The sequence below is a fragment of the Rhizobium sp. 01T437 genome, assembly GCF_056398505.1.
The window spans coordinates 223983-278454 of record NZ_JBFTPM010000008.1 but is presented as its reverse complement, the minus strand read 5'-3'; the positions used below and the strand labels follow the sequence as shown (position 1 = coordinate 278454).

The 54472-nt window shown below is 60.3% G+C and carries 59 protein-coding genes and 2 pseudogenes (2 of these 61 only partly in view); 29 read left to right on the top strand and 32 right to left on the bottom strand.

The genetic code is table 11. The features are described 5' to 3' along the window. Both dapA and smpB read left to right on the top strand, forming a co-directional pair. A protein-coding gene (dapA, locus tag AC1DM5_RS19135; protein WP_477822698.1) for a 4-hydroxy-tetrahydrodipicolinate synthase crosses the window boundary here: on the top strand, window positions 1-281 show its end. It extends 604 nt beyond the left edge of the window; only the last 281 of its 885 coding nucleotides appear in the window; its start codon lies off the left edge, out of view; it ends in the stop codon at window positions 279-281. Between the two features lie 151 nt (window positions 282-432). Continuing rightward, window positions 433-912 carry an SsrA-binding protein SmpB gene (gene smpB, locus AC1DM5_RS19130; RefSeq protein WP_007820124.1) on the top strand — a complete coding sequence of 160 codons (480 nt, stop codon included), beginning with the start codon at window positions 433-435 and terminating at the stop codon, window positions 910-912. 39 nt (window positions 913-951) lie between these two features. Here smpB and AC1DM5_RS19125 read toward each other — a convergent pair whose 3' ends face one another. After that, window positions 952-1533 carry a LabA-like NYN domain-containing protein gene (locus AC1DM5_RS19125; protein WP_007820126.1) on the bottom strand — a complete coding sequence of 194 codons (582 nt, stop codon included), beginning with the start codon at window positions 1531-1533 and terminating at the stop codon, window positions 952-954. Between the two features lie 297 nt (window positions 1534-1830). Between AC1DM5_RS19125 and rpoZ the strand changes: the two genes are divergently transcribed. The 12 genes from rpoZ to AC1DM5_RS19065 all read left to right on the top strand — a co-directional run bounded on the left by rpoZ (window position 1831) and on the right by AC1DM5_RS19065 (window position 12316). After that, window positions 1831-2235, top strand: coding sequence for a DNA-directed RNA polymerase subunit omega (gene rpoZ / locus AC1DM5_RS19120; RefSeq protein WP_007820129.1), 405 nt, complete (start codon window positions 1831-1833; stop codon window positions 2233-2235). A 159-nt stretch (window positions 2236-2394) separates the two neighbouring features. Further along, entirely contained in the window at window positions 2395-4629 is a 2235-nt protein-coding gene (locus tag AC1DM5_RS19115) for a RelA/SpoT family protein (RefSeq protein ID WP_113325272.1), read from the top strand. A gap of 195 nt (window positions 4630-4824) precedes the next feature. Next, complete coding sequence (locus tag AC1DM5_RS19110; RefSeq protein ID WP_018115599.1) at window positions 4825-4974, top strand: DUF3563 family protein; 150 nt, start codon at window positions 4825-4827, stop codon at window positions 4972-4974. A 144-nt stretch (window positions 4975-5118) separates the two neighbouring features. Continuing rightward, a complete protein-coding gene (locus AC1DM5_RS19105; RefSeq protein WP_477822699.1) occupies window positions 5119-5709 on the top strand; it encodes a DUF2062 domain-containing protein in 591 nt (196 codons plus the stop codon). Between the two features lie 34 nt (window positions 5710-5743). Further along, the gene (gene acpS / locus AC1DM5_RS19100) at window positions 5744-6148 is read left to right on the top strand and encodes a holo-ACP synthase (protein WP_007820138.1); all 405 of its coding nucleotides are present in this window, start codon (window positions 5744-5746) and stop codon (window positions 6146-6148) included. Between the two features lie 114 nt (window positions 6149-6262). Then, on the top strand, window positions 6263-7006 hold the full coding sequence (lepB, locus tag AC1DM5_RS19095; protein WP_477822700.1) for a signal peptidase I: 744 nt from the start codon (window positions 6263-6265) through the stop codon (window positions 7004-7006). Further along, window positions 7003-7719: a ribonuclease III gene (rnc, locus tag AC1DM5_RS19090; RefSeq protein WP_113325270.1), complete on the top strand. Its 717-nt coding sequence runs from the start codon at window positions 7003-7005 to the stop codon at window positions 7717-7719. Before lepB ends, rnc begins: the two co-directional genes overlap by 4 nt. An 8-nt stretch (window positions 7720-7727) precedes the next feature. Further along, window positions 7728-8666 (top strand): GTPase Era, encoded by a 939-nt coding sequence (gene era, locus AC1DM5_RS19085; RefSeq protein WP_477822701.1) that lies wholly within the window; start codon window positions 7728-7730, stop codon window positions 8664-8666. A 253-nt stretch (window positions 8667-8919) separates the two neighbouring features. Continuing rightward, window positions 8920-9672 carry a Crp/Fnr family transcriptional regulator gene (locus AC1DM5_RS19080; RefSeq protein ID WP_477820229.1) on the top strand — a complete coding sequence of 251 codons (753 nt, stop codon included), beginning with the start codon at window positions 8920-8922 and terminating at the stop codon, window positions 9670-9672. 221 nt (window positions 9673-9893) lie between these two features. Beyond that, window positions 9894-10385: a response regulator gene (locus AC1DM5_RS19075; protein WP_477820228.1), complete on the top strand. Its 492-nt coding sequence runs from the start codon at window positions 9894-9896 to the stop codon at window positions 10383-10385. Between the two features lie 54 nt (window positions 10386-10439). Then, window positions 10440-11210 (top strand): DNA repair protein RecO, encoded by a 771-nt coding sequence (gene recO / locus AC1DM5_RS19070; RefSeq protein WP_477820227.1) that lies wholly within the window; start codon window positions 10440-10442, stop codon window positions 11208-11210. Between the two features lie 110 nt (window positions 11211-11320). Beyond that, entirely contained in the window at window positions 11321-12316 is a 996-nt protein-coding gene (locus AC1DM5_RS19065) for an aldo/keto reductase (protein WP_477820226.1), read from the top strand. An 8-nt stretch (window positions 12317-12324) separates the two neighbouring features. Here the strand turns inward: AC1DM5_RS19065 and AC1DM5_RS19060 are convergent, their stop codons facing one another. The 3 genes from AC1DM5_RS19060 to AC1DM5_RS19050 all read right to left on the bottom strand — a co-directional run bounded on the left by AC1DM5_RS19060 (window position 12325) and on the right by AC1DM5_RS19050 (window position 15811). Beyond that, a complete protein-coding gene (locus tag AC1DM5_RS19060) occupies window positions 12325-13182 on the bottom strand; it encodes an MOSC domain-containing protein (RefSeq protein ID WP_477820225.1) in 858 nt (285 codons plus the stop codon). A gap of 9 nt (window positions 13183-13191) precedes the next feature. Continuing rightward, window positions 13192-13836 (bottom strand): HD domain-containing protein, encoded by a 645-nt coding sequence (locus AC1DM5_RS19055; RefSeq protein WP_477820224.1) that lies wholly within the window; start codon window positions 13834-13836, stop codon window positions 13192-13194. Window positions 13837-13909: 73 nt separating this feature from the next. Continuing rightward, entirely contained in the window at window positions 13910-15811 is a 1902-nt protein-coding gene (locus AC1DM5_RS19050; RefSeq protein ID WP_477820223.1) for a putative bifunctional diguanylate cyclase/phosphodiesterase, read from the bottom strand. A 471-nt stretch (window positions 15812-16282) separates the two neighbouring features. Here AC1DM5_RS19050 and AC1DM5_RS19045 point away from each other — a divergent pair, with 471 nt between their 5' ends. Beyond that, on the top strand, window positions 16283-16624 hold the full coding sequence (locus tag AC1DM5_RS19045; RefSeq protein ID WP_477820222.1) for a hypothetical protein: 342 nt from the start codon (window positions 16283-16285) through the stop codon (window positions 16622-16624). A 126-nt stretch (window positions 16625-16750) separates the two neighbouring features. After that, on the top strand, window positions 16751-17266 hold the full coding sequence (locus tag AC1DM5_RS19040; protein ID WP_477820221.1) for a superoxide dismutase family protein: 516 nt from the start codon (window positions 16751-16753) through the stop codon (window positions 17264-17266). 1 nt (window position 17267) lies between these two features. Here AC1DM5_RS19040 and AC1DM5_RS19035 read toward each other — a convergent pair whose 3' ends face one another. From AC1DM5_RS19035 to AC1DM5_RS19000, 8 genes are all read right to left on the bottom strand, one after another. Then, window positions 17268-18206 (bottom strand): mechanosensitive ion channel family protein, encoded by a 939-nt coding sequence (locus AC1DM5_RS19035; RefSeq protein WP_477820220.1) that lies wholly within the window; start codon window positions 18204-18206, stop codon window positions 17268-17270. A gap of 54 nt (window positions 18207-18260) precedes the next feature. Continuing rightward, window positions 18261-18791, bottom strand: a complete 531-nt coding sequence (locus tag AC1DM5_RS19030) for a tyrosine phosphatase family protein (protein WP_477820219.1) — start codon at window positions 18789-18791, stop codon at window positions 18261-18263. Next, window positions 18788-19396, bottom strand: a complete 609-nt coding sequence (locus AC1DM5_RS19025) for an HD domain-containing protein (protein ID WP_477820218.1) — start codon at window positions 19394-19396, stop codon at window positions 18788-18790. Before AC1DM5_RS19025 ends, AC1DM5_RS19030 begins: the two co-directional genes overlap by 4 nt. Continuing rightward, window positions 19393-20232: a CAF17-like 4Fe-4S cluster assembly/insertion protein YgfZ gene (gene ygfZ / locus AC1DM5_RS19020; RefSeq protein WP_477975422.1), complete on the bottom strand. Its 840-nt coding sequence runs from the start codon at window positions 20230-20232 to the stop codon at window positions 19393-19395. The genes AC1DM5_RS19025 and ygfZ overlap by 4 nt, the downstream gene beginning before the upstream one ends. 163 nt (window positions 20233-20395) lie before the next feature. Continuing rightward, on the bottom strand, window positions 20396-21148 hold the full coding sequence (locus AC1DM5_RS19015; RefSeq protein ID WP_477820216.1) for a hypothetical protein: 753 nt from the start codon (window positions 21146-21148) through the stop codon (window positions 20396-20398). Between the two features lie 19 nt (window positions 21149-21167). Continuing rightward, window positions 21168-21425: a hypothetical protein gene (locus AC1DM5_RS19010; RefSeq protein ID WP_007820178.1), complete on the bottom strand. Its 258-nt coding sequence runs from the start codon at window positions 21423-21425 to the stop codon at window positions 21168-21170. Between the two features lie 103 nt (window positions 21426-21528). Next, window positions 21529-21999 (bottom strand): TIGR02301 family protein, encoded by a 471-nt coding sequence (locus AC1DM5_RS19005; RefSeq protein WP_477820215.1) that lies wholly within the window; start codon window positions 21997-21999, stop codon window positions 21529-21531. A 51-nt stretch (window positions 22000-22050) separates the two neighbouring features. After that, on the bottom strand, window positions 22051-22467 hold the full coding sequence (locus AC1DM5_RS19000) for an NUDIX hydrolase (RefSeq protein ID WP_477820214.1): 417 nt from the start codon (window positions 22465-22467) through the stop codon (window positions 22051-22053). A gap of 106 nt (window positions 22468-22573) precedes the next feature. Here AC1DM5_RS19000 and AC1DM5_RS18995 point away from each other — a divergent pair, with 106 nt between their 5' ends. The 3 genes and pseudogenes from AC1DM5_RS18995 to AC1DM5_RS18985 all read left to right on the top strand — a co-directional run. Next, entirely contained in the window at window positions 22574-22894 is a 321-nt protein-coding gene (locus tag AC1DM5_RS18995; protein ID WP_477820213.1) for a YnfA family protein, read from the top strand. Between the two features lie 95 nt (window positions 22895-22989). Then, on the top strand, window positions 22990-23754 hold the full coding sequence (locus AC1DM5_RS18990; protein WP_477820212.1) for an SOS response-associated peptidase: 765 nt from the start codon (window positions 22990-22992) through the stop codon (window positions 23752-23754). A gap of 52 nt (window positions 23755-23806) precedes the next feature. Then, a pseudogene (locus AC1DM5_RS18985) lies at window positions 23807-23945 on the top strand (amino acid transporter); the annotation flags it as partial. Here the strand turns inward: AC1DM5_RS18985 and AC1DM5_RS18980 are convergent. From AC1DM5_RS18980 to AC1DM5_RS18960, 5 genes and pseudogenes are all read right to left on the bottom strand, one after another. Further along, window positions 23942-24076 (bottom strand): hypothetical protein, encoded by a 135-nt coding sequence (locus tag AC1DM5_RS18980; protein WP_018115574.1) that lies wholly within the window; start codon window positions 24074-24076, stop codon window positions 23942-23944. The pseudogene AC1DM5_RS18985 and the gene AC1DM5_RS18980 sit on opposite strands and share 4 nt — an antisense overlap. 166 nt (window positions 24077-24242) lie before the next feature. Beyond that, window positions 24243-25088 carry a CDP-diacylglycerol--serine O-phosphatidyltransferase gene (gene pssA, locus AC1DM5_RS18975; protein WP_477820211.1) on the bottom strand — a complete coding sequence of 282 codons (846 nt, stop codon included), beginning with the start codon at window positions 25086-25088 and terminating at the stop codon, window positions 24243-24245. A gap of 18 nt (window positions 25089-25106) precedes the next feature. Next, window positions 25107-25808: pseudogene (locus AC1DM5_RS18970) on the bottom strand (phosphatidylserine decarboxylase); the annotation flags it as partial. 133 nt (window positions 25809-25941) lie between these two features. Next, complete coding sequence (locus tag AC1DM5_RS18965; RefSeq protein WP_477975420.1) at window positions 25942-27819, bottom strand: ABCB family ABC transporter ATP-binding protein/permease; 1878 nt, start codon at window positions 27817-27819, stop codon at window positions 25942-25944. A gap of 163 nt (window positions 27820-27982) precedes the next feature. Next, window positions 27983-30028 carry a LysM peptidoglycan-binding domain-containing protein gene (locus AC1DM5_RS18960; protein WP_477975418.1) on the bottom strand — a complete coding sequence of 682 codons (2046 nt, stop codon included), beginning with the start codon at window positions 30026-30028 and terminating at the stop codon, window positions 27983-27985. A 156-nt stretch (window positions 30029-30184) separates the two neighbouring features. Here AC1DM5_RS18960 and AC1DM5_RS18955 point away from each other — a divergent pair, with 156 nt between their 5' ends. Then, window positions 30185-30808, top strand: coding sequence for an LOG family protein (locus AC1DM5_RS18955; protein ID WP_081493273.1), 624 nt, complete (start codon window positions 30185-30187; stop codon window positions 30806-30808). Between the two features lie 125 nt (window positions 30809-30933). On the opposite strand, the gene rarD is transcribed toward AC1DM5_RS18955, so the two are convergent. After that, a complete protein-coding gene (gene rarD / locus AC1DM5_RS18950; protein WP_477820208.1) occupies window positions 30934-31848 on the bottom strand; it encodes an EamA family transporter RarD in 915 nt (304 codons plus the stop codon). A gap of 113 nt (window positions 31849-31961) precedes the next feature. Between rarD and AC1DM5_RS18945 the strand changes: the two genes are divergently transcribed. Further along, window positions 31962-32822 carry a protein-L-isoaspartate O-methyltransferase family protein gene (locus AC1DM5_RS18945; RefSeq protein ID WP_477820207.1) on the top strand — a complete coding sequence of 287 codons (861 nt, stop codon included), beginning with the start codon at window positions 31962-31964 and terminating at the stop codon, window positions 32820-32822. Window positions 32823-32924: 102 nt separating this feature from the next. Here AC1DM5_RS18945 and cimA read toward each other — a convergent pair whose 3' ends face one another. From cimA to cysS, 6 genes are read right to left on the bottom strand one after another with little or no spacing between them, the layout of a single operon-like run. Next, window positions 32925-34541, bottom strand: coding sequence for a citramalate synthase (gene cimA, locus AC1DM5_RS18940; RefSeq protein ID WP_477820206.1), 1617 nt, complete (start codon window positions 34539-34541; stop codon window positions 32925-32927). Window positions 34542-34568: 27 nt separating this feature from the next. Next, window positions 34569-35528 carry a prolyl aminopeptidase gene (gene pip / locus AC1DM5_RS18935; protein ID WP_477820205.1) on the bottom strand — a complete coding sequence of 320 codons (960 nt, stop codon included), beginning with the start codon at window positions 35526-35528 and terminating at the stop codon, window positions 34569-34571. Beyond that, complete coding sequence (locus AC1DM5_RS18930) at window positions 35525-36001, bottom strand: GFA family protein (protein ID WP_113324917.1); 477 nt, start codon at window positions 35999-36001, stop codon at window positions 35525-35527. Before AC1DM5_RS18930 ends, pip begins: the two co-directional genes overlap by 4 nt. Further along, a complete protein-coding gene (locus tag AC1DM5_RS18925) occupies window positions 35998-36474 on the bottom strand; it encodes a GFA family protein (RefSeq protein WP_477820236.1) in 477 nt (158 codons plus the stop codon). The genes AC1DM5_RS18930 and AC1DM5_RS18925 overlap by 4 nt, the downstream gene beginning before the upstream one ends. A gap of 8 nt (window positions 36475-36482) precedes the next feature. Continuing rightward, complete coding sequence (locus AC1DM5_RS18920) at window positions 36483-36959, bottom strand: GFA family protein (RefSeq protein ID WP_477820204.1); 477 nt, start codon at window positions 36957-36959, stop codon at window positions 36483-36485. Then, a complete protein-coding gene (gene cysS / locus AC1DM5_RS18915) occupies window positions 36956-38332 on the bottom strand; it encodes a cysteine--tRNA ligase (RefSeq protein ID WP_477820203.1) in 1377 nt (458 codons plus the stop codon). Before cysS ends, AC1DM5_RS18920 begins: the two co-directional genes overlap by 4 nt. A gap of 353 nt (window positions 38333-38685) precedes the next feature. On the opposite strand from cysS, the gene AC1DM5_RS18910 reads away from it, so the two are divergent. Next, entirely contained in the window at window positions 38686-39435 is a 750-nt protein-coding gene (locus AC1DM5_RS18910; RefSeq protein ID WP_477820202.1) for a glycoside hydrolase family 25 protein, read from the top strand. Window positions 39436-39444: 9 nt separating this feature from the next. Here the strand turns inward: AC1DM5_RS18910 and AC1DM5_RS18905 are convergent, their stop codons facing one another. The 4 genes from AC1DM5_RS18905 to radA all read right to left on the bottom strand — a co-directional run bounded on the left by AC1DM5_RS18905 (window position 39445) and on the right by radA (window position 44097). After that, complete coding sequence (locus tag AC1DM5_RS18905; RefSeq protein ID WP_477820201.1) at window positions 39445-40185, bottom strand: SDR family NAD(P)-dependent oxidoreductase; 741 nt, start codon at window positions 40183-40185, stop codon at window positions 39445-39447. A 79-nt stretch (window positions 40186-40264) separates the two neighbouring features. Beyond that, window positions 40265-41755 carry an amidophosphoribosyltransferase gene (gene purF / locus AC1DM5_RS18900; protein WP_477820200.1) on the bottom strand — a complete coding sequence of 497 codons (1491 nt, stop codon included), beginning with the start codon at window positions 41753-41755 and terminating at the stop codon, window positions 40265-40267. A gap of 231 nt (window positions 41756-41986) precedes the next feature. Next, complete coding sequence (locus tag AC1DM5_RS18895) at window positions 41987-42607, bottom strand: CvpA family protein (RefSeq protein ID WP_007820211.1); 621 nt, start codon at window positions 42605-42607, stop codon at window positions 41987-41989. Window positions 42608-42696: 89 nt separating this feature from the next. Next, window positions 42697-44097: a DNA repair protein RadA gene (gene radA, locus AC1DM5_RS18890; RefSeq protein WP_113184555.1), complete on the bottom strand. Its 1401-nt coding sequence runs from the start codon at window positions 44095-44097 to the stop codon at window positions 42697-42699. Window positions 44098-44244: 147 nt separating this feature from the next. Here radA and AC1DM5_RS18885 point away from each other — a divergent pair, with 147 nt between their 5' ends. Beyond that, window positions 44245-44880 carry a LysE family translocator gene (locus AC1DM5_RS18885; RefSeq protein WP_310382840.1) on the top strand — a complete coding sequence of 212 codons (636 nt, stop codon included), beginning with the start codon at window positions 44245-44247 and terminating at the stop codon, window positions 44878-44880. Between the two features lie 106 nt (window positions 44881-44986). Here AC1DM5_RS18885 and alr read toward each other — a convergent pair whose 3' ends face one another. Beyond that, entirely contained in the window at window positions 44987-46153 is a 1167-nt protein-coding gene (alr, locus tag AC1DM5_RS18880; RefSeq protein WP_477820199.1) for an alanine racemase, read from the bottom strand. A gap of 188 nt (window positions 46154-46341) precedes the next feature. Between alr and AC1DM5_RS18875 the strand changes: the two genes are divergently transcribed. From AC1DM5_RS18875 to AC1DM5_RS18865, 3 genes are all read left to right on the top strand, one after another. After that, entirely contained in the window at window positions 46342-47163 is an 822-nt protein-coding gene (locus AC1DM5_RS18875; protein ID WP_477820235.1) for an AraC family ligand binding domain-containing protein, read from the top strand. A 68-nt stretch (window positions 47164-47231) separates the two neighbouring features. After that, window positions 47232-47936, top strand: coding sequence for an AzlC family ABC transporter permease (locus AC1DM5_RS18870; protein WP_477820198.1), 705 nt, complete (start codon window positions 47232-47234; stop codon window positions 47934-47936). Next, window positions 47933-48235, top strand: a complete 303-nt coding sequence (locus AC1DM5_RS18865; RefSeq protein WP_477820197.1) for an AzlD family protein — start codon at window positions 47933-47935, stop codon at window positions 48233-48235. The genes AC1DM5_RS18870 and AC1DM5_RS18865 overlap by 4 nt, the downstream gene beginning before the upstream one ends. Window positions 48236-48260: 25 nt before the next feature. Here AC1DM5_RS18865 and AC1DM5_RS18860 read toward each other — a convergent pair whose 3' ends face one another. After that, window positions 48261-49757, bottom strand: coding sequence for a replicative DNA helicase (locus tag AC1DM5_RS18860; protein ID WP_477820234.1), 1497 nt, complete (start codon window positions 49755-49757; stop codon window positions 48261-48263). 345 nt (window positions 49758-50102) lie between these two features. On the opposite strand from AC1DM5_RS18860, the gene AC1DM5_RS18855 reads away from it, so the two are divergent. From AC1DM5_RS18855 to AC1DM5_RS18845, 3 genes are read left to right on the top strand one after another with little or no spacing between them, the layout of a single operon-like run. Then, window positions 50103-50546 (top strand): MarR family winged helix-turn-helix transcriptional regulator, encoded by a 444-nt coding sequence (locus tag AC1DM5_RS18855; protein WP_477975416.1) that lies wholly within the window; start codon window positions 50103-50105, stop codon window positions 50544-50546. An 11-nt stretch (window positions 50547-50557) separates the two neighbouring features. After that, the gene (locus tag AC1DM5_RS18850; protein WP_477820195.1) at window positions 50558-52240 is read left to right on the top strand and encodes an MFS transporter; all 1683 of its coding nucleotides are present in this window, start codon (window positions 50558-50560) and stop codon (window positions 52238-52240) included. Window positions 52241-52260: 20 nt separating this feature from the next. After that, window positions 52261-53322: an HlyD family secretion protein gene (locus AC1DM5_RS18845; protein ID WP_477975414.1), complete on the top strand. Its 1062-nt coding sequence runs from the start codon at window positions 52261-52263 to the stop codon at window positions 53320-53322. A 54-nt stretch (window positions 53323-53376) separates the two neighbouring features. On the opposite strand, the gene rplI is transcribed toward AC1DM5_RS18845, so the two are convergent. Then, on the bottom strand, window positions 53377-53955 hold the full coding sequence (gene rplI, locus AC1DM5_RS18840; RefSeq protein ID WP_477820193.1) for a 50S ribosomal protein L9: 579 nt from the start codon (window positions 53953-53955) through the stop codon (window positions 53377-53379). 21 nt (window positions 53956-53976) lie between these two features. After that, window positions 53977-54472, bottom strand: partial view of a DUF2232 domain-containing protein gene (locus AC1DM5_RS18835; RefSeq protein ID WP_477820233.1) — the 3' portion only. 503 nt of this gene lie beyond the right edge of the window; 496 of the gene's 999 nt are visible here — the last part of the coding sequence; its start codon lies beyond the right edge, outside the window; its stop codon occupies window positions 53977-53979.

Here is a 54472-nt window from a genome sequence, read left to right as displayed (position 1 = left end):
GCTGCATTTCCGTCACGGCCAATATCGCCCCGCGCCTCTGTGCTGAATTCCAAGCCGCGACCACCGCAGGAAATTACGCCAAGGCGCTGGAGCTGCAGGATCGGCTGATGCCGCTGCATAAGGCAGTCTTCATGGAACCCGGCGTTTGCGGCGCGAAATACGGCCTCGCGAAGCTCGGCCGCATGAGCCGCACCGTGCGCTCGCCGCTGATGTCCTCGCTGGAGCCCTCGACCGAAGCGGCGATCGATGCCGCCATGCGTCACGCCGGCCTGCTGAACTAAAGCATGTCGCGCAAAACTGTGCAGCGGTTTTGCGATAACGACATGCGTTAAGCGTAAACCCGGCCCGTCTTCACAAGATGGGGCCGTTCTCCTACATAGATGACAGGAAATGAGGACGCGGCATTCGCGCCCCTCTAATGGAATTATCGTCATGGCCCCCAAAGGCAGCCAGCGTATCGTGAAGAAGGTCGTTGCGGAAAACCGCAAGGCCCGCTTCAACTACGAGATCATCGATACCTATGAGGCGGGCTTGGTGCTGATGGGCACCGAGGTCAAGTCATTGCGCGAAGGCAAGGCCAATATCGCCGAATCCTACGCTTCCGATGAGGATGGTGAGATCTGGCTGATCAATTCCTATCTGCCGGAATACCTGCAGGCGAACCGCTTCAACCATGAGCCGCGTCGCCGCCGCAAGCTGCTTTTGTCCGGGCGGGAGATTAACCGTTTGCGCGCGGGCATCAATCGCGAAGGCATGACGCTGATCCCGATGAAGATCTACTTCAACGATCAGGGCCGCGCCAAGATCGAGCTGGCGCTCGCAAAGGGCAAGAAGCTTCACGACAAGCGCGAATCCGAGAAGGAGCGCGATTGGAACAGACAGAAGAGCCGTCTGTTGAAAGACAACGGCTGACTCTTTACCTGCAGCATTGCGCTATTCGTGAATGAAGGTTTAGTCTTCGAAATCGCTGGCTGGCGCCACTTCGGCGGGACGCGGCGGACGTTCGGAAGGATCCCGGCCGATCTCGGCTTTCAGCGACAGAAGATCGATGAAGTGATCGGCCTGGCGGCGCAGATCGTCGGCGATCATCGGCGGCTGGGTCGACATGGTCGAAATGACCGAAACCTTGCGTCCCTTGCGTTGCAGCGCTTCGACCAGATTGGTGAAATCGCCGTCGCCGGAGAAGATGACGAGATGGTCGACCGTTTCGGACTGTTCCATGGCATCGATTGCGAGCTCGATATCCATATTGCCCTTGATCTTGCGCCGTCCCATGGAGTCCGTAAACTCCTTGGCAGGCTTCGTCACGACCTTGTAGCCGTTATAATCGAGCCAGTCGATGAGCGGACGGATCGAGGAATATTCCTGGTCTTCGATAAGCGCGGTATAGTAGTATGCGCGCAGCAGATATCCACGTTTCTGAAATGCTTTCAAGAGCTTGCGGTAATCGATATCAAAGCCCAGACTCTTGGATGCAGCGTAAAGGTTGGCGCCGTCTATGAATAGTGCAATTTTTTCGCGTGGGTCAAACATCGCTTACCAATCCAAAGAGAGTAATCGAAATCCATAAGCCACTAAGCCTAATAAAAACAGCGGCTTGCGGATGTGGCGTCGAGCTGTTCCGTACTTTATGAATTATTCATATATGAAAGATTTAGGGCACGATTCGGGATATTCCAAGCAACCCCCGGTGGAAATGTCATATTGTGCATGGAAATTTAGACCGGCTGCGGATAAAGGCGAGGGGACCCTAACGAAAAACTTGAATTTGCCCGGTTTTAATTGTATCGGGCGTGTTAATCCCGAAAAGACGACCGCAAAGGACAGGCAATGGCCCGTGTCACAGTAGAAGATTGCATTGACAAGGTAGAGAACCGCTTCGAGCTGGTTCTGCTCGCCAGCCATCGCGCCCGGCTGATTTCCCAGGGTGCGTCGATCACCATCGATCGCGACAACGACAAGAACCCGGTTGTGGCTCTGCGCGAAATCGCTGATGAGACCCTGTCTCCTGACGATCTGAAGGAAGATCTGATCCACTCGCTGCAGAAGCATGTGGAAGTGGACGAGCCCGAGCCCGATCCGGCAAGCCTGATCGCCGCCGGTGCAACGGCTAATGCCGACAGCGAAGAGCAGGACGACCTGCCGGAAACGATCACCTTCGACCAGATGTCGGAAGAGGAGCTTCTGGCCGGCATCGAAGGTCTCGTTCCGCCGGAAAAGAGCGACGATTACTAAGCGCATCCTTGGCCTTTGAACGGCCGGGGCTTCCTGCGCGGCAAAAGATCGACGATTACCAATCATCAATCTTGCGCCTGTAAAGCTTAGGCATAATATTGCCCATGTGTGCGCCAATCTGCGATTGGCGCGCTTTTATTTTATTGGAGTGGCTTTGGAATGATGCGGCAGTACGAGCTCGTGGAGCGGGTTCAGAAATACAAGCCCGATGCCAACGAAGCTCTGCTGAACAAAGCCTATGTCTACGCCATGCAGAAGCATGGGCAGCAGAAGCGAGCGAGCGGCGACCCTTACATCTCGCATCCGCTCGAAGTGGCCGCCATCCTGACCGACATGCATCTCGATGAATCGACGATTGCAGTCGCCCTTCTGCATGACACGATCGAGGATACGACGGCGACGCGCGCCGAGATCGACGAACTCTTCGGCGAGGATATCGGCCGCCTGGTCGAGGGCCTGACGAAGATCAAGAAGCTCGATCTCGTCACCAAGAAGGCCAAGCAAGCGGAAAATCTGCGTAAGCTGCTGCTTGCCATTTCCGATGACGTACGCGTCCTGCTGGTCAAGCTCGCCGATCGTCTCCACAACATGCGCACTCTCGACCATATGTCGCAGGAAAAGCGCGCGCGCATTTCTGAAGAGACGATGGAAATCTATGCGCCGCTCGCCGGCCGCATGGGTATGCAGGACATGCGCGAGGAGCTGGAGGAGCTCTCCTTCCGGCACATGAATCCGGAAGCCTACGAGACTGTCACCAAGCGCCTCGAGGAACTGTCGAAGCGCAATGAAGGTCTGGTCAAGAAGATCGAGGCCGAACTGCGCGACCTGCTGATCGCCAACGGATTGGCGACCGCCTATGTCAAGGGCCGGCAGAAAAAGCCCTATTCGGTATTCCGCAAGATGCAATCGAAGTCGCTCTCCTTCGAGCAGCTTTCCGATGTCTACGGTTTCCGCCTCATCGTCGAGGATATTCCTTCCTGCTACCGTGCGCTCGGCATCGTGCATACGCGCTGGCGTGTCGTGCCCGGCCGCTTCAAGGATTACATCTCGACCCCGAAGCAGAACGACTACCGGTCGCTGCACACCACCATCGTCGGCCCGTCGATGCAGCGCATCGAGCTGCAGATCCGCACCAAGCGCATGCATGAGATCGCCGAATTCGGTATTGCCGCTCATACGCTGTATAAGGACGGCGCCACCAATGCCGATGGCGATATCCTCTCGCGCGAAAGCAATGCCTATTCCTGGCTTCGGCACACGATCGAGGCGCTCGCCGAAGGCGATAGCCCCGAAGAGTTCCTCGAGCACACCAAGCTCGAGCTGTTTCAGGATCAGGTCTTCTGTTTCACGCCGAAGGGCAAGCTGATTGCCCTGCCGCGCGGTGCGACCCCGATCGACTTTGCCTATGCCGTTCATACCAACATCGGCGACACGACCGTCGGCGCCAAGATCAACGGCCGCATCATGCCGCTGGTGACCCGCCTCAACAATGGCGACGAAGTGGAGATCATCCGCTCTGGCGTGCAGGTTCCGCCGGCCGCCTGGGAAGAGATCGTCGTGACAGGCAAGGCGCGTGCAGCCATCCGCCGCGCGACGCGCATGGCGATCCGCAAGCAATATGCCGGTCTCGGCCACCGCATCCTGGAGCGCACTTTCGAGCGCGCCGGCAAGATCTTCTCGCGTGATGCCATGAAGCCGGCCCTCCACCGCCTGGGGCAGAAGGATGTGGAAGATGCAATCGCGGCCGTCGGCCGCGGCGAGATGTCTTCGCTCGACGTGCTGCGCGCTGTCTATCCCGATCATCAGGACGAGCGCGTCACCGTCAAGCCGGCCGGCGACGAGGGCTGGTTCAATGTCCGCAGCGCCGCGGGCATGATCTTCAAGATCCCCGGCAAGACCAAGGCCGATCTCGATGGCGAGCGCGCTTCCACCGAGAGCGATCCCGATATCGTGCCGATCCGCGGCCTCTCCGGCAATGTCGACGTCAAGTTCTCGCCGACCGGCGCCGTGCCCGGCGATCGCATCGTCGGCATCATGGAAAAGGGCAAGGGCATCACTATCTATCCCATCCAGTCGCCATCGTTGCAGCGCTTCGATGATCAGCCGGACCGCTGGATCGACGTGCGCTGGGATCTCGATGAGGCCAACAAATCCCGGTTCATGGCTCGCATCATGGTCAATGCGCTGAACGAGCCCGGCACGCTGGCCAAGGTGGCACAGACGGTCGCAAGCCTCGACGTCAATATCCGCATGCTGAACACGGTGCGTGTGGCCGCCGACTTCACCGAAATGGTGCTGGAAGTGGAAGTCTGGGACCTGCGTCAGCTCAACCAGCTTCTCTCTCAGCTCAAGGATCTGGACTGCATCGCGACGGTCCGGCGTCTCTACGAGTAGGATTTTATTAAAGTTTTGCCGATCGCAAAATTGCGTTTTGCATATTTTGTGATCATTTAATGGCCGAATTGGCATATTGAAAAGGCAAGCCATGCGCCTTGTGCATGCCTGTGCTCCGGTTACAGCGGTAGTAATTAACCGTTACCGCGACTATCTTCTGGTCATCAAGAAATGAAACGAAGATGAGGCAAAGCAATGTTTGAACCGATCAGGAAGTTCGCACGCGCCCTTCGCGCTCCGACCGCTCAGGAACGTGAAATGGCATATCTCAACGGCTCGCATGACCGTATTGATCTTGAATATCGTCAGCGTCAGGTCGATCGCGGCATCTTCCGCAATCGCTAATCGCTGAGATATACTTGAAGTAAGGAAGGGGCGTTATGCATGGTCCACGCCCCTTGGAAGAAAAGAAGGATAGACGGCCTGTTTGTGAAGCGGTTCCATTTGCCGCTCTTGTCATGGTGGTGTGCACTGCACTAAATACGCGCCATGTTGTTTCGCCGTCGCAAGCCCGCGGGATTTAAGGAAAAGCTGCGAGAGCTCGTATGGCCTCGCAAGGGTTTTCTGCGCCCGCCAAAATATCTCATGATGCGCGTCCTGCGCCTGACTGCCTCGCCGCATGCCGTTGCGGTGGGCGTCGCTGCGGGTGTCTTCGTTTCGTGGACACCCTTTATCGGCGTGCATTTCGTCATGGCCTTCGTCATCACCTATTTCCTGTCGGGCAATATGGTGGCGGCAGCACTTGGCTGTGCGGCCTTTGGCAATCCGCTGACCTATCCCTTCATCTGGGGCATTACCTGGGAAGTCGGTCACCTGCTGCTCAGCCGGCAGGACCAGATGGCCGGACAGACGATCGATCTCGCCGAGCTCTTCCACAAGCTGCATTTCACGGAACTCTGGAAGCCGGTGCTGGAGCCGATGCTGATCGGCGCCATCCCGCCGGCAGCCATCACCTCGGTTGCGCTTTATGTACTGACATTCTACACCGTGAGGGGCTTTCAGGCGCGTCGCCGCGCCCGGCTGATGGAGCGTGCGCGGCTGCGGCTCGCCGATCCCGCCACCGAGATGCCGACCGTCTGAGCCCGAAGCAGTTCTATCCCGAAAGGCCTCTCGCATGATCATCGGCATTGGCAGCGACCTCATCGACATCAGGCGCGTGGAGAAATCCATCGAGCGCTTCGGTGACCGCTTCACGCATCGCTGTTTCACCGAGATCGAGCGCGCCCGCTCGGATCGCCGCGCCAACCGCGCTGAATCCTATGCCAAGCGCTTCGCCGCCAAGGAGGCCTGCTCCAAGGCGCTCGGCACCGGGCTTTCGCAGGGCGTTTTCTGGAAGGATATGGGCGTCGTCAATCTGCCGAGCGGCAAGCCGACGATGCAGCTGACGGGCGGTGCCGCCGCCGTCCTCGAGGCCATGCTGCCGGCTGGCCACAAGGCCGCCATTCATTTGACAATAACGGATGATTATCCCTTGGCTCAGGCTTTTGTGATCATCGAAGCGCTGCCGAATGCCGTATGATAGCGACCTCTCGTCGCTTTTAATGCGGTCGTTATTGCCGCCACCGGCCGAAGCCGCTAGAGAGAACATCAGAAAGAAATGCGCCTTCATGGCGTCTTGAAGGAACAAGACTGCGTGTCCGAAAAAGTCGAAGCCAAGCCGAATGCCCTCTGGGAAAATATCAAGGTCATCATCCAGGCTCTCGTCCTGGCGATGGTTATCAGGACTGTACTGTTTCAGCCCTTTACCATTCCCTCGGGCTCGATGATGCCGACCTTGCTGGTCGGTGACTATATCTTCGTCAACAAATTTGCTTATGGCTATTCGAAATATTCGCTGCCTTTCTCGCCGAATATCTTCAGCGGCCGCATTTTTGGTTCAGATCCGAAGCGCGGCGATATCGTCGTTTTCCGTTTCCCGCCGAATCCTGAGGTCGATTACATCAAGCGCGTCGTCGGCCTGCCGGGCGATCATATCCAGGTCACCGACGGTATTCTCTACATCAACGGCAAGCCGGTTCCGAAGGTGCCCGATGGTACCTTCAATTCCGACTACAAGCTCGATCCGGGCCAGGACGTGCCGGTGTTCCGCGAGACGCTGGATGATGGCAAGACCTATGACACGCTCGACCAGTCGCCGGTTTCGCGCGGCGACAACACCCGCGAGTTCATCGTTCCGGAAGGCCATTACTTCATGATGGGCGATAACCGCGACAACTCGCTCGACAGCCGCTTCGATGTCGGCTTTGTGCCTGCGGAAAACCTTGTCGGCCGCGCCAGCGTCATCTTCTTCTCGCTGGGCAACGATACGTCCTTCCGCGAAATCTGGAAATGGCCGACCAACATGCGCTGGGACCGTCTCTTCAAGGTTGTTGAATGAGCAAGGCGCAGGCGCTCTCAGCGGCGGACCGCGCAAAGCTTGAAACCCTGATCGGGCATGAATTTGCCGAGAAGGAACGTCTGGACCGCGCGCTGACCCATGCCAGCGCGCGCACCGACAAGGGCAATTACGAGCGGCTTGAATTTCTCGGCGACAGGGTTCTCGGGCTCTGTATCGCCGAGTTGCTGTTTCGCACCTTCGGTGCCGCGACCGAAGGCGAGCTTTCGGTGCGGCTGAACCAGCTCGTCAGCGCCGAAACCTGCGCGGCAGTTGCCGACGAACTCAATCTTCATCTCTATATCCGCACCGGCGCCGACGTGAAGAAACTCACCGGCAAGCGCATGATGAACGTGCGTGCCGATGTCGTCGAAAGCCTGATTGCTGCGCTCTATCTTGACGGCGGCCTGGAGGTCGCCCGACGCTTCATTCTGCGCTATTGGGAGGGCAGGGCGGTGCGCGCCGATGGCGCCCGCCGTGATGCGAAGACCGAGTTGCAGGAATGGTCGCACGCCAAATATGGCGTCACACCCGTCTACCGGGTTGAAGAACGCAGCGGACCGGATCATGATCCTCGCTTCAAGGTGACTGTAGAAGTCGCTGGCGTTGCACCGGAAACAGGCATAGAGCGCTCCAAGCGCGCAGCAGAACAGGTCGCCGCGACGAGAATGCTCGAGCGCGAAGGCATTTGGCAGTCGACATCTGCCGGAAATTGACGGGATCAATGACAGAAGAAAACGAAATGGCGGCCGAAAGCTCCGCTGAAAGCAATCCGACGCATTCCGGCTTCGTCGCCTTGATCGGCCCGACCAATGCCGGCAAGTCGACGCTGGTCAACCGCCTCGTCGGTGCCAAGGTGTCGATCGTCAGCCATAAGGTGCAGACGACGCGCGCCATCGTGCGTGGCATTGCCATCCACAACAATGCGCAGATCGTCTTCATGGACACGCCCGGCATCTTCAAGCCGCGCCGCCGCCTCGATCGCGCCATGGTCACATCCGCCTGGGGCGGCGCCAAGGATGCCGATCTCATCATGCTGCTGATCGACAGCGAACGCGGTCTGCGCGGTGATGCCGAAGCCATTCTCGAAGGCTTGAAGGATGTTCCCCAGAGGAAGATCCTGGTCCTCAACAAGATCGACCGCGTCAATCGCGAGTTGCTTCTGGCAATCGCTGCCACCGCGAACCAGAAGGTCGACTTCGAGCAGACCTTCATGATCTCGGCCGAAAACGGTTCGGGCTGCGACGACGTAATGGATTATCTGGCAAAGACCCTGCCGGAGGGCCCGTGGTATTATCCGGAAGACCAGATCTCCGATCTGCCGATGCGCCAGCTCGCCGCCGAAATCACCCGCGAGAAGCTCTTCCTGCGTCTGCATCAGGAGCTTCCCTATTCCTCGCATGTCGAGACGGAAAAATGGGAAGAGCGCAAGGATGGCTCCGTGCGCATCGAACAGGTCATCTATGTCGAGCGCGACAGCCAGAAGAAGATCGCACTCGGCAAGGGCGGCGAAACGATCAAGGCGATCTCGTCGGCGTCGCGCCGCGAGCTGGCGGAAATCCTTGAACAGCCAGTCCATCTCTTCCTGTTCGTCAAGGTGCGTGAGAACTGGGGCGATGATCCCGAGCGCTTCCGTGAAATGGGCCTCGAATTTCCGCGCTAAGGCATGTCGCGCAAAAGTGTGCAGCGGTTTTGCGACAACGACATGCCTAAAACAAAGACTTAAAGCGTGGCAAGCGAATCTGAAAGATCGCGACACGCTTTAATTTGACAAGAAAATTGACAAGGGGCACTCAGCCCTTTGTTTTTTTATAAAAATCGCTGCTTGTTCCAAGGAACAAATCGGCCTGCCTGCGCATTGATCTGCCAACGGCGCTGCACCCTGCAGCGCCGGTTTTTGCGACAGCAGGGACAAGATGGCGACGGCAAAACCTACCCATTCCTTCAAGACGCCCTGCGAGCAGTGTCCGTTGCGGCCATTGCCGCATTTCCGAGAGTTCAGCCGCGACGAGCTGGAATTCGTGTCGAAATTCAAAAGGGGCGAACTGGCCGTCGATGCCGGCGCGACCATCTTGGTCGAAGGTGCCCACAGCGCCCATCTCTTTACGGTGCTCTCCGGTTGGGGCTTCCGCTACAAGATGCTGGAGGATGGCCGCCGGCAGATCCTGAACTACATCATGCCGGGCGACCTGATCGGCCTGCAGGGCACGATCATGGGCGAGATGCAGCATTCGGTGGAGGCCCTGTCACCGGTAACGCTCTGCGTCTTCGAGCGCGACAAGCTGATGACCCTTTATAACAAGCACCCTTCGCTTGCCTTCGATATTACCTGGATCGCGGCGCAGGAAGAGCGCATTCTCGACGAACACCTGTTGAGCATCGGCCGTCGTACGGCTCTCGAAAGAGCCGCCTATCTCATCGCCTTCCTGTTTGAACGCGCAAGGAAGCTCAGCCTTTTCAACGGCCGCAATGTCATCCCGATCACGCAACAGCATATTGCCGACACACTTGGTCTTTCGATCGTTCACACCAACAAGACCCTGAAAAAGCTTGCAGGACGCAACCTGATCCGTTGGCAGGAGCGCGGCTGCGACGTGTTGGACGGGGAGGGGCTGATGCAGGTGGCCGGCTGGGAAGGACTGCGCGAAGGAAGGCGTCCTTTCATCTAAATATGTCGCGCAAAAGTGTGCGGCGGTTTTGCGATAACGACATGCGCCAAACAAGAACTTAAAGCGTTGCGAGCGGATCTGAAAGATCGCGGCACGCTTTAGAATCTCTCCCGGTCGGATTGGTCAGCCTTGATGTCTTTTTTAAATGCAAATTGGCGTCAGAGAAACTAGAGTCGCGTCATCTTTCCTCCGACTTTCGTTTTTATCGACCGGAGACGAAAATGTGGCTATTCAGTTATGGTGGGCAACCACCGTCAACGGTCCAGGCGGGGCGCCGACGGAATGATGTTTGCAAAAAGGCCGAAGCGCTGCAATGTTTGCGCTTCACGAGGGGCATGGAGATCATGAACGCAAGAACCCGTGTTCTGGTCCTGGAAGACAGTCTGATCATCGCGATGGAGGCGGAGGATATCCTGCGTCTCGTTGGTGCTGATACCATCGATATCGCCAACAGCCTCGATCAGGCCAGGGACGCAATCCAGGGCGTAGATTACGATTTCGCACTTCTCGACGTGAATCTGGGAGAGGCGATGAGCTTCGATTTCGCGCGCGATCTGTCGCTGGCCAATATCCCGTTCGGCTTCGTGAGCGGCTATTCCGATACACAGGATTTCCCGACCGACCTTCAGGACGTGCCCCTTCTCGTCAAACCTTTCGACGAGAATGCGATGCGCGACTTCCTCCAGAAGCTTTTCCCGACGCCGGCGGAATGACAGATCCCTGAGCTTGCTTTAGAGTGAATCGGCAGGCTGAAGGACGGTTTTCCGATGCAATGGCAGGACCAGGCGATCATTCTTGGCGTCAAGCGCCACGGCGAGACGAGCGTCATCGCCGAGGTGATGACACGTGAGCGCGGCCGTCATCTCGGTCTCGTTCGCTCCGGCCGTTCGCGCACCATGCAGCCGGTGCTGCAGCCCGGCAATGAGGTGGAAGTCACCTGGCGTGCCCGGCTGGATGAACATCTCGGTGAATTCCGCCTCGAACCGGTAAAGCTACGCGCCGCACGTCTGATGGAGACGGCGACCGCCGTCTACGGCGTGCAGGCCATGGGCGCCCTGCTGCGCCTGCTGCCGGAGCGCGATCCGCATCCGCATCTCTTCGAGGCTTTGGAAGTCATCCTCGATCATCTCCACAATCCCACCGATGCCGGTGAGCTTTTCGTACGCTTCGAGCTTGCGGTGCTGAACGACCTTGGCTTCGGGCTCGACCTTACCGAATGTGCGGCGACTGGGACCCGCGCCGATCTCGCCTATGTCTCGCCGAAATCCGGCCGTGCCGTGAGCCGCGGTGCCGGAGAGCCTTGGGCCGACAAGATGCTGCTTTTGCCGGCATTCCTGAGTGCGCAGGAAAACCATGCGGCCGATTTCGAAAGCCTCACGGAGGCATTCCGTCTGACTGGATTCTTTCTGCATCGCTATGTCTATGAACCGCGTGGTCTGGAGGCTTCGGCAGCGCGTGAAGGTTTCGTTCAAGCGGCACTTAAAGCGCTAAATCCGGCTGCGCGGACGCTTTTGCGGCCGGATGAGCTTTCTGCCTGAGCGGCTTTTCATCCCTGCAAAACGGTCTTCAGTTTTGGCGGTTTACCCTCATGCGCCGCACCCCTATCTCTCCGTCAATGGAAAGTCTCTAAGCGCTCAAGGAGGAAGCCATGCTGACCAGGCCCGATACATCGACCACCATCACGCTCTGGAACGGACAGGAGGTTCCCCGCCTCGGCATGGGCTGCTGGGCGATCGGCGGTCCGTTCTTCGCGGGCGATACGCCGCTCGGATGGGGCGAGGTGGACGACAATGAATCCATCGCCGCGATCAATCGCGCGATCGACCTTGGCATTCGCTTTTTCGATACGGCCTCGAATTACGGCGCCGGCCATTCGGAAGAGGTTCTGGGACAGGCGATCGGCAATCGCGCCGATATCGTCATTGCCACCAAGTTCGGTTTTGCCACCAATCCGGAAACGAAGCAGGCGACCGGCGCCTTTGCGGATCCAGCCTTCATCCGCCAGTCCGTCGAGACGTCGCTGCGCCGGCTGAAGCGCGCGCGCCTCGATCTTCTGCAGTTTCATCTCAACGATTTTCCGCTGGAACAGTCCGACGAGGTCTTCGATACGCTGCAGGCCCTGCGGGCAGAGGGCAAGATCGATGCCTTCGGCTGGAGCACGGATTTCCCCGATCGCGCCGCCCGCCACGCCAGTCGGTCGGGCTTCGTCTCGATCCAGCATACGATGAACGTCTTCGAGCCCGTGCCCCAGATGATCGATGTCGTCGAAAAGAACAGTCTCATCTCCATCAATCGTGGTCCGCTTGCCATGGGCCTGCTGACAGGCAAGTTCACGCCGGACAAGGCCGTGGGCGCCAAGGACGTGCGCGGTGCAGCACTCGAATGGATGGTCTATTTTAAGGATGGCCGCATCGCGCCGGAATTTGCCGCAAGGCTCGATGCCGTACGCAGCCTGCTCACGTCTGACGGACGCACGCTGACGCAGGGCGCGCTCGCCTGGCTCTGGGCGCGCTCGCCGCGCACCCTGCCCATTCCCGGTTTTCGGACCGTCGCTCAGGTCGAGGAAAATGCCCGCGCACTGGAAAAGGGTCCATTGCCGGCCGATGTGATGGCGGAGATCGACGCGGCACTGGCCCGCGTCTGAGACCGGGTTCAGGCTCGGGCGCGAACCTTGAAGGTCCAGCCTTCCGGCCGCGCATCGATGATCTTCACCTCGTCGCCGATCGTGACCCTGCCGGTACCGTGCGGGGTCACGTTCCAGCCGAAAAGCGGACCAGGCACGCGCCGGTCTCCCGACATGCGGATGCGACCCATGGCGGGCATGGGGTTCGCCACTTCGCGTGACCCTGTCAACTGGTCCTGCGTCGTCATGATGCAGCGGGCGCAGGGCTTGACGAGATCGAAACGGATGCCGGCGATCTCGATCGCGGCCCAGCGGTCCTCCGCCCAGGCCTCGTCCGTATCGATGACGATATTCGGCCGGAAGCGCTCCATGCCGACGCCGCCTTCGGCATGGGCTGATAGATCGGCGTTCAGCGCCTTCAGCGATCCCGTCGTCGTCACCAGGATCTGGTAGCCGTCGGTAAAGGTCACCGGCGTGTTTTCGCCCGCCCATTCGGCATTGGCCGTTCGTTCTGCCTCGTCGTCGAAGAAGACGAGCTTTACCTCGCGGCCGAGCCATTCCGAAAGCCTGACGTTGCTGTCTTCGTCGGCAACGGCGGCGCTGACGGCCGATTTCCAGACTATGACATCGAGCCGCCGGTCCGGATGCGGCGGCGGTACGGCGATATCAGGCTTGCCCTGCATCAGCAGCCGGAAGGCGCCGGCCTCGGGCCGTACGTCGATGCGGGCAAGGGCCGGGAGCTCGCGTTGCGTGATGAAATGTCCGTCCGCGTCCGTCACCATGGCGCGCCGGTCGCCGGGCAGGCCATAGGCATCGATCTCGGTAGAGGGCAGGGCGATGCCACGGGCGCTCTTGAGCGGGTAGATGAAGAGATCGCTGACACGCATCATAGGCTCCTAGATTTCATCCATAAATGCCGCGAGGAAGTCGCGCAGGCTCCTGTCGCGGGCCGCGGCCAGTTCGCGGCCGGTCCGGGTCTGGAAACCATCCGCCAGTTTGAACAGCTTCGTCTGGAAATGGTCAATCGCATAACGCTTGTCATCGAGCGGCCGGTCCTCGGAAGCCGGATCGAAAGGATCGTAGAGGCCCGATCCGAGCCGACCTGCAATATAGAAACAGCGCGCCGCACCGACCATGCCGATGGCATCCAGCCGGTCGGCATCCTGCAGGATTTTCGCCTCCAGCGTTTCCGGTGGCACGTTCGCCGAGAAGCTGTGCGCGGTCACCGCATGGGCGACATCAGCGATATCCTCATTGCCCCATCCAAGCTCTTTCAAGATCCGCGACGCTTTTTCTGCGGCGAGTGCCGATGCTTGGGCGCGCAGCGGCGAATTCTTCTCGACGGCGACGCAATCATGCAGCAGCACGGCAGCGGCCAGCACGTGGCCCTTCCCGCCTTCTGCGGCGTGGAGGCGCATGGCATTGCGGAAGACACGCAGGATATGGGCGAGGTCGTGAGACCCGTCGTCACCCTCGGTCGCATGTGGAATGAGCTCCACAGCCAGAGACTCGTGTGGAGAGAAGGCTTCGGCCTTGAACATCGTCGTCACCGGTTTTCAAAGGGTTCGTATACCGTCGATAACGGCTTGGCCGGCGAGTCGCAACGTGCCGCGATCAGCGCCGGAGCTTGGCGAACGGCGTAATGCCATTCGTCTTTGGCGGCATGGATAACATGCGGGTCGCGTCGCCGAACGGTTTTGGGGCGCTGATATAATAGCCCTGGATCTCGTCACATGCCTCGCGTTCGAGCAGCGCCATCTGCTCTGCGGTTTCCACGCCCTCCACGGTCACGCGCATGCCGAGCGCATCGCCAAGCAGGATGATCGCGCGCATGATCGCATGTGCTTCCCTGTTCTCGGCGATGTCGTTCACGAACGACTTGTCGATCTTGATCTTGTCGAACGGGAAGCTCGAGAGGTAGCTCAGCGACGAATAACCGGTCCCGAAATCGTCCATGGAAATGCGGATGCCGCGTTCCCTGAGCGCATGCAGGATCGGCATTACCTCATCACGATTTTCCATCAGCACGCTTTCGGTGATCTCCAGTTCGAGACGCGAAGGCGAAAGTTCTGCGGCAGCAAGCGCCTCGCCGACATCCTTCGGCAGGTCGCTGCTGCTGAACTGGATGGCCGAGACATTGACGGCAATCTTGATATCTTCGGGCCATTGCGCTGCATCGTTGCAGGCGCGGCGCAAAACCCAGCGGCCGATATCGACCACGAGGCCGACCTCTTCGGCAAGCGGAATGAAATCCATCGGCGAGACCCGGCCGCGCACCGGATGATTCCAGCGGATCAGCGCCTCAAAGCCGCAGATGCGATGCTGTGTCAGGTCGTAGAGCGGCTGGTAGTGAAGCTCGAATTCCTCGTTGTGTACGGCGGCCCGCAGGTCGGCCTCCAGCGCGTGGCGGGCCTGCATCTTCTCGTCCATCTCGACGGTGAAGAAGCGTTCATGCCGGCGCCCGTCCGCCTTGGCGTGGGAGAGTGCCATCGCCGCATTGCGCAGCAGCTTATCGGTCTCGACAGCGTCGTCAGGGGCGATCGAAATGCCCATGGAAACACTGAGTTCCACCTGCTTGTCGCCGCGGAAGAAGGGTTCGCTGAGCTCACGGCGGATCTGGTCGGCGAGTGCTGTGATGTTCCACGGCTGCTGGCGGCGCGTCTGCAGGATCGCGAATTCGTCCGAGCCGAGACGGGCAAGAATGTTTTCCGAGCCGGCCGAGGCGCGGATGCGCTCTGCCACTTGCTGCAGGATCTTGTCGCCGGCCGAAACACCCATCGTATTGTTGATCGACTTGAACCGGTCGAGATTGAGATGCACGAGCGCGATCTGCTCGTCTTCTTTGCGCTCGGCAAGGGCCGCATCGAGCTGCTCGCGGAAGCGAATGCGGTTCGGCAGGCCGGTCAGCGGATCGTGATGGGCGAGATAGGTAATGCGCTCGGCGGCCTTGCGGTCTTCGGTAATGTCGGCATGGATGGCGATATTGCTGCCGTCGGCAAGGATGGTAACGACGCTCTGGATGATGCGACCGTCATCCATCAGCCATTCGCGCCGGCGGATGCGCCCTGCCTTCGAGGAGGCTTCCTGGCCTTCCTTCCTGCTGCGTGTCCTGGCGCCGGCCTGCTCAGTGCCGCGCGTCCTGTGCATCAGGTCGGCAATCGTCGTACCGGGCACAACGTCGCCGTCGCTAAAGCCGAAGAGCTGACGGAAGCGCAGGTTGGAAAGGGTCAGGCGCTGGTCCGCATCGAACACGCTGAGGCCGAGCGGCAGGTTGTTCAGGACGATTTCGAAGAGCTTGCGCTGTTCTGCAAGGGCCTGCGTGGTGGAACTGATCGTCTTCTGCAATTCGCGGTTTTCGATGAGCAACGTCCCGGCGCTGCGCTCGATTTCGTCATATTCGCTTTCATGGCTGCGATAGGTCGCGATGACGAGCTCCATCAGATGCTCTGCATCGATCGATCCGTCCTCATCGACGGCCTGCGTGCACTGTTGCCAGAAAAGCGTCTCAGCTTTCATGCGCACGAGTCCCCTCGCGGGACGATTGCGATGGAAGCATGGCAAAATGCGAAGGCGTCTTCGATTGGCAAAGGTGCCATATCGCGCCGGGCATGAAAAAGACCTTTCTAAAATGAATGCAAGAATCACTTTTTTTGTAAGCAGCAGGTGGCCATTTCCGGCAACTCGCGAGCGGCATCTTCTACCGGGCCGATTAATAATCGGTTGCAACTCGGAGGCCCATTATAGCTAGCCGGCAATTTGTTTGTATCTCGCAAACTACTGAAATACCGAGGAAACCTGGATTTCCGGGGTGATTGGAAAGTGTTGCGAAAATGGATCGTTACACTTTGTCAACTATAGTTAATCGAGAGTTAACAGCTTATTGACCGAAGCCGCAAATCAGTTTAGTCAACGATCCAGCCTTTGATATTTTCCACCCGTGTATTGCGTACAGACTCTCACCGGAAAAAGCGGTGAACGGAGGTTTGTATGACTGTTATTTCATCAGTTCCAGACATCTCTTATGCATATTTGGCAACGCTCTCGCGGCTTGATGCCAATGGTGACGGCGTGTTGAGCCGCACGGAACGTGCGGCAGATAAGAAGCCCGGCATCATCAGGGAGTTTCTCGAAGAGCATGATGCTGACAACGCGCAGCCGCAATATCCGAGCAGCCTCGTCGCGCTCATGATGGAATACAGCGACAACGGCTCGCCAACCGGCACAGCCGTCCCCCATGCGCTGCAGCAGGTTGTCCCTGATGCCGATGACCAGGCGATGCAGATTTATCGCAATACCTACGGCGAGTTCGATTTCGGTATCGCCGCCTGAGCCCTAGTCGTTGGCTGCAGCAGTCGAGCCGGCCTCGTGGCCGGCTTTTTCTTGCCTTTTATGCAGGCAGGAACACCTTCCTTCGTGAGGTGTTGGGACACAGTCCCCGAAACGGAAGGAAACCGGATGAAAATCATATGCACCATCGCTGCCCTGGGGCTGCTTGCGGCGGCGTCCCAAGGCTTTGCCCAGGACAAGCAGACGGCAACGGCAAATTTTATCGGCCCTGACGGCAAGGAGGCCGGCCGCGCCACGCTGACCTCTGCGGCCAATGGTGGTGTCTTCATCGAGGCGGAAATCTCCGGCCTGCCCGTCAACAAATGGGTCGCCTTCCATATTCATGAGATCGGCCGCTGCGATGCCGCGACCCATCATCAATCGGCCGGCGGTCATTTCAATCCGACCAAGGCCGAGCATGGTTTCCTGGCCGCCAAGGGGCCGCATGCCGGCGATATGCCGAACCAATATGTGGGTCAGGACGGCATCCTGCGCGCACAGGTCTTCGACACCATGATCTCGCTCGATGGCAGGGAGGATGGTGTGCGTGGCCGCGCGCTGATGGTGCATGCCGATTCCGATGATTATCGAAGCCAGCCTTCGGGCGGCGCCGGCGACAGGATCGCCTGCGGCGTGATCAAATAGATTACGGCTGCGTCTGCGGGGATGCCTTCGGCGTCCTCTTGCGGGCCGGAGCCTCGATCGGCTTTTCTTCCGGAACGGAGGCCGGGTTGGTCGGCGCCAGCAGCTGTACCGGATTATAGTTCACCTGCGGATAGGGGATTGTGATTCCCTTGTCATCGAAGGCAAGCTTGGCGCGTTTGATCATGTCGCGGCTGAGGTTCCACCAGTCGCCGGTCGATGCCCAATAGCGCAGCGTCACATAGATCGCACTGTCGCCAAGGCTGTCGACGAATACGCTCGGCGCGGGCGTTCTCAGGACACGCTTATCGGCATTGGCGAGCCCCGTCAGCGTCTCCATCGCCAGATCGAGATCGTCCTCGTAAGCAATGCCGATCTTCAGATCATTTTGCCGGGTGGGCTGGCGGCTATAGTTGGTGATCGGCGTATTCCAGAGCGTTGAGTTGGGCGCCAGGCGATAAAGGCCGTCTCCCGTCTTCAGCTCCGTGGCAAAGAGGCCGATCTCCAGCACCGTCCCGGTAACAGTGCTTGTCTCGATATACTCCCCGACGCGGAAGGGGCGCAGCACGAGCAGCATGATGCCGGCCGCGATATTCTGCAACGTGCCCTGCAGAGCCAGACCGACGGCAAGGCCGGCGGCGCCGAGAGTGGCGATGATCGATGCCGTCTGCACGCCGAACTGCCCGAGAACGGTGACAAAGACCAACACCAGCATCGCATAGCGCACGACATTGGTAAAGAAACGGGCGAGCGTCTCGTCGATGCCGCGCACGCGCGAGATGCCCTCATAGGCCCAGCGGCTGACGAGGTTCGCCATCAACCAGCCGACGATGAGCAGGATGAGCGCCCCGAGGATGGAGAAGGAATATTGTACGGCAAGCGCGCTCGCCTGATCGAGCGCTGAGCGGGTTGCGATGATAAGGTCGGTGGCCTGCTGTTCCATCACGTGCTCCTCGAATGCCTTGTCGAAGGCTAGATGGAGCAGGGGTGAGGAGCGTCAACCGTTTGAATTGTCCCTGACGGTCAGCACGAAGGGCGCGTTGCCGTCGGCATCCGCACCGCGGCCGATGGCTCTCACGGCATCGACGAGCCGGCCGCGCCGGTCAAGCAGCGCATCGCCGATTTCGACAATCCGAGCATTCGGCGTCGCATAGCGCGAGGCGGTTCGCAGCCGCCGGGCAAGCGCCATATCCTCCTGCTCGGGCGCGAGCGAGAGAGCCGCTATCAGCGCCGCGGCAGGCGAGCGAGACACGCCCATCCAGCAATGGACGAGCAGCGGTGCTTCCTGCTGCCAGCCGGCGGCAAAATCGATGATCGCCCGCACATGCTTTTCGTCGGGCGCCACCAGATCGCCCGTTCCCTTGAAGGAAATGTCGTTCATGTTGAGCAGCAGATGCCGGTCGGCCTGGATGACGCCCGGCCGGTGAAAGGCCTGCTCCTTCGCCATCAGGCTGATCATCTCGCGCGCCTTGTGCCGCACGGCCATTTCGGCGATGCGCGCCAGTGGAGAAACCACGATGACGGTCACGACGCGATGCCCCGCTTCGCCTCGATCTCCGCGAAGCGCTCGCAGAAGAGCCGCTGCGCTTCGAGCGCCGGGACGGGATCGATCGAGAGCATATCCCGGGTGATGCCGCGCGGCTGACCGAAGAATTTCTGCGCCTCCGCAGGCGTGAAGCCGGCAAGGACAGTTGCCTCGAAATAGGCGGCGATCGTATCGGCCTTCTTGATCTTGTCCTTAAGCTCGCGGGAGGGGTGCGGCGGCAGGCCGAAGCGGAGATGAACGGCCGCTTCCAGCCGCTTCTCGACCGTCTTGTATCCGCCGCCGACGACGGCCTTGAAGGGGGAGATCATGTCGCCGATCACATATTCGGGCGCGTCATGCAGCAGCGCCATCAGGCAATCGCCAGGTGTGGCCTCATTGAAATGCCGGAAGATGGATTCGACGACAAGGCAGTGCTGCGCAACGGAAAAGGCATGGTCACCCGCCGTCTGGCCGTTCCAGCGGGCGACGCGTGCAAGTCCGTGGGCGATATCGCTCAATTCGACGTCGAGCGGCGAGGGATCGAGCAGATCGAGCCGCCGACCGGACAGCATGCGTTGCCAGGCACGTGGAGCCTTCGCAGTCGTCACGCGCTGGCCTCGTCTGAGGAAGTCGGAAAGCTGAGCCCAGACCAGGCGGGTAGGCTGAGCGTCACGGAAACATCGCCGGCAAGCAGCGGCGTGCCGGATGCCATGGCCTCGCCGGCGCGGTCGGTGCGCACGATCGCCAATCCGCTCGTCCCCTTGACGGAGCCGAGCGTACCGACCGGCTTGCCATTGGCGGTGATTTCAGTGCCGGTGGCAGGTAGTGCGACACCTGCCGAAACGGTCACGACGCGCCGCCGGGCCGTACCGCGATGCTGCATGCGGGACACCACTTCCTGGCCGACATAACAGCCCTTCTTGAAGGAGAGGCCGCCGTTGAAATCCATCAGCACATCATGCGGAAAGGCATCCTGAAGCGCATAATCAGGTCCTGACGTGACGATGCCATTCTCGATGCGCAAGGCATCGTAGAGCGCCGCATCATCGCTGCCATGATGACCGGCACGACGCAGAACGGTGACATTAGCCTTGGCAAAGCGACTGTCCTTGACGCCTTCTTCGGCATCCTCTCCCCAGGAGACGGTAACACCATCTTCGGTAACTGGCGTCAGCGTCACCGGCGCGCGCAGGCGATACATGGTCAGGCGCTTCAGCAAGGCTTCTCGCTGGGCCGCATCCGTTTCGATAATGAAGCCGTCACCCTCGCGCCAGATGACGAAGTCGAACAGGATCTTACCCTGCGGCGTCAGCAATGCGCCCGGCCGCGCCTCGTCCGCACCGAGCGAGACGATGTCTGTGGTGATCAGATTCTGCAGGAAGGATTCCGCTTCCACGCCGCCGACGGCAATGAGCGAGCGGTCTTTCAGGAATACGGCTGGCATGGCGAAACCTGTCGCGTTGGTGATCGCTCAGAGGTAAGTCTTTGAAGCGGATGGTGCAAGCGCTCTACAGCATCGGCCCGAAAATCGGGAATCGATTTTCGGAAAGCCTGATACGTAGATTCAAGGAGTTAGTGCGTCCGAATGGACGCACGGCGCTCCAGCATCAGTCGCCGGCTGTAAAAAACTTCCATTTGCCATCCGGCGCGATGCCGACGCGATAGAAATTATAGCCGCCGAATTCCTGCATGTCGGAGAGATCGCCTGCCGTGACGATGCGCAGCAGCTCCACGCGTTCCGGCGGCGTCAGTGATTTCAGGTCTTTCTCGGCAAAATAGGGCCAGACATACATTTCCTCGGGCGTGCCCTGGCCGACATGCACGAAACCGGTCGAGATGACGTCGAGCATGATCGCAAGGATCTCGTCGCCATCAGGATCGCCGGAGAGATCCTTCAGCGTGCCGATTGGATCATCCGTGGGTTCGCCGACCGTCACCTGGGTCTGATCGGCACCGGTCCCCATCAGTGGGCGCAAGCGTTCGAGATCGCCTGAGGCGGCCGCCTCGACGATCTGTTCGCGCATCTTGCGCACCGGTTCCGGCGCCTTGCTGATGTCGTAGATCACTTCGACGGGTTTGGAATCGTCGGATGCGCCTGGCGTCTTGTCGACGCTCTGGCCGCTCTCTTTGTTGACGAGCGGATCGGGCTGGGGAATGCCTGACGAACCGTTCTGCGGTGGAGCCGGCTGCTGTGGGCTCTGCTGCGCCGTGGCAGGCGCATCGGGCTGGCCCGGAATTTTCTGAAGTTCGGAAAGCGCGTAGGCGGAAGAAGCGGACAGCATGCTGCCTGCGGCGAGGCCGATGGCAAACAGGACCGGCGCGAGCGAAATTCGCCAGGAAATATCTTTACCGGTACGCATGAGACTCTCTGTATTGCCCCTATTGCAGGGTCCTGTTGGTGGAAAACTCACCTGCCAGCATGCGGTCGCGCAACGAGTCCAGCAAGGCCTCGGCGCTGTTTTCTCCATGCAGTCTGATCGTCTCGCGCAGCGCATGAGCAATCGCAGCATCGGCAATGATTTCAGGCTCGATGCCATCGGCCATGCCGTCAGCCCAAGCCTCGTTCTGGTATTCCAGAGCCGCCTGCATCTTTTCGTGGACGATCATGTCGTCGATGTCGTTGAGGCTTGGTTCCATTATCTTTTCCTCAGAACTTCTCATGTCTTACCGCTGTGTTAACAACACTAACAGCCTTTTCCCAAAACGACACGGCCGCATGCGAAATCAGGTTAATTAAACGTTAATTTCCAAAGCGCGAAGTAATTTCTGTGGCAAGTGTTGCACCTTCGTTACGGTAGCGCTCTTCTGCCACGATGGCCGCCTGCGTGCAATCCGTGTAAACAGAGGCGAATGCTCGGTATCCGCGATTGAAGGCTGCGGTCAGTTTTTCCTTGCGCTGCGGCTCCCCATTCGTTTCGGAATCAAGCAGTTGCTGCATGTCGGCCCGCCATTCGTCCGCCCCTGGCGCCTTGCAGAGCGTGCGCAGATAATGCACCGAGCCCAGAACCTCAGCCAGCCGCGCCAGCTTGTCGTCATAGGGTACGGTCGCAACCTGCGGCACTATCTCCTCCACCGGCGGAGGCGCATTCTTGCCGCCCTGCGCCCCACCTTGCGCCATTGTGGGACCGGCCCAGACGAGGCCGCCAAAGACGAGAGATGACAAAACAACGCGTCGAACGGGAATCATGCTCCCAGTTGATACAGGGAGCATGACAGGAACAAGGCGGATGCGGCAATTTCCACTTCTATTCTAGCGAGGGCTTCATTCGCCGGCCGCCAGCCGCTCCGTGCATTCGAGCACACTTTGCGGCACTGGCATGCGCCGGATCTCTTCCACGCTGTACCAGCCGATCGCTGCCGCATCGTCAGCGGCTTCAGCCACCAGGTGGCGGTCCGCCTCGACGCGGAAGACGGAGAGGAAGAAATGGCTGCTGATGCTGCCATCGGGCGCATGCGTCTTCAGGTCATAGGTGGAGAACAGGCGCGGATTTCGTGCCTGAATGCCGGTCTCCTCAAGGAATTCGCGCAGTGCCGTTTCCTCGGGCGTCTCGCCGGGTTCGCCTCGTCCACCGGGAAAGGCATACATATCGGCCGAAGGCGGGTTTCGCCTGAGCACGAGAAGGAACCGGCCATCACGTTCAAGGATGGCGGAAGAGGCGGGTTTGGCTTGGGAGGTCATTGCTTCGCACGCTTTGCTGTGATGGCGCCTTATCCCACGGGCGGCTCACCTTGCGCAACCATCGGCATTACATGGAATATGGCTCCACGATTCCTGCGAGACGCCCGTGACCTACCTGATCTATGCCCTTGCCGCCCTCTTCGAAATTGCCGGCTGCTTCGCCTTCTGGGCCTGGCTGCGGCTGTCAAAGCCCGTCTGGTGGCTGGCACCCGGCATGGTGTCGCTGGCGCTCTTTGCCTGGCTGCTGACCCTGGTGCCGAGCGAGGCGGCCGGGCGCACCTTCGCGGCCTATGGCGGCATTTACATCGTCGCCTCGCTGCTATGGCTATGGCTGGCGGAAAACCGCGTTCCCGACCGCTGGGACATCGGTGGCGCGGTGGTCTGCCTCGCCGGCACGGCCATCATCCTCTTTGCACCGCGCAGTTAGAACAATTCCGCAAAAGATGTGCAGCGCCTCCCATTCGGAATTGCTTGAGGGCAAACCGTCTTGACCGATGTCGGGCACGATGCAAAGACATCCCTATGTGCGGACGTTTTGCCCTGACAGAAGTGGTCAAGGATATCGCCGAAGCTTTCAGCCTTGCCGAGCTGGAAGGCTTTCCGGCGCGCTACAATATTGCGCCGACGCAGCCGATCCTCGTCGTCATCGCGGGCGAGGGGCAGGAACCGGGCAGCAACCTGCCGGATCGCCGGGCGCTTCTGGTGCGCTGGGGTTTCACGCCGGGCTGGGTCAAGGATCCCAAGGAATTTCCGCTGCTGATCAATGCGCGCTCGGAGACCGCAATCGGCAAAGCCTCGTTCCGCGCCGCCATGCGCCATCGCCGCATCCTCATTCCGGCCTCCGGCTTTTATGAATGGCATCGCCCCTCAAAGGAAAGCGGCGAGAAGGCACAGGCCTATTGGATCCGGCCGCGCCGCGGCGGCGTTATCGCTTTTGCCGGCCTCATGGAGACATGGTCCTCGGCCGATGGGTCTGAGGTCGATACCGGCGCTATCCTGACAACCAAGGCCAACAGCGCGATCTCTTCGATCCACGACCGCATGCCCGTCGTGATCCAGCCTGAGGATTTTTCCCGCTGGTTGGACTGCAAGACGCAGGAGCCGCGCGAGGTCGTCGACCTCATGCAGCCGGTCCAGGAGGATTTCTTCGAGGCGATCCCGGTCTCCGACAAGGTCAACAAGGTCGCCAATATGGGGCCGGATCTGCAGGATCCAGTGCCCCTCGAAAAGGTGCCGAAGCCACCGCAGAAGAAAACATCTGACGACGGCCAGCTCAGCTTCTTTTGAAACCCGAAGCCGCCATCCTGTTGAATGGAAAACCCGGTGATCTCTGCCAGCCGGCTTTGGCCAAGAGGCGCGTCTCTTTCAGCCCATTTTTGCCAGACCCGCCGCATGGCGGGTTCTGGATGTCAGTATCCGGCATGGTCATGAGCCCGCTGTCAATCAGCCTGCTCGTGCGCTTCTTCGCGCCCGCTTAGGCGAGTTTCTTGACCGGTGCCGGCTTTGCCATCATCGAGGCCGCAGCCACGGCCTTGAGGCCGAGCGGGCGGTAGTTGGTCGCGAGATCCGGCTTGGCTGCCTGCTGCTGTTCCGACTTCTTCGAGGTCACGATACTCTCCTTACGTGTTTCTCTAGAATTTTATCTGTCTTGTTCTTTTGTCTTTAATAGCGACAAAAGCGAGGCACCGCCTATCAGGAAATGTAAACACAGACCATAATTCGCGAGGCTTAACCGAAGCCTGCGTTCGTTAATACTTACTTAATAAAGTAGATGCTCAGATGTGGCGACCGATGTCGTCCTCGCCGATACCGGGTTCCTGGATTGTCAGCGTGCCATATTTGCGCTTCCACTTTCGCGCGCCGAAGGGCAGCGAAATGAGGTAGGCGCAGACGGTGAAGACCATCACTTCCCAGGTAAAGCTCATCAGCAGCGCGACGTAGATCACGACACCGAGCATGGCCGGCAGCACGAGATCACGCCGCATCCGGCTTTCGGATTTACCGGACCAGACAGGCAGACGGCTGATGAGCAGGAAGGCGATGAGGACCGTGTAACCCGAGGAGAGAAAGGCGAAGGTCCGGTCGGTGGTGAGGCCGAGGAAGCCGAGATAGACAGGCAGAAGCACCAGCATCGCGCCGGCCGGGGCCGGCACTCCGACGAAATATTCCGATTGCCAGGGCGCACGGTTCTCGCGCTCCGACATCACGTTGAAGCGCGCCAGCCTGAGGCCGGCGGCGATCGTGTAGATGAGCGCGGCGATCCAGCCCAGCGAACGCGCCGCGTCAAGTGCATAGACATAGACCACGAGGGCAGGGGCGACGCCGAAATTGACGATATCGGCAAGCGAATCCATCTGCGCGCCGAATTTCGACGTGGCCTTCATCAGTCGCGCCACGCGGCCGTCGATGCCGTCGAGGAAAGCGGCGACGAGCACCATGGCGACAGCCAGCTCATAGCGACCTTCGAAGGCAAGCCGGATGCCGGTCAGACCGGCGCAGATGGCAAGGATGGTGATGAGGTTCGGAACGACGAGCCGGATCGGAATCTCGCGCAGGCGCGGCCCGCGGGCCGAATCGTCGTTCGGGCCGTTCGGTTCGAAGGGCGGAAAGGGTGTTTCCATATCGCGCTCTCCTGAAAATTAGCTGCGGCGGCTGATGACCGGACCCTTAGTCGAGGCGAATTCGGCGATGACCGTCTCGCCGGCAACCGCCGTCTGACCGAGCGAGACGCGCGGTGCGGCACCCACCGGCAGGAAGACATCGAGGCGCGAACCGAAGCGAATGAGGCCGAAACGCTCGCCGGCATCGAGAGGTTCATTGGCATGCGAGAAGCAGAGGATACGCCGTGCCACGAGGCCGGCGATCTGCACCACGCCGATCTGGCCGTGGTGGGTCTCGATCACGAGGCCGTTGCGCTCATTCTCTTCACTCGCCTTGTCGAGCTCGGCATTCACGAAGGTGCCGGGGCGGTAATTGATGCTGACGATGCGGCCGCGCATCGGCGCGCGGTTCACATGGCAGTTGAAGACGTTCATGAAGACGGAGATGCGCAGCATCGGTTCGTTGCCGAGGTTCAGCTCGGCGGGCGGCGTGACCATCTGGATCGAAGAGACCTTACCGTCGGCCGGCGAAATGACGAGATCATCGTCCTGCGGCGTTACGCGTTCGGGATCACGGAAGAAATAGGCGCACCAGAGCGTCAGGATGAGGCCGATCCAGAAGAGCGGCTTGAAGATCCAGCCCAATACGAGCGACGCGACGAAGAAGGCGGCGACGAAGGGGTAACCCTCCTTGTGCACCGGAACGATCGTGTTGCGAACCGTATCGAACAAGCTCATGAATGCCGGTCTCCTGTCGTTTTTCGTATCCGCTGGTTACAGAAAAACGACCTGAGGAGCAATGGCGCGGATCTCAGGCCGCGTCCGGCGCGTCGGTTCTGAACAACAAAACGGACGATCTCGCCCGTTTACGGCGCTAGCTCGCCGGCGCCAGCCGGTTGACGATGCCGAGCTCGTCGCTCTCGCGAACCTGCTTGAGATGCTCTTCGGCCTGTGTCGCTTCGCGCTGGCGGCTCCACATCGAGGCATAGAGGCCGTTTTGTTCGAGAAGAGCCGCATGCGTGCCGCGCTCGGCAATCTCACCGCTCTTCAGAACGATGATCTCGTCGGCACCAATCACGGTAGACAGGCGGTGGGCGATGACCAGCGTCGTGCGGTTCTTGGAAACGACATCGAGTGCCGTCTGGATTTCCCGCTCCGTCGTCGTGTCGAGCGCCGAAGTCGCCTCGTCGAGGATCAGGATCGGCGGGGCCTTCAGGATGGTGCGGGCGATCGCCACGCGCTGCTTTTCACCGCCTGAAAGCTTCAGCCCGCGTTCGCCGACCTTGGTTTCGAAACCCTCCGGCAGCATTTCGATGAAATGCCCGATCTGGGCGATTTCAGCCGCCTGCTTCACCTCGGCTTCACTGGCCGAAGGGCGGCCATAGCGGATGTTATAGGCGACGGTGTCGTTGAACAGCACCGTATCCTGCGGCACCATGCCGATCACCGAGCGCAGGCTCTTCTGCGTGATCGTGCGGATGTCCTGCCTGTCGACGGTGATGGAACCGCTCTGGATATCGTAGAAGCGATAGAGCAGGCGCGACAGTGTCGATTTGCCGGCACCCGAGGGCCCGACGACGGCAACTGTTTTGCCCGCCGGCACCTCGAAGGAAATGCCCTTCAGGATCGGCCGGGCCGCATCATAGGCGAAATGCACGTCCTTGAAGGAGATGGCGCCCTGGGCGATGGCAAGATCCTTCGCGTCAGGCGCGTCCAGCACTTCGGCCTTCACTTCCAGAAGATCGAACATCTGCTCGATATCGATCAGCCCCTGGCGGATTTCGCGATAGACAAAACCGATGAAGTTCAGCGGCACGGAAAGCTGCAGCAGCATGGAATTGACGAAAACGAAATCGCCGATCGTATGTTCGCCGCTCTGCACCGACCAGGCCGAGAGGACGAGCATGATCGTCGTGCCGATGCCGAAGATCACGCCCTGGCCGAAGTTCAGCCAGCCGAGCGAGGTCCAGACGTCGGTTGCCGCCTTCTCATAACGCTCCATCGACTTGTCGAAGCGCTTGGCCTCCATCTCTTCATTGCCGAAATATTTGACGGTCTCGAAATTGAGGAGCGAGTCGATCGCCTTGGTATTGGCGTCCGTATCGCTGTCGTTCATCGCCCGGCGGATAGAGATACGCCAATCGGAAGCGCGGATCGTGAACCAGATATAGGCCCAGACGGTGAAGGCGGTGACGGCGAGATAGGAGAAGCCGTAACCCCACCAGAAAATCGCCGCCGTCAGCAGGAATTCTATGACCGTCGGGATCGAGTTCAGGATCGTGAAACGCACGATCGTTTCGATGCCCTTGGTGCCGCGCTCGATGATGCGCGAAAGCCCGCCCGTCTTGCGCTCCAGATGGAAGCGCAGGGAAAGCTCATGCATATGCACGAAGGTGCGGTAGGCAAGCTGGCGCACCGCATATTGGCCGACGCTGGCAAAGAGCGAGTCTCTGAGCTGGTTGAGGCCGAGCTGGATGAGGCGCGTCAGGTTATAGGCAATGACGAGGGCGGTAACGCCGATCAGCAGCGGCGGCAGCGTGCCCTGCAGGTCCATCCTGCCGTTCAGCGCATCGGTGGACCACTTGAAGAAATAGGGCACCAGCAGCAGGACGAACTTCGAGATCAGCAGGTAGACCGAGGCCCATACGACCCGCATCCTCAAATCCGACCTATCCTTCGGCCACATATAGGGCCAGAGATTGTAGAGCGTTCCCAACAGGTTGGAGTCTGAAACTGTCTTGCCGTTTGCCATGCTTTTCTCCAGCCCGGCGGGCCGCTATCGCCGCGGCTTGTCGCCGCTCCCGCGAGATATGCCACCGGCTGGCGGATTACAACATTGGCAGGGATTTTATAGGCGAGGTGTTGCGCGCCGGTCCTAACGAAAACGGCGGCCGATGGGCCGCCGTTTTTTTGATTTAGAGATGCCCGCCCGAGAGCCGCTTGCGGTGCAGCTCCTCGGCATTCGGAAGCGCATCCTTCGGCAGGCCGAAGACCTGGCCCGGACGGATGCGGTCCGGATTGAGGATCTTGTCCTCATTGGCGATGTAGATCGTCGTATAGCGCACACCAAGGCCATAGGTACGCCGGGAGATCTGCCAGAGCGTATCGCCACGGCGAATGATGACCGCGTTGTTGTTCGCCGTCAGCGGCGCCTGCTCGATCGTCTTCGGCTGGCTGGCGTCCGATACCTCGTTTGAGGGCATCGGCGCGACATTGGCGCCGGGAGCCGTCAGTTCGGCGATGATCGAGCCGAGCTTGTCGAGTGCCGCGCCGACCGACTTGGCATCCTTCGGCAGGCTCTGCAACACTGTCAGCGCATTCGCCGCAACCTGTGAGGCGGAAGCCGATGCCTGCTTGAAGGCGTCGGTCGCATCGATGCCCGGACGGAAGTCGACGAGAGAGCGCAGCGCGAACTCGGTGGCCGAGCGGGCTGCCGCAAGCTGCTCGGCACCCGGCACCTTGCCGTCGGCGAACAGGCCCTTCAGCAGGCCGAAGGCCTTCGTGGCATCGCCCTTGAGCTTGCCGAGCTGGCCCTCATCGAGCGGCACCGTCGCCTGATTGACATTGGCATTACTGCCGGACTGCGCGGCAACCGTTACCTGATCGCCTTCAGGACGGTTGAAATTGACGGTCGCGCGGATGAGGACCTTGCCCGTCCCATCGACGACATCGACGCGGATCTTGTGATCGCCGACCGGGAGGTCCATCGCGCCGCTGATAACGAAGTGACCATCCGGCTCCGCCTTATCCTGGCCGATCAGCGCATCATCGGCGTAACCGATAACCTTGGCATTGGCGCGCGCCGTGCCGGCCACGAAGATCTTGTTGCCTTCGATCTCCACGGCAGTGATCACCACATCCGCAACAGCCTCTGTGCCCTGCTGAGTGCCAGGAAGAGGAGGTGCTGTTTTGCCCACATCACCAGATGTCACGGGCATATTCGGCGTCTGCATCGCGACCTGGTCGCTCGGAGCACCACTATTAGGGGCAGGCTGCGTGTTGTCAGCAGCCGGCGGCTGGGCGCTGGCGATTTCAGCCTTCGGCGCGGTGATGATGCGGCTTGCCGTGCCCGGCTTGGAAACCATGGCGAGCAACTCGCTGCCGCTGCCATCATTCGGCACGGAAACGGTTGCAACTTCTTCAGACAGCGTGGTCTTGCCATCCTTGCCGGTTACCTTCAGCACGAGCTGGTGGTCGCCGGCTGGAAGCGGGTTGTCGAGAACGACAGCAAAATCACCGGTGCCGTCGACATCGGTTGTCACGACCACCTTGTCGCCGTCGAGCACTTCCAGCTTGCCATGCGGCTCTGCTGAGCCGGCAATGACGGTCGAACCATCCGGCTCGACACGCAGCACGTCGAATGCCGGGATCTTCGGGCCGGTGCTGGCAGCGGTATCGGCTGTGGGAGCAGTCTGGTTATTGGCTGCGGCCGGCTGGCCGGCTGGCTCTGGCGCACCGGTCAGCGCGGCTTCGGCCCGTGCCAGGGCGGCCAATGCGTCGGTGGCATTTTCAGTGAGATTCTGGATGATGTCGCGCGCCTTGCCCGCACCGTCCTTGGCCTTGGAGACGAGGCTCGCGGTGGTGGTGTCGAGACCTTCAGGGGCAGTGAAATCGACGATCGTGGTCAGCGTATTCACGGCGGCAGTCTTGGCGCCTGCAAGCGCATCGGCAGCGGGCACCTTGCCGTCCGCAAACAGCGCCTTCAGGCCGGAGAGGGACCGCACGGCATCGGCAGTGAGGCTGCCGATCTTCTGGGCGGCCTCTGTGGCATCCGCGGCAGCGGAGCGAGAAGTCTTAGACGCTTCGTTAACCGTGTTGTTGACCTCGGTGCCGGCCTGGTTGATGGCGTCACCAACCTTCGCCACATCAGAGCCGAGCCGGGGCATGACGAAAAACACCATCAGTATGATTGCGATTACGAGCACTGCGAGGGCCAGCAAGCCGGCACGGTTTTTCATCATTCCGTCTCCAAAGGCGGCAAATTGCCGTAGTATTCAGAAATTGCTAGCGATTCCCGTTGCTTTGCACAAGCATTCAAAGCAAATAGGCAAGCTCCGGAAGCCGCTTTTCAGTCAATTTTCTTGACTGCATTGAAATGGAATAGTTGTTTTTCCCTTATGACCGAACAATCTGTACCGATTCGATCCATTTGCGTTTACTGCGGCTCTCGGCCGGGACGCGATCCTTCCCATATGGCTGCCGGCCGCGCACTCGGAAAAGAGATCGCGGAATATGGCCTTCGCCTCATCTACGGCGGTGGCACTAAGGGCATCATGGGTGCTGTGGCCAGCGGGACCCTATCCAACGGCGGTCAGGTGACGGGCATCATTCCCGAGTTCCTGATCGATATGGAGGCGACTCGCCATTCGCTCGGCCAACTCAACGAGCTTATTGTAACCCCTGACATGCATGCGCGCAAACACACGATGTTCGAGCGCTCGGATGCCTTCGTGGCCTTGCCGGGTGGTATCGGCACGCTGGAAGAGATCGTCGAGATCATGACCTGGGCGCAGCTCGGCCGTCACGAAAAGCCGATGGTCTTCGCCAACATCAACGGCTTCTGGGATCCGATGATGGAGCTTCTGCGCCACATGACGGGCGAGGGCTTCCTGCACACCGCCCATCGCGTGCAGCCGCTGGTCATCGACGAGATATCGGGCATCATCCCGGCCATCATGGCGCAGGCGGCAGAGCTTGCCGCCGACCGTGACGGCGAGGATGACGTGATCTCGAAGATGTAAGTCGCCAAAGCAATTCCAGCAAAAGTGCGTAGCGGTTTTGCGTTCGGAATTGCGGGGAAAACAAGGCAATCCAGCAAAAGCGTGCAGCGGTTTTGCGTCGGGAATTGCGTGCAGACAACCGCGGCTTAACGTCCGCGCGTCGTCCTCAACATAGACCAGCTGTAGAAGAACAGGCCGGCCCAGATCAGCGGGAAGGCGATCATGCGCGCCGTATCCAGCTCTTCCCCGAAGCCGAAAACGGCGATGAGGAAGATCATGGTCGGCGCGATATATTGCATGATCCCGATGGTCGAAAGCTTCAGCAGCTTGGCGCCGTTTGCATAGATCATCAGCGGTACGGCGGTGATCAGTCCGCAGCCAAGCAGCAGGGCGGTATCGCTAAGGCTCGTGCGGTACAGATGCCCTTCTCCGCTGACGAATTCCAGGTAGAGGATATAGAGCAAGGCTGGCAGGCTGAGGATCAGCACTTCCAGGAAGAAGCCCTGGTTCGGCCCGAGCGGCAACGTCTTGCGAAACAGCGCATAGAAGCCCCAGCTGATCGCCAGCGTCAGCGCCACCCAGGGAATGCCGCCGCTATCGAAGGCGAGTACCACGACCGCAAGGCCGGCAAGGCAGATCGCCGCGATCTGCATCGGCTGCAGCTTTTCCTTGAGCAGCACGGCGCCGAGGAAGATGCTGAAGAGCGGATTGATGAAATAGCCCATGGCTGCATCGAGCGAATGGCCGGCGCCGATCGCCCAGACATAGGTGCCCCAGTTCACGGTGATCAGCGCCGCGGTCATCATTGCCATGGCGAGCATGCGCGGTGAACGCAGCGCAATGGCGATATCCTGGGTGCGCCCCAGCACTAGAAGCACGATGCCGGCGAGCGGCAGCGACCAGACGATACGGTGGGCGATGACTTCGGCAGGTGAAATATGCGCAAGAGCCTTCATGTAGATCGGCAGGAAGCCCCACAGAAGATAGGCCGTCAGCGCGAAGGCAAAGCCGCGTGGACTGTCTTCGTTCTTGATGAGGGGGGCGCTTGCATCGGCAGACATCGGGTGTTTCCATCTTTGTTCTGTTTCTGATCCGGATTAGCTTAAGCGGCGTGAATAGGCCAATTCATTTCAGTGAATGGATCTGCATGCGCCTGGCAACGCGGGAGGCAAGCATGGACGAAACGGAACTGGCGATTTGCCGGCAAGCGTATGCCACTCAAATGCTGGCGAAGATGGGTATCGTGGGCGACGAGCGGCTGCGACAGGCCTTTGCCACAGTGCCACGTGAGGATTTCCTGGACCCACCGCCGTGGCGCATGGCAAACGGGACCGGCTATCAGGATATGCCGTCGACCGATCCCGTCATCCTCTATCAGGATGTTCTGATTGCGCTGCAGGAGGGAAGGCAGGTCAACAACGGCAGCCCCTCGCTTCATGCGCTCGGCCTCCACTGGCTGGCACCTCAACCCGGCGATACAGCCTGCCACATCGGCGTCGGCGGCGGTTATTACACCGCCATGCTGTCGCATCTGGTGGGCAGCGGCGGCCATGTCGCGGCGATCGAATATGACCGGGATCTCGCCGCCCGCGCCGCTGCCAACCTGGCCCCCTATGGCAATGTCGAGGTTGTCTGCGGCAACGGCCTGGAATGGCCGCAGTCGCCGACCGACGCGATCTACGTCAATTTCGGGGTCCATAGGCCGGCTGAAGCCTGGGTCGACAATCTCGCCATCGGCGGCAGGCTGATCTTTCCGCTCTGCGCTCCCTCGAGGGACGGCAACGACAATTTGCGGCCACGCAGCGCGCGCGGCGGCTTCTTCCTGATTCAGCGCACGCCCGAGCACTATCGCGCCCGTTATTTGAGCCCCACCGTCTTCGTCTGGGGCCATGGCGCGACCGGCACGATAGAGACCTACAGGGTGCTGGACTCCACTTTTCGGCAGGGCGGCATGGGAAGGGTTACGCGGCTGCGCTGGAAAGAGCTGAAGCAGGAAGATGAATGGTATTCGGAGGAGGACTGGGGCCTCCTATAGAGCATTTCCGTTTTCTTCGAAACACGGAAATGCTCTATCTCTTTATTTTCACGTAATTCCGGACGCAAAACCGCTGCACACTTTTGCTGGAATTGCTTTAGCTCACTCTGCGGCGATCTTGCCGGCGAGCTGCCGGTTCTTCATCAGCTTGTAGATGACCGAATCCATCAGCGCCTGGAACGAGGCGTCGATGATATTTTCGGACACGCCGACCGTCCACCAGCGCACGCCGCTGGAATCGGTGGACTCGATGAGAACGCGGGTGATGGCCTCCGTGCCGCCATTGAGGATACGCACCTTGAAATCGGCGAGCACGAGATCGTCGATCTCATGCTGATACTTGCCGAAATCCTTGCGCAGCGCGAGGTCGAGCGCATTGACCGGGCCTTCCGCTTCCGCAACCGACATCAGCGTCTGGCCGTCGATGGCGATCTTCACGACGGCTTCGGAGACGATCTTGATGCGGCCGTGGGAATCGAAGCGCCGTTCGATCATCACCCGGAAACCGTCGATCGTGAAGAAGTTCGGAATGGTGCCCATGGTGCGCCGCGCCAGAAGCTCGAAGCTCGCATCGGCACCTTCATAGGCATAGCCGGATGCCTCGCGCTCCTTGACGATGGAGATCAAGAGATCGAGCTTCGGATCGTCCTTGGCGACATCGATGCCGCGCCGCCTCAGCGCATTGATGAAATTCGCCTTCCCGCCCTGATCAGAGACCATGACCTTGCGGAAATTACCGACACTTTCCGGCGGCACGTGTTCGTAAGTGCGCGGATCCTTCAGCAGCGCCGAGGCGTGGATGCCGGCCTTCGTGGCAAAGGCAGAGGCGCCGACATAGGGCATCTGATGATCCGGTGAGCGGTTGAGCAGTTCGTCGAAGGCATGCGACAGGCGGGTGAGATTGGTCAGCCGCTCCGCATCGATCACCGTTTCGAAACGTGTGTTATAGGCGCTCTTCAGCGCCAATGTCGGGATCAATGTCACCAGATTGGCATTGCCGCAGCGCTCTCCGACGCCGTTCAGCGTGCCCTGGATCTGGCGTACGCCCGCCTCGACGGCGGCGAGCGAATTGGCGACCGCCTGGCCGGTATCGTTATGCGCATGGATGCCGAGACAGTGCCCCGGCACGCCGAAAGCAATCACGGCCTCGACGATGGCGCGCACTTCTGGCGGCTGCGTGCCGCCATTGGTGTCGCAGAGCACCACCCAGCGCGCGCCGTTCTCATAGGCTGTCCTCGCGCAGGCGAGCGCATATTCCGGATTGGCCTTGTAGCCGTCGAAGAAATGCTCGCAGTCGACCAGCGCTTCCTTGCCGGCGGCAACGGCGGCTTTCACGCTTTCGGCGATGCATTCGAGGTTTTCCTCGTTGGTGCAGCCGAGCGCCACCTGCACGTGGTAATCCCAGCTCTTGGCGACGAAACAGACGGCGTCGCTGCGCGCCTGCAGCAGGCCGGCAATACCCGGATCGTTGGAGGCGGAAACACCGGGGCGTTTCGTCATGCCGAAGGCGACGAAGGAGGCCTGGTTCGTGCGCTTCTCGGCGAAGAAGGCGGTATCGGTCGGGTTCGCACCCGGATAACCGCCCTCGACGTAGTCGAGCCCGAACTCGTCCAGCATGCTTGCAATCGCAATCTTGTCCTCGACGGAAAAGTCGATGCCGGGCGTCTGCTGCCCGTCCCGGAGCGTCGTATCGAAGAGGTAGATTCTTTCGCGTGTCATGGTGTTTCCTGTCGCCGCTTGCGGCCTTTATTGTTTTCCTGCGAACCGGTCCGTCGCCCGGATCAGCTGGTCGAGAATACCGGGCTCCGAAAAGGCATGGCCCGCACCCTCGATCAGGTGGAATTCGGCCTTCGGCCATGCCTTGTGCAGCAGCCAGGCATATTTGGCCGGGCAGGGCATGTCGTAACGCCCGTGCACGATGACGCCGGGAATATCCTTCAGCTTGTGGGCATCGCGCAGCAGCTGGCCTTCCTCCATCCATCCGGCATGGACGAAGAAGTGGTTCTCGATGCGCGCAAAGGCATAGGCGAACTCGGCTTCCTCGAACTTGCCGCTGGTCGATTTCTCCGGCAGCAGCGTAATCGTCTCGCCTTCCCAGATACTCCAGGCCTGCGCGGCCTTCAGCGCTACGGCCCGGTCCGGACCGGTAAGCCGGCGGTTATAGGCAAGCATCATCTCATGGCGTTCTTCAGGCGGGATGGGTGCAACAAAGCGCTCCCACTTGTCCGGAAACATCTCGGAGACGCCGAACTGATAGTACCAGTCGAGTTCGGCCCGTGTCAGCGTGTAGATGCCGCGAACGACGAGTTCGGAAACCCGTTCCGGATGTTTCTCGGCATAGGCAAGCGCCAGCGTGGAGCCCCAGGAACCGCCGAAGACCTGCCATTTGTCGACGCCGGCCATCTCGCGCAGCCGCTCGATATCGGCAACGAGATGCCAGGTCGTATTGGCTTCGAGGCTCGCATGCGGGGTCGACTTGCCACAGCCGCGCTGGTCGAACAGCAGGACGTCATAGAGCTTCGGGTCGAACACGCGGCGATGCGCAGGCGAAATGCCGCCGCCCGGGCCGCCATGCAGGAAGACCGCCGGCTTGGCGCCCGGCGTGCCGCAGCGCTCCCAATAGATCACGTGGCCATCGCCGACATCGAGATGGCCGGAAGCATAGGGTTCGATCTCAGGATAAAGCGTGCGCAGCACTTCGGTCATATCTTCACGCCTTTCGCCGGCCAGACGGCGGTATCATGGTCGGGATGCTGGAAGGAAATGATCGCCTCCTGCCGGGAATAGAAATCCGGGTCCTTATGAACAGGCGCGTCAAAGATCGTCTCGACCCAGGGCAGGCGGGCATCGTAGTTGACCTGGATCTGCGGGGCGAGATCGCTGCGGTCGTCGAATGTGCCGATCGCAAGCTCCAGCCCACCCGGATGACGATAGGTCATCGGCGTACCGCAATCCCGGCAGAAGCCACGCTCGATATTGACCGAGGACTGGAAATAGGTGGGTTCGCCGCGCGTCCACTCCATGCCTTCTTCTGGCGCCGTCACCAGTGCTGAAAAGAAGCCGCCGAACTGCTTCTGGCACATGCGGCAATGGCAGATGGACGGGCGTCCGAGCTTTCCTGTGATGCGGAAGCGCACGGCGCCGCATTGGCAGCCGCCTGTTCTTGTCGTTTCGGTCATGGATGAGCTCCTGAAGGCCAGTGGGATGTATCGTGGTCGGGATGCTGGTGATTGCTCGCCGCGATCCTGTCCTCACGATCGGTTGTTTCCGGTTCCGGTTCGACAGGCAAGCCATCGAGCGCATGAAACCAGACCATTTTGCTGTCGAGATTGGATTGCATGACGGGCTTTACAGCTTGCGGATCATCTAGCGAGCCGAGCGCGATATTGATGGAGTCAGCATCGGGAATATCGTAGAAAAGCGGCGTGCCGCAGTCGCCGCAAAAGCCGCGCCGCACGAGACCGGAGGAGTGGAACCATTTCGGCTCGCCGCGCGTCAGCTCGAAATCGACCCGCATCACCCCTGCAAGCGGCAGGAAATAATTGCCGGCGGCCTTCTGGCACATGCGGCAGTGGCAGATATGCGGATAGCCGAGTTCGCCGCTCGCCCGGTAACGAACCGCGCCGCACTGGCATCCGCCGGTCAGTCCCATCTTTGTCGTCAAGCGTGATCCTCCGACGGCCAGACCGGCGTATCATGGTCTGGATGCTGGTAGGAGACGAGCTGGTGAAGGAAGGAGTCCGCCTCCAGATCGTCCTCGCTTCGTGCTCCCGGCAGTTCATACAGGTGGTCGACGAAGCCGATCTTGGCCTCCACGCCCCATTGCATGCTCGGCGGAAAGGCCGAGGGATCGTCAAACGCGCCAGCCGCAACCGCCATACCGTCAGGCGCTTCATAAGTCAGCGGCGTGCCGCAATCACTACAGAAACCGCGGTTGACGAAATTCGAGGACCGGAAGGTCTTCCGCTGTCCCCTGGTCCACTCGAATTCCATCTCCCGCACGGACACCAGCGGCGCATAATAGGCGCCGAACGCCTTCTGGCACATGCGGCAATGACAGATGGAAGCGTGATGAGGGGTGCCGCGCGCCCGGAAACGGACGGCTCCGCATTGGCATCCGCCGGTATAGGTGTTCATTTCTTCACCTCCCACGTCGTCACCCGCTCGCCCGTTTCGGCATGCTTGCCATCCTTGAGCTGGATGCCCTCGGCGGCGAGGATGTCACGGATCTTGTCGGCCTCCGCGAAATTCTTCGCCTTCAGGAGCTCCAGCCGCGCCTTGACCCGTGCATCGATTTCCGCGGCCACCGCCTCGTCGATCTCGGTCTTCTTCGGTAGCACGCCGAGCAGAGCCGCACTGGCGGCGAAGACGGCGGCGTTGCCGGACTGGGCGAGCGCATGCAGCGCCTGCACTGCCGCGACCGTATTGAGATCGTCGGCGAGCGCATTCAGCACGGTCTCATCCGGCTTGGCATCGCCGGGTTCGGCAGCCGGCCATTTGGCAAGCAGGCGCTCGGCCTCCTCCAGCCGCTTGACCGAGAAGTCGATCGGCTCGCGGTAATGCGTCATCAGCATCGCAAGGCGCAGCACTTCGCCAGGCCATTGGCGGCCGGCGAATGTCTCCGTGTGCAGCAACTCGTAGATGGTGACGAAATTGCCTTCGGACTTCGACATCTTGCGGCCTTCGACCTGCAGGAAGCCGTTATGCATCCAGACATTCGCCATCACGTCGGTGCCATGGGCGCAACGTGACTGGGCGATCTCGTTCTCATGATGTGGGAAGATCAGGTCCAGCCCACCGCCATGGATATCGAAGACATCGCCGAGATAGCGCCCGCTCATGGCCGAGCACTCGATATGCCAGCCCGGGCGGCCTCGACCCCACGGGCTTTCCCAGCCGGGCTCGTTGTCGTCAGACAGTTTCCAGAGGACGAAGTCGCCGGGGCTCTTCTTGTGCGCATCGACGGCGACGCGGGCGCCCGCCTGCTGTTCATCGAGATTGCGCTTCGAAAGCTGGCCGTAATCGGCCATCGACTTGGTGTCGAACAGTACCTCGCCTGATGCCTGATAGGCATGGCCGCGCGCAATCAGCCGCTCGATGATCTCGATCATTTCAGCGATATTGTCGGTGGCGCGCGGCTGCACCGTCGGCTCGAGCGAGCCGAGTGCCAAGGCATCGTCAAGAAACTGCTTCTCGGTCTTTTCCGTCACCGCCCGGATCGCCGCATTCAGCGGCAGGCCCGGATAGTCGCGCAGCGCCCGCGCGTTGATCTTGTCATCGACATCGGTGATGTTACGCGCATAGGTGACATGGCTTTCGCCATAGACATGGCGCAGCAGGCGGAACAGCACGTCGAAGACGATGACCGGTCGCGCATTGCCGATATGGGCGTAATCATAGACCGTCGGGCCGCACACATACATGCGGACGTTTTCGGCATCGATCGGCGAAAAGACCGATTTCTCCCGCGTCAGCGTATTGTACAGCTTCAGTTCCGGCGTGCCGCCCATTTCACTCTCCTAAAATGCATATGCAGAAAAATACCACCACCGGCAGGCCGGGGCGTTTCGCATCTTGGACATTTGGGAGACGAAAACGGCCAGGCCAGCTTTGGGCTAGCGAATAATCTTCCGGCAAATAATGCAGGTAACCGTTTTCATGACGCGTTTTATGGCGCGGGATCGGAGTTTGGTCAAGAGGGCGAGCAACGATCCCGCGGGCAACCGGAGCTATCCATCTCGTGAATCGATGGCAGCGATGGACATCCAGTAAAGGGGGCGTGCTTGCTTTAAGATTTTTGGTCATTTTCAAGACGAAAATCTTGCATAGCCAATTGCGAAACCGGTGAAAATAGGGGGATTGGGTGAGGAGAGCGACACGATGGACAATAGGAGCGACCGCAATTCTGACAATCGCGTCCGCCGCATATTTCGCCTATGATTTCGGTATGCTTCGCTTCAACAATCCGTCTCTAAGCCGCTATCCGATCCAGGGTATCGATGTCAGCCACCATCAAGGCGATATCGATTGGAAGACTGTCGCGTCGCAAGCGAATGTCCGCTTCGCGATCATGAAGGCGACCGAAGGCGGAGATCACCGGGATTCCAAATTTGCCGAGAATTGGCAGCGTGCCGGGGATGCCGGACTGGTAAGGGGTGCGTATCATTTCTTCACCTTCTGTCGCCCGGGCAAGGATCAGGCGCAGAATGTCCTGGCGACGGTGTCAAAGGAGCCGGGGACCCTGCCTATTGCAGTCGATCTGGAGTTTGTCGGCAACTGCAACAAGATTCCAACGCTCGAGGAAATGGCTGCCGAGGTGAACGCGTTCTTCATCGAGTTGAAAGGCACCTTTCCCGAGAAGCCCATTTTTTACGTCACTCAGGAGTTCTTTGATCAATATCTGAAAGGCAATGAATCACGGTTCCCCGACCATTACCTGTGGCTTCGAAGCGTCTTCAAGGAGCCTAGGCAGGAAGAATGCAGTCACTGGTCAATCTGGCAATTCGCCGATAACGGCACCTTGGACGGTATCCAGGGACCGGTCGATCTTAACGCGTTGTGCGCGTCGGAGACAGGTTTCGCTCATCTGTTCGCGACCGCTGCAGCGAATTGAAGCGTCCGGCTATTCCGGCAGCTGGTAATCCACCAGCTTGTTCTCGCGCACGATGAACAGCTTGCCGGTCTCGGTCACGCCGGGCCCGAGTAAGGGAAGGATTGCTTTCGCCACTTCGGAAGGATGCGGGAGGCTCATCGGATCTTCACCGGGAACCGCCTGCGCGCGCATGGCAGTGCGCGTGGCACCCGGATCGACGCTGGTGATGCGAAGCGGCGTCGATTGCGTCTCGCCTGCCCAGGTGCGGGCAAGCGCCTCGACAGCCGCCTTGGAGGCCGAATAGGCGCTCCAGAAGGGGCGGCATTTGTGGGCAGCGCCCGAGGACATGATGACGGCGCGGCCGGCATCCGAGCGTGTCAGCAGCGGATCGACCGAGCGGATGAGACGCCAGGTGGCATTCACGTTGATGTTCATGACCTTCTCGAAGACCTTCGCCTCGATATGGCCGATCGGCGAGATGACGCCGAGCACGCCGGCATTGGCGACGAGAATATCGAGCTTGCCCCAGCGCTCGAAGATCGAGCCGCCGAGGCGGTCGATCGCTTCCATATCGGCGAGATCGAAGGGAACCAGCGTCGCGGAGCCACCCACGGCCTTGATGGCATCGTCGAGCTCTTCCAGGCCACCGACCGTGCGGGCGCAGGCAATCACATGCGCGCCGGCCTTGGCGAGTTCGAGTGCCGTGAAATAGCCGATGCCGCGCGATGCGCCTGTTACCAGCGCGATCTTGCCTTCAAGATTGATGTTCATCTGCCCCGGTTCCGGATGTGCTTGAAAAGGTAAGGGGCGCAATAGGCGCCCCAGATAGGAAAGTCAAAGCGGAAGCGGCTCAGCCGTTGCTGGCAAGCATGGAAATCTTGTTGCCCATGGACTCGCCATTCTTGTCGAGCAGGCGGGTCGGATAGTCACCGGTGAAGTAGTGGTCGGTGAACTGCGGGCGAGCATTGTTGCGGTCTTCACCGCCGACGGCGCGATAGAGGCCGTTGATCGACAGGAAGGCCAGCGAATCCGCGCCGATATATTTGGCCATGGCTTCGACATCGGCATACTGGTTTGCCAAGAGCTTATCGGCGTCAGGCGTATCGATGCCGTAGAAATCCGGGAAGAAGATCATCGGGCTCGCGACGCGGATATGCACTTCCTTTGCGCCGGCTTCACGGATCATCTGCACGATCTTCAGCGAGGTCGTGCCGCGCACGATGGAATCATCCACCAGCACCACGCGCTTGCCTTCGATCATCGCCCGGTTGGCGGAGTGCTTCAGCTTCACGCCAAAGGCGCGGATTTGCTGTGTCGGCTCGATGAAGGTACGGCCGACATAGTGGTTGCGGATGATACCGTATTCGAAGGGAATGCCGCTTGCCTGCGCATAGCCGAGCGCTGCAGGCGTGCCGCCATCGGGAACAGGCACGATCACGTCGGCGTCGACAGGCGATTCTTTGGCAAGGTTCATGCCCATGCTCTTGCGCGTCGTATAGACGTTGCGGCCGCCGACGACCGAATCCGGACGGGCGAAATAGACATATTCGAACAGGCAGAGCCGTTCCGGCTGCGGCTTGCTGGGCTTGCGCGCATCGATGCTGATCGAGCCGTCGGGCTGGATTTCGCAGATGACGACTTCGCCATTCTCCACGTCGCGGATGAACTTGGCGCCGATAATGTCGAGAGCGCAGGTTTCCGAGCAGAAGATCGGCTTGCCGTCGAGTTCGCCCATGACCAGCGGGCGGATGCCGGTGGGGTCGCGCGCGGCAATCAGCTTCGTGCGCGTCATGGCGAGCATCGAATAGCCGCCTTCCATTTGGCGGATGGCATCGATGAAGCGATCGGTTGTGGAGGTGTGGCGGGAACGGGCGATGAGATGGAGGACGACTTCGGTATCGGATGTCGACTGACAGATGGCGCCGGTTGCGATGATCTGGCGGCGCAGCGTCAGGCCGTTGGTGAAATTGCCGTTATGGGCAATGGCGATGCCGCCTTCTTCCAGCTCGGCAAAGAGTGGCTGCACGTTGCGCATCGCCACTTCGCCTGTTGTCGAATAGCGCGTGTGGCCCATTGATATGGTGCCGGGCAGGCGGGCGAGCGTCATCGGATTGGTATAGTGGTCGCCGACAAGGCCCATATGGCGTTCCTGGTGGAAACGCTTGCCGTCGAAGGAAACGATACCGGCCGCTTCCTGCCCGCGATGCTGAAGCGCATGCAAGCCAAGCGCCGTCAGCGCTGCCGCATCGGGATGTCCCAGAATTCCGAAAACACCGCATTCTTCATGCAGCGTATCTCCGTCGAGCGGATCGTCAATCGGGAAGGAATGGGACTGGTTCATTTCTGCGGGCCTCTGCTCTCACAAGAATGGATCGGCTTTTCCAGTAGCATGATACCGGAAAAAATGCTGCTTTCCGATAAGTTCATGCTGAATAACACCTGCCTCAAAGCCCGTTCACCAGCTCTGAAACGGCTGAGGCCCGGCAGAGCGAAATGCCCGGCCGGACCTTTGATCTTACGTCCCGCTCAAATGGCAATTGCCAGGCCGCGGGTCAAGCTAGTGAACACTGCGTCAATTCGATGGCTGCTGTGCGCCATTGTTAGGCGCGGGTGCTGCGTCTTCTGCCGGAGCCTGATCGTTGGCCGGCGCATTTTCTTCCGTCGTGCGCGCGCCACCAAGCTTCTCGGTGATGCTCTTCTGGATCATCTGCGCGAATTCATCCGGCAGGACCGCCTGCAGGCGAACGACGAGAGAATCCAGGAACGGCTTCGATTTGGCATTGTTGACCCAGGACGGGCGATGATCGGCATCAACCAGCCAGTTCCAGAAGGCAACGGCGACGACGAGTAGAAGTATGCCGCGCGCAGCACCGAAGAGGAAGCCCAAAGTGCGGTCGAGTGCACCAATGCGGCTGTCGATGATGAAATCGGCGACCTTCATGGTAATGAAGGAGATGACGATCAGCGCGATGAGGAAGACGACGGCAGCTGAACCAACGATCGCGATGCGGTCATCATCCGTGTATCGCTTCGCATAAGGCACGAGATAGGGGTAGAGGTAGTAGGCGGCAGCGGCTGAGCCGCCCCAGCTCGCGATCGAAAGGACTTCGCGCGAAAAGCCGCGGACCATTGCCAGAACGGCGGAGAAGAGCACGACGCCGATGACAATACCGTCGAAAATCGTAATGGGCATATAAATTCCACTCCAGACTGCCGCCTTGCGGGCCGCGTCGCGCCTTGTTTGGCTGATCCTATAGCATTCCCGCTATCGGTGATGAAGGATCAAACGTCTTCTTCCACACGCTGCAACGCCCCTTTCGACCCTGCAATGCGCGCGACCAGATCCGGCAGGCTCTCGATCTCGCTCCAGCGGCCGCTGCCCTTCGGCAGATCGACGGAACCGGACGGTAGCAGAGCTGCCGAGAACCCCAGCTTTTCGGCTTCTTTAAGGCGCTGAGCGGTTTGCGCAACAGGCCGGACGGCGCCCGACAGGCTGACTTCGCCGAAATAGACGCAATCGGCCGGAAGGGCAATACCGGCAAGCGAGGAAACGAGGGCCGAGGCGACGGCCAGATCGGCCGCTGGCTCGGAGATTCGGAAGCCACCGGCAATGTTGAGATAGACGTCATGCTGGCCGAGCCGTACGCCGCAATGGGCCTCCAGCACAGCAAGGATCATGGACAGGCGCGCAGAGTCCCAGCCGACGACCGCGCGCCGCGGTGTGCCGAGCGAGGTCGGCGCGACCAGCGCCTGTACCTCGACGAGCACGGGTCGCGTGCCTTCCATGCCCGCAAACACGGCAGCACCCGGCGATTTTGAATTGCGCTCGCCGAGGAAGAGTTCGGATGGATTGGCGACTTCACGAAGACCCTTGTCCGACATTTCGAAGACGCCGATCTCGTCAGTCGGTCCGAAGCGGTTCTTCACGGTGCGCAGGATACGGTAATGGTGCCCGCGATCGCCCTCGAAGTAGAGCACGGCATCGACCATGTGCTCGACGACGCGCGGACCGGCGATCTGGCCGTCCTTGGTCACATGGCCAACGAGCACCATGGCCGCACCCGTCTGCTTGGCAAAGCGGATCATCGCCTGCACGCCGGTACGCACTTGGGTGACTGTGCCCGGCGCAGATTCGGCAAGCTCGCTCCAGAGTGTCTGGATAGAATCGATGATGACGAGATCAGGGCGTTTGCCCTCCGCCAGCGTCGCAAGAATGTCCTCGACATTGGTTTCCGCCGCCAGCAGCACATCCGTATCGGCGGCATGGAGCCGCTGCGCGCGCAGCCGCACCTGCGCCACCGCCTCTTCGCCGGAGACATAGATGATTCGGTGCCCGCGACGCGAAAGCGCCGCAGCTCCCTGCATCAGCAGCGTCGACTTGCCGATGCCGGGATCGCCGCCGACGAGCACCGCCGAGCCGCGCACGAAGCCGCCGCCGGTCACCCGGTCGAGTTCGGAAATGCCTGTATGGATGCGCGGCGCTTCCTCGATCTCGCCGGAGAGCGCCGTCAGGGCAACTGGTCGGCCCTTCTTCGGCGTCTTGGCGGGCCCGCCGCCGATGCCGCCCATCGGGTCTTCCTCGACGATGGTGTTCCACTCGCCGCAATTTTCGCATTTGCCGGCCCAGCGGTTATGCACCGCGCCGCAACTCTGGCAGATGAATTGTGTTCTGGCCTTGGCCATCAATGACTACTTTCGGGTAAGGGGGCGCGGCAAGCGCCCGAATCGGAGTTTTGCCCTAGATAATGGCTTCCAGCACCGATCAAAACTAATGATTTTCCCATCAGCGACCGAGGTGGCAGACATTGCCAGTCTGTCACGGAGTGCATCATGCTCGATTATTCGCTCGCTCACTGGATCGGTTTCTTTACCGCGGCGGTTCTTTTGAACATCTCGCCCGGTCCTGACATGGCCTTCATCCTCGGCCACACGATGAAGAGCGGCACACGGGCCGGCTTCTCGGCCGTCTTCGGCATCTGGACCGGCGCCTGCATCCATGTGCTTCTCGCCGCCTTCGGCCTGTCGGCGATCCTTGCCGCCTCGGCAATCGCCTTCTCCACCGTCAAATGGGTGGGCGCGATCTATCTCGTCTGGCTCGGCATCCAGGCGCTGCGCTCGAAAGGCGAGGGCGGCTTCGTGCGGGCGGCAGGCGAAACGCTCGGCTGGCGGCGGATCTATCGACAGGGCGTATTGGTCTCGCTGCTCAATCCGAAGGTAGCGATCTTCTTCCTTGCCTTCCTGCCGCAATTCGTCGTCGAGGGGGCAGGTCCAGCATGGCTGCAGCTTGCCGTTCACGGTGGCCTGATCATTGTGGTGGCCTTTTTCATCGAGCCGCCGCTGATCCTGGCCGGAGGCCGCCTTGCCGATCTCTTCAAGAACAATACGAAAATCGGTCTGTGGCTCGACCGCGGCCTCGGCGCGCTCTTCGTGGCGCTTGGTGTCCGCCTCGCGCTCACGACACGCTAGAGCGCCGTGCGTCCATTCGGACGCACAAAGGACGCTCTAACTCTTTGAATCTACGCATCAGGCTTTCCGAAAATCGGTTCCGATTTTCGGGCCGATGCTGTAGAGACTATTCCTCGTCCATTTCGTACTTGCGCTCGTGGCGCAGGCCAATGCTGGTCAGCATCTCATAGCCGATCGTACCCGCCGCCTTCGCCGCATCGTCGACGAGGACATTCTTGCCGAAAAGTTCGATATAGTCGCCGGCACGGACAGCATTTTCAGGCAGGTCGGTCACGTCGAAGATCGTCTGGTCCATGGTGATACGACCGGCGACCGGCACCTTCTGGCCGGCAACAAAACCCTGTCCACCCTGCGGCACGACCTCGCGCAGCGGCACGCCGCCACTCGACAGGCTGCGCATATAGCCATCGGCGTAACCGGCCGAGACGATCGCCAGCCGGCTGTCGCGCGTCAGCTGCAGCGCCCGCCCATAGCTGACGGATTCGCCAGCCTTGACCGTGCGGATCTGGATGATACGCGCCTCGGCAGTTGCCACCGGCCGCATCGGGTTTGCGATGCCATTGACGGCCTGCCCGCCATAGAGCGCGATGCCCGGCCGGGTGAGATCGAAGTGATAATCATCCCCCAGGAAGATGCCGCCGGAGGCAGCAAGGCTTGAATCGATACCTTCATAGGCGGCGCTAACCGTGCGGAATGATTCAAGCTGCTGCTTGTTCATCGCAGAGGACTGATCGTCGCCGCAGGCAAGATGGCTCATGACGAGAACGGGAGCGAAACTCGCCGGCCGCGACACGTCGTTGGCAAGCGCAATCGCCTCGTCCACCGTCAGGCCGAGCCTGTTGAAGCCGGTATCGATATGCAGCGCGCACGGATAATCGCCATAATCGGCAAGCACCGCCATCCAGAAGGCAAGCTGCTCTTCCGAGGAGATGATCGGCACAAGATCGTTTTCGAAGAAACGCCGCTCGGTGCCTGGCCAGATGCCGGCAAGCACGAAGATGCGTGCCTCCGGCGCAAACATGCGCAGCGTGACACCTTCATCGACGGTAGCGACGAAGAAATCCCGTGCGCCGGCAAGATAGAGCGCTTCGCCGGCATCCTCGATCCCCATCCCATAGGCATCCGCCTTGACGACAGCGGCCGTGCGCGCCTTTCCGGAGCGGCGCGCCATATCCCGCCAGTTGTCGGTCAGCGCCGTCAGATCGACGGTCAGCCGCAGGCCGGCGGAGGCGAAAAGGTCGTCGTCTTCGAAGGGGATGGAAAAATCAGTCATGAATCGCCGCAATGAAAGGGAAAGGAAAATGCTGCCAGTACTCTAGAGAGCATTGTGGCAAAGAGAAAGCACGGGCGGTCACATACCAGCCTTTCCCACATGCGATCACTTTTGTTCAAGACGTAGGGTGGCCAGCGCGCTAATCTGGCGGGATGCAGAACGTTTCGCAGAAAGAGGCGGCAGACGCCATGCCGCTCGCCAAGGTGGAATCGGCCCGCTTCTGGCGGGACAGCCGCTTCCGCGATATGGAGTGCCTGAGTGCGAGCTTTCTGACACATGAATATGCCCCGCATGCCCACGACACTTTCAGCATTGGCGCGATCGAAAGCGGCAGCCAGATCGCCACGGTGCGCGGCAGGCGGGAAGAGACCGGTCCGGGCGACCTCTATCTGATCGATCCCGGTGTCGTCCACGATGGCACTCCCGGCGGCGAGGGGTATCGCTATCGGATGATCTATCCGGATACGAAGCTCTTCATCGACATACTGGAGGATGTCACCGGCAAGGCCTTCAACGCGACGCCGTCCTTTGCGGGAGCGCTGCCGCGCGATCCGCAACTTGCCAAAGCTTTCCACACTGCCCACCGCACGCTTGAAAGTGGGGCGGGCGCGCTGGAATCCGATGAAAGCATGTTCTCGGTGCTGGCTGCGATCTTCGCCCGCTATGGCAGCACGATCGTCCTACCCGTCGACACCAAGGAGCGCAGCGCTGTCGGCCGCGCCCGCGATTACCTCACCGAGAATTTCGACAGCGATGTCGGCCTTGAGGAACTGGCCAAGGTGGCAGGGCTAAGCCGCGCCCATCTGATCCGCGCCTTCCGCAGGGAATATTATATCACCCCGCATGCCTTCCTGACCGATCGGCGCGTGCTCGTCGCTCGTCGGTTGCTGAGGGAGGGCCGCATGCCGGCGGATGTCGCCGTTGAATGCGGCTTTGCCGATCAGGCGCATTTCACCCGCCACTTCAAATCGCGCACCGGCGTCACCCCCGGCCAGTTCCGCGTCGGCTAATCACTTTCGTTCAATACAGGCTTCCATGGTTCGGCTACCTCTCCGCCATCTTGATGCGGAGGTTGCCAATGTTGCAGCGAAGCCGGCCAGCCGGCGAATTTCTTGCCGGAATGCGAGCCATTTTCCCATTGATCGTCGCGGTCCTGCCGATCGGGCTCGTCTTCGGCGCAGTCTCGGCCACCAAGGGCCTCTCGGCTCCGGAAACGACATTGATGAGCGCGCTCGTCTTTGCCGGCGGCTCGCAATTCGTGGCGATGGATATCTGGACGCATCCGGCAAGCTGGATCGGTGTCGGTTTCGCGGCCCTGCTGGTCAATATCCGCCACGTACTGATGAGCGCGTCGATCGGCACGAAGATGCAGTCTTTCTCAGGCATCAAGCGTTATATCGCCATGCTCTTCCTCGCCGATGAGCTCTGGGCCATGGCGGAATTCCGCGCTGGCAGCACGCGTCTGACCCCGGCCTGGTATGCAGGCATCGTCACGCCCTTCTACCTCACCTGGGTCGGCTCATCGCTTGCAGGTGCGCTGCTCGGCGCCTTTCTCGGCGATCCCGCCGTCATCGGGCTCGACTTCGCCTTTCCGGCCGTCTTCATCGTGCTGGTCATGGGTTTCTGGAAGGGACCGGAAACCGGCGCCGTTCTCGCCGCAAGCGGGATTGCGGCCGTTGTGGTCCACGAGTTCGTGCCAGGTGTCTGGTACATCGCAGCCGGCGCGCTGGCAGGGCTGGCAATGGCTCTCTGGAGAGGCAGGATGCGGGAACAAGCGGCATGACACTTGATCTCAATACACTGCTCGCCATCCTCGCAATGGCTGTCGCGACGATCTTCACCCGTATCAGCGGCCTCGTGCTGATCCGCTATGTGGAAATTGACGAGAACAGGAGAACGGCAATCGAAGCCATTCCACCCGCGGTGTTGATGGCCGTCATTGCCCCGACCGCTTTTGCGACTGGTTGGGCGGAGACGCTGGCATGCGCGGCAACGGCTATTGCCGCGCGCCGCCTGCCGATGCTGGCAAGCGTTGTCATCGGCGTCGCGACAGTGGCCATGTTGCGGGCAGCAGGTTTCTGAAAGAAATTGACGCGAAAAACCCGCGTCAATGTTCCTCATACTGTGTGAAGGACGGATCGGCGAGATCGGCAAAGCGCGTGAACTCAGCCTGGAAGGCGAGCTTCACCGTGCCGGTCGGTCCGTGACGCTGCTTGGCGATGATGACGTCTGCCGTGCCCTTCACCTTGTCGAACAGTACTTCCCATTCCGGATATTTCGGATCATGGATATCGCGCGGTTCCATGTTCTTCACGTAATATTCCTCGCGGAACACGAAGAGCACGACGTCGGCGTCCTGCTCGATCGAGCCGGATTCACGAAGGTCGGAAAGCTGCGGACGCTTGTCTTCGCGGCTTTCGACGGCACGCGAGAGCTGGGAGAGCGCGATGATCGGAACGTTCAGTTCCTTGCCGAGCGCCTTCAGACCCGTGGTGATCTGGGTGATTTCCTGAACGCGGTTCTCGTTGGACTTGCCGGAGCCGGTCATCAGCTGCACGTAGTCGACAACGAGCACGTCGAGGCCGCGCTGGCGCTTGAGGCGGCGAGCACGCGCCGAAAGCTGGGCGATCGAAATACCACCGGTCTGGTCGATGAAGAGCGGCACTTTCTGCATCATCATCGAGCAGGCGACGAGCTTTTCGAAATCGGCGTCGTTGATGTCACCGCGGCGGATCTTCGAGGAAGAGACTTCCGTCTGCTCGGAGATGATACGCGTGGCGAGCTGTTCGGACGACATTTCGAGCGAGTAGAAGCCGACGACGCCGCCGTTCTTGGCCTTCATGCTGCCGTCGGACTGCACTTCGCCTTCGTAGGCGGCTGCGATGTTGTAGGCGATGTTGGTCGCAAGCGAGGTCTTGCCCATGCCGGGACGTCCTGCAAGCACGATCAAGTCCGAACGCTGCAACCCGCCCATCTTGGAATCGAGCGAATGGATGCCGGTGGAAATGCCGGAGAGGCCGCCGTCGCGTTCCTTGGCAACGGCCGCCATGTCGATGGCGAGCGCTACGGCATCGTTGAAGGCCTGGAAGCCGCCATCGTAGCGGCCGTTTTCGGCAAGCTCGAAAAGACGGCGCTCGGTATCTTCGATCTGCGCCTGCGGCGGCATGTCGAGCGGCGCGTCATAGGCGATATTGACGACATCCTCGCCAATGGTGATCAGCGCACGGCGGATCGCCAGGTCATAGATTGCCCTTCCATAGTCCTCGGCATTGATGATCGTCACGGCGCCGGTGACGAGGCTGGCGAGATATTGCGAAACGGTGATGTCGCCGACTTTTTCGTCGGCCGGCAGGAAGGTCTTCACCGTGACCGGGTTGGCGATCTTGCCCATGCGGATGATGTCGCCGGCGACTTCGAAGATCTTCCGGTGCAGCGGCTCATAAAGATGCGTGGGCTTGAGGAAGTCCGAGACGCGGTAATAGGCGTCGTTGTTCATCAGGATGGCGCCGAGCAGCGCCTGTTCGGCCTCGATGTTGTTCGGCGCTTCGCGATAGTGCTGCTCTGCAGGAGCAACCGCGGCAATCTTTCGTGCAGCTTCGTTCATCGTCATCCGTACTGTCTTTTTCCAAAACTCGGATTTGCAGGGCGGGCCGCATAAAATCAAGTGTCGCGCAGCAACTGCTTTCAGGCGGTCGTCAAATCGGCGGTGCTGTGCACGTTCTTCGACTTCTCCACAGTCGGCAGATCCGCTGAGGAGAAAATATCCTGACTGTCACCTAGGAGACACGCCGCTTTTGGCGACTCACTTCGTCGGTCCAGCATTCGATATTTTAGCGCCCTTGATTCGATGGCGCAGCAAAAAAGCCCGGCAATGAACAGCTTGAAAAAAGGCCTCTTTTGGAATATAAGCACGTATATAATTAGTGCACTAATCAATTGGATTGAAAACGTGACGAATAAAGTTCTTGGACGCGAACTGGTCGAAGACATCTCCGCTTTCAGCCGCAAGTTGCGGGCTGTGTTCGATGCACTGGTAAAAGAGAAAAGCATGACGCTTCCACGCATTCGCGTCTTTCTGATGCTGAACAGGAAGGATGGCATCAGCCAGAAAGAGCTTGCCGACAAGCTGGAGCTCGAAACACCGACGCTGGTGCGCATCCTCGATACGATGGAAGGGCAGGGCTTCGTCGAGCGCCGGGTGGCCGGGTCGGACCGTCGCGCCAAGGAGATCTACCTGACCGAAACCGGCAGGCAATCCGCCGAAGAGTTCGAGGATTTCGCCTGGGATATCCGCAATCAGATCCTCGCCGGCATCTCCGAGGCTGACCTCAGAACCGCCTTGGATGTTGTCAGACATATGCAGGCCAATCTGCAAACCGTGCGCGCCAACTGAGGGAGTGTGGGATGAGCGTGGCGCGAACAGTTCAGGAAACGGCAAACGACAATATCGTTCAGGCTGCACCCGAGCCGGAGCAGGCGACGAACGCGCCTCAGCCGGCGCTGGCCCCGCAGTCGATGCCAGGCTGGAGGATGGCACTCTACATGGCCTCTTCGGTGCTGTTCTTCCTGACGCAGGGCCTCGGCATGAACCTCGTCACGGCCAATATCTATCAGTTGCAGGGATCCTTCTCGGCCACGACGACGGAGATCTCCTGGCTCTCGGCCGCCTATATGGCGCCCTATGCGAGCTTCGCGATCGCGCTGTTCAAGATCCGCACCCAATATGGGCTGCGCCGTTTCGCCGAATTCTCGATCATCTGCTTCGTCATCGCCTCTATCCTCAATCTGTTGGTGACAGACCTGCATTCGGCAATCGTCATCCGCGCCGTCAGCGGCATGGCGGCCGCACCGCTCTCAACCATCGGCTTCCTCTACATGCTGGAAGCCTTTCCGCCGGCAAAGAAGCTGTCGCTCGGCTTGAGCCTTGCGCTGATGAACACGCTCTTTTCAGCGCCGCTCGCCCGCATCATCTCTCCGGCGCTAATCGATCTCGGCGGCTGGAGCGCGCTCTACACCTTTGAAATGGCGCTGGCGCTGACCGCGCTGCCGGTCATCTATATCCTGCCGCTGACAGCCCCGCCGCGTGCCAAGGTGATCCAGGCACTGGACATCCTCAGCTATCTGCTGCTGGCGACTGGCTTCGGCTGCCTGGCGATCGTCCTTTCGCTAGGGCGGCTTTACTGGTGGCTGGAAACGCCTTGGCTCGGCGCCGTGCTGGCTGTCGCAATCGGCGCGCTAATGCTGATGTGCCTCATCGAGATTCCGCGCAAGAACCCGATGATCGACCTCGGCTGGATGTTGTCAGGCCCCAATCTGCGCATGGCGGGCGTCCTGCTGCTCTTTCGCTTCGTCTCCTCGGAACAGTCGACGACATCAGCCAATTTCTACCAGCAGCTCGGGCTCCTCAACGATCAGACCGTTCACCTCTATGGAGTGATCCTGCTGGCATCGATCGCCGGTGGCCTTTTCTGCTCCTTCCTGATGCTGACCCGTTATGTCGAGACGGCGCATTTCCTGGCGCTGGTGCTGATTGCGTCGGGGGCCTGGCTCGACAGCCAGTCGACGAGCCTGACCCGGCCGGAACAGATGTATCTCAGCCAGGCGATGGTGGCCGCGGGCGCCGCCATGTTCCTGCCGCCCGTCATGTCGAAAGGCTTCGGCGCCGTGCTTGCCAAGGGCATGCAGTATGTCGTGAATTTCCTTGTCATTTTCCTGTTCACGCAGAGCATCGGTTCGCTCTTCGCGTCCGCCGTGCTCGGCACTTTCGTGACGATCCGCGAGAAGTTTCATTCCAATGCGCTGGCCGAGCATATCCTGCTGACGAATCCGATCGTCGCGCAACGCGTCCAGCAACTCGCCGGCGCCTATGGCAAGATCATCACCGACAAGACGCTCCTGAATGCGGAGGGACTTTCGCTGCTGTCGCAGCAAGTGACGCGCGAGGCCTATATCCTCGCTTACAACGACGCTTTCTACGTCATCTTCATCGCCTCGGCCGCCGGCCTGGCGATCCTTCTCCTTCACCTCGCATTTGACAGGCTCATCCGGCCGCTTCTCGCGCAACCGGATGTGGCCGTGCAGCCCTGAAATCCTATCGAGTGACAGCCATGTTCAAGTTTCTTCGCTCTCCCGCCACCATCATCACGCTTTTCGCAGGCGCTGCCGGCGTCCTGCTCATTCTCTACGCCTGGCGCTTGCCGCCTTTCGTCACTTCGGTCGAGACCACCGACAACGCCTATGTGCGCGGCTACGTGACGCTGATGAGCCCGCAGGTCAGCGGTTATGTCGTCGATGTGCCTGTCGCGGATTACCAGCAGGTCAAGCAGGGAGCGGTACTCGCCAGGATCGACGACCGGATCTACGCCCAGAAGGTAGCGCAGGCGCGTGCAACGCTCGATGCCCAGAAAGCCTCGTTTGCCAATTCGCACCAGCAGGAGCTTTCAGCCAAGGCGAGTATCAATTCGGCCGAGGCACAGATCGACAGCGCCAACGCGGCGCTGAAGCGTGCCGAACTTGCTTCCAACCGCATCCGGAACCTCGGCGACCGCGGCATTGCCTCGACCAGCGAAGCCGAACAGGCGCAATCGACGCTGGACCAGGCAAAGGCGTCCGTCCATCAAGCCGAAGCATCTCTGGAGGTCGCCAAGCAGAACCTTGCCACCATCATCGTCAGCAGAGCTTCGCTGGAGGCAAATGTCGCCGGCGCCGAGGCAGCCGTTCATCTCGCCGAAATCGACCTGCAGAACACGACGATTGCCGCGCCGCGCGACGGCCATCTCGGTGACGTCGGCGTGCGGATCGGCCAGTATGTCGCTGCCGGCACGCAGTTGATGGCTGTTGTGCCCGATGATGTCTGGGTGGTCGCTAACTTCAAGGAAACGCAGCTCGACGGCATGAAGGTCGGCCAGCCTGTCGTGATCTCGGTCGATGCGCTCAACCGGCGCGAACTGAAGGGACATATCGAGCGTTTCTCGCCCGCGGCCGGCTCCGAATTCGCGGTCATCAAGCCTGATAATGCGACCGGTAATTTCATCAAGATCGCGCAACGTGTCGGCGTCAGGATCGGCATCGACGACGGTCAGGAAATCGCCGAGCTTGCCCCGGGGCTCTCGGTCGTCGTCCATGTCGACAAGAGCGCCGAACCGCAGCGACAGACGGCAGAAAATTAGACAACAAAAAAGCCCGGCGGGAGCCGGGCTTTCCGTTCTGTCTGAAGACAGAAATTACGCTTCGTCTTCGTCGAGGCCGTCGGCTTCCGGATCGAAGAAGTCTTCCGGACGCAGGGCGTCTTCGTCAACGCCGTAGATGGCGTCGACAGAGGTGAGTTCTTCGCCCTTGGACTGACGCTCGGCTTCTTCAGCGGAACGGGCAACGTTTAGCTCGATGTTGATCTCAACTTCAGCATGGAGCTGAAGCTCGACCTTGTGTAGGCCGATCGCCTTGATCGGCGTGTTGAGGTGAACCTGGTTGCGAGCGATGTTGAAGCCTTCGGCGGCCAGGATGTCGACGACGTCACGGGCAGCGACGGAGCCGTAGAGCTGGCCGGTTTCGCCGGCAGAGCGGACGACGATGAAGGACTTGCCGTCGAGAACGTCGGCGACCTTCTGGGCTTCGGACTTGCGCTCGAGGTTACGGGCTTCGAGCGTTGCGCGCTCGGATTCGAAACGGGCCTTGTTGGCAGCATTGGCGCGCAGTGCCTTGCCGAGCGGCAGGAGGTAGTTGCGTGCAAAGCCGTCGCGAACCTTTACGGTTTCGCCCATCTGGCCGAGCTTGGAGATGCGTTCGAGGAGGATGACGTCCATGGTGTTTTTCCTTTCTTGTTCTCAGATTTCGCTATCGGGTTGTTTGGGGGCATCAGCATCCTTGGTCGGGGTCAGGGCGATCGCCTTGCGGGTATCGGCGAGACCAAGCACGAGGATGAAAAGGGCTGGCAGCATCATGGTGGATGCCAGGTAGCAGAGGATGAGGGCCGGCAAGCGCCAGTCCTTGCCGCGCGTGCGGAAATGCAGCGCGGCGAAGCCGGACATCAGGAAGCCGGCGCCGAAGGCTCCGACAACCGTGGCGCCGATCATCGCCGGAATGCCACCCATGAAGGTGGCGGCAAGACCGGCGAGGAAGATGAAGATCGAATTGCGGTTCATGCGCAGCGACGAGGGAATATCCTCGCGCGGGCGCAGGCCTTTACCGGAAGCGGCAACGATGCGCGTCGCGATGTAGTAGGCGGCAAACAGCATTACCACCCAGATGGCGCCCTGCAGGGCCGGCAGCATCAGGACGACGAGCGACTTCGTCTGCGCAGTCGCGACGGGATCCGGAACG

What these genes read in the sequence shown, in the direction of transcription:
- smpB (WP_007820124.1), top strand. Translation starts at nt 433, where the DNA reads ATGGCCCCCAAAGGCAGCCAGCGTATCGTGAAGAAGGTCGTTGCGGAA.
- AC1DM5_RS19125 (WP_007820126.1), bottom strand. Translation starts at nt 1,533, where the DNA reads ATGTTTGACCCACGCGAAAAAATTGCACTATTCATAGACGGCGCCAAC.
- rpoZ (WP_007820129.1), top strand. Translation starts at nt 1,831, where the DNA reads ATGGCCCGTGTCACAGTAGAAGATTGCATTGACAAGGTAGAGAACCGC.
- AC1DM5_RS19115 (WP_113325272.1), top strand. Translation starts at nt 2,395, where the DNA reads ATGATGCGGCAGTACGAGCTCGTGGAGCGGGTTCAGAAATACAAGCCC.
- AC1DM5_RS19110 (WP_018115599.1), top strand. Translation starts at nt 4,825, where the DNA reads ATGTTTGAACCGATCAGGAAGTTCGCACGCGCCCTTCGCGCTCCGACC.
- AC1DM5_RS19105 (WP_477822699.1), top strand. Translation starts at nt 5,119, where the DNA reads ATGTTGTTTCGCCGTCGCAAGCCCGCGGGATTTAAGGAAAAGCTGCGA.
- acpS (WP_007820138.1), top strand. Translation starts at nt 5,744, where the DNA reads ATGATCATCGGCATTGGCAGCGACCTCATCGACATCAGGCGCGTGGAG.
- rnc (WP_113325270.1), top strand. Translation starts at nt 7,003, where the DNA reads ATGAGCAAGGCGCAGGCGCTCTCAGCGGCGGACCGCGCAAAGCTTGAA.
- era (WP_477822701.1), top strand. Translation starts at nt 7,728, where the DNA reads ATGACAGAAGAAAACGAAATGGCGGCCGAAAGCTCCGCTGAAAGCAAT.
- AC1DM5_RS19080 (WP_477820229.1), top strand. Translation starts at nt 8,920, where the DNA reads ATGGCGACGGCAAAACCTACCCATTCCTTCAAGACGCCCTGCGAGCAG.
- AC1DM5_RS19075 (WP_477820228.1), top strand. Translation starts at nt 9,894, where the DNA reads ATGTGGCTATTCAGTTATGGTGGGCAACCACCGTCAACGGTCCAGGCG.
- recO (WP_477820227.1), top strand. Translation starts at nt 10,440, where the DNA reads ATGCAATGGCAGGACCAGGCGATCATTCTTGGCGTCAAGCGCCACGGC.
- AC1DM5_RS19065 (WP_477820226.1), top strand. Translation starts at nt 11,321, where the DNA reads ATGCTGACCAGGCCCGATACATCGACCACCATCACGCTCTGGAACGGA.
- AC1DM5_RS19060 (WP_477820225.1), bottom strand. Translation starts at nt 13,182, where the DNA reads ATGCGTGTCAGCGATCTCTTCATCTACCCGCTCAAGAGCGCCCGTGGC.
- AC1DM5_RS19055 (WP_477820224.1), bottom strand. Translation starts at nt 13,836, where the DNA reads ATGTTCAAGGCCGAAGCCTTCTCTCCACACGAGTCTCTGGCTGTGGAG.
- AC1DM5_RS19050 (WP_477820223.1), bottom strand. Translation starts at nt 15,811, where the DNA reads ATGAAAGCTGAGACGCTTTTCTGGCAACAGTGCACGCAGGCCGTCGAT.
- AC1DM5_RS19045 (WP_477820222.1), top strand. Translation starts at nt 16,283, where the DNA reads ATGACTGTTATTTCATCAGTTCCAGACATCTCTTATGCATATTTGGCA.
- AC1DM5_RS19040 (WP_477820221.1), top strand. Translation starts at nt 16,751, where the DNA reads ATGAAAATCATATGCACCATCGCTGCCCTGGGGCTGCTTGCGGCGGCG.
- AC1DM5_RS19035 (WP_477820220.1), bottom strand. Translation starts at nt 18,206, where the DNA reads ATGGAACAGCAGGCCACCGACCTTATCATCGCAACCCGCTCAGCGCTC.
- ygfZ (WP_477975422.1), bottom strand. Translation starts at nt 20,232, where the DNA reads ATGCCAGCCGTATTCCTGAAAGACCGCTCGCTCATTGCCGTCGGCGGC.
- AC1DM5_RS19015 (WP_477820216.1), bottom strand. Translation starts at nt 21,148, where the DNA reads ATGCGTACCGGTAAAGATATTTCCTGGCGAATTTCGCTCGCGCCGGTC.
- AC1DM5_RS19010 (WP_007820178.1), bottom strand. Translation starts at nt 21,425, where the DNA reads ATGGAACCAAGCCTCAACGACATCGACGACATGATCGTCCACGAAAAG.
- AC1DM5_RS19005 (WP_477820215.1), bottom strand. Translation starts at nt 21,999, where the DNA reads ATGCTCCCTGTATCAACTGGGAGCATGATTCCCGTTCGACGCGTTGTT.
- AC1DM5_RS19000 (WP_477820214.1), bottom strand. Translation starts at nt 22,467, where the DNA reads ATGACCTCCCAAGCCAAACCCGCCTCTTCCGCCATCCTTGAACGTGAT.
- AC1DM5_RS18990 (WP_477820212.1), top strand. Translation starts at nt 22,990, where the DNA reads ATGTGCGGACGTTTTGCCCTGACAGAAGTGGTCAAGGATATCGCCGAA.
- pssA (WP_477820211.1), bottom strand. Translation starts at nt 25,088, where the DNA reads ATGGAAACACCCTTTCCGCCCTTCGAACCGAACGGCCCGAACGACGAT.
- AC1DM5_RS18965 (WP_477975420.1), bottom strand. Translation starts at nt 27,819, where the DNA reads ATGGCAAACGGCAAGACAGTTTCAGACTCCAACCTGTTGGGAACGCTC.
- AC1DM5_RS18960 (WP_477975418.1), bottom strand. Translation starts at nt 30,028, where the DNA reads ATGATGAAAAACCGTGCCGGCTTGCTGGCCCTCGCAGTGCTCGTAATC.
- AC1DM5_RS18955 (WP_081493273.1), top strand. Translation starts at nt 30,185, where the DNA reads ATGACCGAACAATCTGTACCGATTCGATCCATTTGCGTTTACTGCGGC.
- rarD (WP_477820208.1), bottom strand. Translation starts at nt 31,848, where the DNA reads ATGTCTGCCGATGCAAGCGCCCCCCTCATCAAGAACGAAGACAGTCCA.
- AC1DM5_RS18945 (WP_477820207.1), top strand. Translation starts at nt 31,962, where the DNA reads ATGGACGAAACGGAACTGGCGATTTGCCGGCAAGCGTATGCCACTCAA.
- cimA (WP_477820206.1), bottom strand. Translation starts at nt 34,541, where the DNA reads ATGACACGCGAAAGAATCTACCTCTTCGATACGACGCTCCGGGACGGG.
- pip (WP_477820205.1), bottom strand. Translation starts at nt 35,528, where the DNA reads ATGACCGAAGTGCTGCGCACGCTTTATCCTGAGATCGAACCCTATGCT.
- AC1DM5_RS18930 (WP_113324917.1), bottom strand. Translation starts at nt 36,001, where the DNA reads ATGACCGAAACGACAAGAACAGGCGGCTGCCAATGCGGCGCCGTGCGC.
- AC1DM5_RS18925 (WP_477820236.1), bottom strand. Translation starts at nt 36,474, where the DNA reads ATGGGACTGACCGGCGGATGCCAGTGCGGCGCGGTTCGTTACCGGGCG.
- AC1DM5_RS18920 (WP_477820204.1), bottom strand. Translation starts at nt 36,959, where the DNA reads ATGAACACCTATACCGGCGGATGCCAATGCGGAGCCGTCCGTTTCCGG.
- cysS (WP_477820203.1), bottom strand. Translation starts at nt 38,332, where the DNA reads ATGGGCGGCACGCCGGAACTGAAGCTGTACAATACGCTGACGCGGGAG.
- AC1DM5_RS18905 (WP_477820201.1), bottom strand. Translation starts at nt 40,185, where the DNA reads ATGAACATCAATCTTGAAGGCAAGATCGCGCTGGTAACAGGCGCATCG.
- purF (WP_477820200.1), bottom strand. Translation starts at nt 41,755, where the DNA reads ATGAACCAGTCCCATTCCTTCCCGATTGACGATCCGCTCGACGGAGAT.
- AC1DM5_RS18895 (WP_007820211.1), bottom strand. Translation starts at nt 42,607, where the DNA reads ATGCCCATTACGATTTTCGACGGTATTGTCATCGGCGTCGTGCTCTTC.
- radA (WP_113184555.1), bottom strand. Translation starts at nt 44,097, where the DNA reads ATGGCCAAGGCCAGAACACAATTCATCTGCCAGAGTTGCGGCGCGGTG.
- AC1DM5_RS18885 (WP_310382840.1), top strand. Translation starts at nt 44,245, where the DNA reads ATGCTCGATTATTCGCTCGCTCACTGGATCGGTTTCTTTACCGCGGCG.
- alr (WP_477820199.1), bottom strand. Translation starts at nt 46,153, where the DNA reads ATGACTGATTTTTCCATCCCCTTCGAAGACGACGACCTTTTCGCCTCC.
- AC1DM5_RS18875 (WP_477820235.1), top strand. Translation starts at nt 46,342, where the DNA reads ATGCCGCTCGCCAAGGTGGAATCGGCCCGCTTCTGGCGGGACAGCCGC.
- AC1DM5_RS18870 (WP_477820198.1), top strand. Translation starts at nt 47,232, where the DNA reads ATGTTGCAGCGAAGCCGGCCAGCCGGCGAATTTCTTGCCGGAATGCGA.
- AC1DM5_RS18865 (WP_477820197.1), top strand. Translation starts at nt 47,933, where the DNA reads ATGACACTTGATCTCAATACACTGCTCGCCATCCTCGCAATGGCTGTC.
- AC1DM5_RS18860 (WP_477820234.1), bottom strand. Translation starts at nt 49,757, where the DNA reads ATGAACGAAGCTGCACGAAAGATTGCCGCGGTTGCTCCTGCAGAGCAG.
- AC1DM5_RS18850 (WP_477820195.1), top strand. Translation starts at nt 50,558, where the DNA reads ATGAGCGTGGCGCGAACAGTTCAGGAAACGGCAAACGACAATATCGTT.
- AC1DM5_RS18845 (WP_477975414.1), top strand. Translation starts at nt 52,261, where the DNA reads ATGTTCAAGTTTCTTCGCTCTCCCGCCACCATCATCACGCTTTTCGCA.
- rplI (WP_477820193.1), bottom strand. Translation starts at nt 53,955, where the DNA reads ATGGACGTCATCCTCCTCGAACGCATCTCCAAGCTCGGCCAGATGGGC.